General features: G+C 71.2%; 59 protein-coding genes and 1 pseudogene (2 of these 60 cut by a window edge). 34 read left to right on the top strand and 26 right to left on the bottom strand.

Annotated features, from left to right (window positions below; all coding sequences use genetic code 11):
- The 10 genes from ACFY2Q_RS20500 to ACFY2Q_RS20455 form a co-directional block, all read left to right on the top strand.
- A protein-coding gene (locus ACFY2Q_RS20500) for a signal peptidase I (protein WP_387132447.1) crosses the window boundary here: on the top strand, positions 1-235 show its 3' portion. It extends 143 nt beyond the left edge of the window; the window shows 235 of its 378 coding nt (coding positions 144-378); its start codon lies beyond the left edge, outside the window; its stop codon occupies positions 233-235.
- A gap of 112 nt (positions 236-347) precedes the next feature.
- The gene (locus ACFY2Q_RS20495) at positions 348-803 is read left to right on the top strand and encodes a cysteine dioxygenase (protein ID WP_387132446.1); all 456 of its coding nucleotides are present in this window, start codon (positions 348-350) and stop codon (positions 801-803) included.
- 47 nt (positions 804-850) lie between these two features.
- Positions 851-1,339, top strand: coding sequence for a rhodanese-like domain-containing protein (locus ACFY2Q_RS20490; protein ID WP_387132445.1), 489 nt, complete (start codon positions 851-853; stop codon positions 1,337-1,339).
- Between the two features lie 51 nt (positions 1,340-1,390).
- Positions 1,391-2,071 carry a winged helix-turn-helix domain-containing protein gene (locus tag ACFY2Q_RS20485; RefSeq protein ID WP_387132444.1) on the top strand — a complete coding sequence of 227 codons (681 nt, stop codon included), beginning with the start codon at positions 1,391-1,393 and terminating at the stop codon, positions 2,069-2,071.
- 260 nt (positions 2,072-2,331) lie between these two features.
- Complete coding sequence (locus ACFY2Q_RS20480) at positions 2,332-2,937, top strand: winged helix-turn-helix domain-containing protein (protein ID WP_387132442.1); 606 nt, start codon at positions 2,332-2,334, stop codon at positions 2,935-2,937.
- Between the two features lie 41 nt (positions 2,938-2,978).
- Entirely contained in the window at positions 2,979-3,626 is a 648-nt protein-coding gene (locus tag ACFY2Q_RS20475; RefSeq protein WP_387132440.1) for a uridine kinase, read from the top strand.
- Positions 3,627-3,791: 165 nt separating this feature from the next.
- On the top strand, positions 3,792-4,190 hold the full coding sequence (locus ACFY2Q_RS20470; protein ID WP_387132439.1) for a TraR/DksA family transcriptional regulator: 399 nt from the start codon (positions 3,792-3,794) through the stop codon (positions 4,188-4,190).
- Positions 4,191-4,238: 48 nt separating this feature from the next.
- Entirely contained in the window at positions 4,239-5,111 is an 873-nt protein-coding gene (locus tag ACFY2Q_RS20465; RefSeq protein ID WP_387132438.1) for a DUF72 domain-containing protein, read from the top strand.
- A 115-nt stretch (positions 5,112-5,226) separates the two neighbouring features.
- Positions 5,227-5,412, top strand: a complete 186-nt coding sequence (locus ACFY2Q_RS20460) for a hypothetical protein (RefSeq protein ID WP_387132436.1) — start codon at positions 5,227-5,229, stop codon at positions 5,410-5,412.
- Positions 5,405-5,833: a DUF2267 domain-containing protein gene (locus ACFY2Q_RS20455; RefSeq protein ID WP_387132435.1), complete on the top strand. Its 429-nt coding sequence runs from the start codon at positions 5,405-5,407 to the stop codon at positions 5,831-5,833. The genes ACFY2Q_RS20460 and ACFY2Q_RS20455 overlap by 8 nt, the downstream gene beginning before the upstream one ends.
- Positions 5,834-5,876: 43 nt before the next feature.
- On the opposite strand, the gene ACFY2Q_RS20450 is transcribed toward ACFY2Q_RS20455, so the two are convergent.
- On the bottom strand, positions 5,877-6,644 hold the full coding sequence (locus tag ACFY2Q_RS20450) for a DUF72 domain-containing protein (RefSeq protein WP_387132433.1): 768 nt from the start codon (positions 6,642-6,644) through the stop codon (positions 5,877-5,879).
- Positions 6,645-6,801: 157 nt separating this feature from the next.
- Between ACFY2Q_RS20450 and ACFY2Q_RS20445 the strand changes: the two genes are divergently transcribed.
- Both ACFY2Q_RS20445 and ACFY2Q_RS20440 read left to right on the top strand, forming a co-directional pair.
- Positions 6,802-7,107 carry a hypothetical protein gene (locus ACFY2Q_RS20445; protein ID WP_355607822.1) on the top strand — a complete coding sequence of 102 codons (306 nt, stop codon included), beginning with the start codon at positions 6,802-6,804 and terminating at the stop codon, positions 7,105-7,107.
- Between the two features lie 5 nt (positions 7,108-7,112).
- Positions 7,113-8,387, top strand: coding sequence for a cupin domain-containing protein (locus ACFY2Q_RS20440; RefSeq protein ID WP_387132431.1), 1,275 nt, complete (start codon positions 7,113-7,115; stop codon positions 8,385-8,387).
- A gap of 12 nt (positions 8,388-8,399) precedes the next feature.
- On the opposite strand, the gene ACFY2Q_RS20435 is transcribed toward ACFY2Q_RS20440, so the two are convergent.
- The 7 genes from ACFY2Q_RS20435 to ACFY2Q_RS20405 form a co-directional block, all read right to left on the bottom strand.
- Positions 8,400-8,909, bottom strand: coding sequence for a trypco2 family protein (locus tag ACFY2Q_RS20435; protein WP_387132430.1), 510 nt, complete (start codon positions 8,907-8,909; stop codon positions 8,400-8,402).
- A 48-nt stretch (positions 8,910-8,957) separates the two neighbouring features.
- A complete protein-coding gene (locus ACFY2Q_RS20430; RefSeq protein WP_387132428.1) occupies positions 8,958-11,492 on the bottom strand; it encodes a CHAT domain-containing protein in 2,535 nt (844 codons plus the stop codon).
- Positions 11,493-11,586: 94 nt separating this feature from the next.
- A complete protein-coding gene (locus ACFY2Q_RS20425) occupies positions 11,587-12,249 on the bottom strand; it encodes a hypothetical protein (RefSeq protein WP_387132427.1) in 663 nt (220 codons plus the stop codon).
- Entirely contained in the window at positions 12,246-14,921 is a 2,676-nt protein-coding gene (locus ACFY2Q_RS20420) for an FtsK/SpoIIIE domain-containing protein (RefSeq protein WP_387132426.1), read from the bottom strand. Before ACFY2Q_RS20420 ends, ACFY2Q_RS20425 begins: the two co-directional genes overlap by 4 nt.
- Positions 14,914-16,026, bottom strand: coding sequence for a hypothetical protein (locus ACFY2Q_RS20415; RefSeq protein ID WP_387132424.1), 1,113 nt, complete (start codon positions 16,024-16,026; stop codon positions 14,914-14,916). The genes ACFY2Q_RS20420 and ACFY2Q_RS20415 overlap by 8 nt, the downstream gene beginning before the upstream one ends.
- Before the next feature lie 6 nt (positions 16,027-16,032).
- Positions 16,033-16,293, bottom strand: a complete 261-nt coding sequence (locus ACFY2Q_RS20410) for a hypothetical protein (protein ID WP_130400840.1) — start codon at positions 16,291-16,293, stop codon at positions 16,033-16,035.
- A 152-nt stretch (positions 16,294-16,445) separates the two neighbouring features.
- Complete coding sequence (locus ACFY2Q_RS20405) at positions 16,446-16,838, bottom strand: hypothetical protein (RefSeq protein ID WP_387132422.1); 393 nt, start codon at positions 16,836-16,838, stop codon at positions 16,446-16,448.
- Between the two features lie 140 nt (positions 16,839-16,978).
- On the opposite strand from ACFY2Q_RS20405, the gene ACFY2Q_RS20400 reads away from it, so the two are divergent.
- The 3 genes from ACFY2Q_RS20400 to ACFY2Q_RS20390 are packed head-to-tail and all read left to right on the top strand — an operon-like array spanning position 16,979 to position 20,084.
- Positions 16,979-19,534: an ATP-dependent Clp protease ATP-binding subunit gene (locus tag ACFY2Q_RS20400; protein WP_387132420.1), complete on the top strand. Its 2,556-nt coding sequence runs from the start codon at positions 16,979-16,981 to the stop codon at positions 19,532-19,534.
- Positions 19,531-19,734 carry a hypothetical protein gene (locus ACFY2Q_RS20395; protein WP_387132419.1) on the top strand — a complete coding sequence of 68 codons (204 nt, stop codon included), beginning with the start codon at positions 19,531-19,533 and terminating at the stop codon, positions 19,732-19,734. Before ACFY2Q_RS20400 ends, ACFY2Q_RS20395 begins: the two co-directional genes overlap by 4 nt.
- Positions 19,734-20,084 (top strand): DUF3140 domain-containing protein, encoded by a 351-nt coding sequence (locus tag ACFY2Q_RS20390; RefSeq protein ID WP_387132417.1) that lies wholly within the window; start codon positions 19,734-19,736, stop codon positions 20,082-20,084. The genes ACFY2Q_RS20395 and ACFY2Q_RS20390 overlap by 1 nt, the downstream gene beginning before the upstream one ends.
- Positions 20,085-20,140: 56 nt before the next feature.
- Here the strand turns inward: ACFY2Q_RS20390 and ACFY2Q_RS20385 are convergent, their stop codons facing one another.
- From ACFY2Q_RS20385 to ACFY2Q_RS20375, 3 genes are all read right to left on the bottom strand, one after another.
- Positions 20,141-20,386, bottom strand: coding sequence for a hypothetical protein (locus ACFY2Q_RS20385; protein WP_387132415.1), 246 nt, complete (start codon positions 20,384-20,386; stop codon positions 20,141-20,143).
- Between the two features lie 68 nt (positions 20,387-20,454).
- Positions 20,455-21,426: a LysR family transcriptional regulator gene (locus tag ACFY2Q_RS20380; protein ID WP_387132413.1), complete on the bottom strand. Its 972-nt coding sequence runs from the start codon at positions 21,424-21,426 to the stop codon at positions 20,455-20,457.
- A gap of 85 nt (positions 21,427-21,511) precedes the next feature.
- On the bottom strand, positions 21,512-22,120 hold the full coding sequence (locus ACFY2Q_RS20375; protein WP_387132411.1) for a hemerythrin domain-containing protein: 609 nt from the start codon (positions 22,118-22,120) through the stop codon (positions 21,512-21,514).
- 209 nt (positions 22,121-22,329) lie between these two features.
- Between ACFY2Q_RS20375 and ACFY2Q_RS20370 the strand changes: the two genes are divergently transcribed.
- A complete protein-coding gene (locus ACFY2Q_RS20370; protein ID WP_387132410.1) occupies positions 22,330-23,658 on the top strand; it encodes a M20/M25/M40 family metallo-hydrolase in 1,329 nt (442 codons plus the stop codon).
- A gap of 57 nt (positions 23,659-23,715) precedes the next feature.
- Complete coding sequence (locus tag ACFY2Q_RS20365; RefSeq protein ID WP_387132409.1) at positions 23,716-24,378, top strand: hypothetical protein; 663 nt, start codon at positions 23,716-23,718, stop codon at positions 24,376-24,378.
- A 196-nt stretch (positions 24,379-24,574) separates the two neighbouring features.
- Here ACFY2Q_RS20365 and ACFY2Q_RS20360 read toward each other — a convergent pair whose 3' ends face one another.
- Together ACFY2Q_RS20360 and ACFY2Q_RS20355 are read right to left on the bottom strand one after the other, a co-directional pair.
- Positions 24,575-24,766, bottom strand: coding sequence for a DUF5703 family protein (locus tag ACFY2Q_RS20360; RefSeq protein WP_053655860.1), 192 nt, complete (start codon positions 24,764-24,766; stop codon positions 24,575-24,577).
- Between the two features lie 88 nt (positions 24,767-24,854).
- Positions 24,855-25,826 carry an aldo/keto reductase gene (locus ACFY2Q_RS20355; protein WP_387132406.1) on the bottom strand — a complete coding sequence of 324 codons (972 nt, stop codon included), beginning with the start codon at positions 25,824-25,826 and terminating at the stop codon, positions 24,855-24,857.
- 187 nt (positions 25,827-26,013) lie between these two features.
- Here ACFY2Q_RS20355 and ACFY2Q_RS20350 point away from each other — a divergent pair, with 187 nt between their 5' ends.
- The 16 genes and pseudogenes from ACFY2Q_RS20350 to mshC all read left to right on the top strand — a co-directional run bounded on the left by ACFY2Q_RS20350 (position 26,014) and on the right by mshC (position 41,637).
- Positions 26,014-27,066, top strand: coding sequence for an LLM class F420-dependent oxidoreductase (locus ACFY2Q_RS20350; protein ID WP_387132404.1), 1,053 nt, complete (start codon positions 26,014-26,016; stop codon positions 27,064-27,066).
- On the top strand, positions 27,063-27,899 hold the full coding sequence (locus ACFY2Q_RS20345) for an undecaprenyl-diphosphate phosphatase (protein WP_387132402.1): 837 nt from the start codon (positions 27,063-27,065) through the stop codon (positions 27,897-27,899). Before ACFY2Q_RS20350 ends, ACFY2Q_RS20345 begins: the two co-directional genes overlap by 4 nt.
- Before the next feature lie 165 nt (positions 27,900-28,064).
- Entirely contained in the window at positions 28,065-29,510 is a 1,446-nt protein-coding gene (locus tag ACFY2Q_RS20340; protein WP_387132400.1) for a sugar porter family MFS transporter, read from the top strand.
- 176 nt (positions 29,511-29,686) lie between these two features.
- On the top strand, positions 29,687-29,989 hold the full coding sequence (locus tag ACFY2Q_RS20335) for an urease subunit gamma (RefSeq protein WP_387132398.1): 303 nt from the start codon (positions 29,687-29,689) through the stop codon (positions 29,987-29,989).
- A gap of 42 nt (positions 29,990-30,031) precedes the next feature.
- Positions 30,032-30,367: pseudogene (locus ACFY2Q_RS20330) on the top strand (urease subunit beta); the annotation flags it as partial.
- Positions 30,368-30,542: 175 nt separating this feature from the next.
- A complete protein-coding gene (locus ACFY2Q_RS20325; RefSeq protein WP_387132396.1) occupies positions 30,543-32,261 on the top strand; it encodes an urease subunit alpha in 1,719 nt (572 codons plus the stop codon).
- 63 nt (positions 32,262-32,324) lie between these two features.
- On the top strand, positions 32,325-32,888 hold the full coding sequence (gene ureE / locus ACFY2Q_RS20320) for an urease accessory protein UreE (RefSeq protein WP_387132394.1): 564 nt from the start codon (positions 32,325-32,327) through the stop codon (positions 32,886-32,888).
- Positions 32,889-32,910: 22 nt separating this feature from the next.
- Positions 32,911-33,588: an urease accessory protein UreF gene (locus ACFY2Q_RS20315; protein ID WP_387132392.1), complete on the top strand. Its 678-nt coding sequence runs from the start codon at positions 32,911-32,913 to the stop codon at positions 33,586-33,588.
- A 51-nt stretch (positions 33,589-33,639) separates the two neighbouring features.
- Positions 33,640-34,269: an urease accessory protein UreG gene (gene ureG / locus ACFY2Q_RS20310; protein WP_387132390.1), complete on the top strand. Its 630-nt coding sequence runs from the start codon at positions 33,640-33,642 to the stop codon at positions 34,267-34,269.
- Positions 34,266-35,183 carry an urease accessory protein UreD gene (locus tag ACFY2Q_RS20305; protein ID WP_387132388.1) on the top strand — a complete coding sequence of 306 codons (918 nt, stop codon included), beginning with the start codon at positions 34,266-34,268 and terminating at the stop codon, positions 35,181-35,183. Before ureG ends, ACFY2Q_RS20305 begins: the two co-directional genes overlap by 4 nt.
- Positions 35,184-35,200: 17 nt before the next feature.
- Complete coding sequence (gene yut, locus ACFY2Q_RS20300; RefSeq protein ID WP_387132386.1) at positions 35,201-36,226, top strand: urea transporter; 1,026 nt, start codon at positions 35,201-35,203, stop codon at positions 36,224-36,226.
- A 26-nt stretch (positions 36,227-36,252) separates the two neighbouring features.
- Positions 36,253-37,929, top strand: a complete 1,677-nt coding sequence (gene amt / locus ACFY2Q_RS20295; RefSeq protein WP_387132384.1) for an ammonium transporter — start codon at positions 36,253-36,255, stop codon at positions 37,927-37,929.
- A 168-nt stretch (positions 37,930-38,097) separates the two neighbouring features.
- On the top strand, positions 38,098-38,802 hold the full coding sequence (locus tag ACFY2Q_RS20290) for an MSMEG_4193 family putative phosphomutase (RefSeq protein ID WP_387132382.1): 705 nt from the start codon (positions 38,098-38,100) through the stop codon (positions 38,800-38,802).
- Positions 38,803-38,932: 130 nt separating this feature from the next.
- Positions 38,933-39,517: a DUF3090 domain-containing protein gene (locus tag ACFY2Q_RS20285; RefSeq protein ID WP_387132380.1), complete on the top strand. Its 585-nt coding sequence runs from the start codon at positions 38,933-38,935 to the stop codon at positions 39,515-39,517.
- A complete protein-coding gene (locus ACFY2Q_RS20280) occupies positions 39,514-40,332 on the top strand; it encodes an SCO1664 family protein (protein ID WP_387132378.1) in 819 nt (272 codons plus the stop codon). Before ACFY2Q_RS20285 ends, ACFY2Q_RS20280 begins: the two co-directional genes overlap by 4 nt.
- Positions 40,333-40,398: 66 nt before the next feature.
- Positions 40,399-41,637, top strand: coding sequence for a cysteine--1-D-myo-inosityl 2-amino-2-deoxy-alpha-D-glucopyranoside ligase (gene mshC / locus ACFY2Q_RS20275; protein WP_387132376.1), 1,239 nt, complete (start codon positions 40,399-40,401; stop codon positions 41,635-41,637).
- A gap of 257 nt (positions 41,638-41,894) precedes the next feature.
- On the opposite strand, the gene ACFY2Q_RS20270 is transcribed toward mshC, so the two are convergent.
- Both ACFY2Q_RS20270 and ACFY2Q_RS20265 read right to left on the bottom strand, forming a co-directional pair.
- A complete protein-coding gene (locus ACFY2Q_RS20270; protein ID WP_387132528.1) occupies positions 41,895-42,686 on the bottom strand; it encodes a GntR family transcriptional regulator in 792 nt (263 codons plus the stop codon).
- Positions 42,687-42,831: 145 nt separating this feature from the next.
- The gene (locus ACFY2Q_RS20265; RefSeq protein WP_387132374.1) at positions 42,832-43,701 is read right to left on the bottom strand and encodes a PAC2 family protein; all 870 of its coding nucleotides are present in this window, start codon (positions 43,699-43,701) and stop codon (positions 42,832-42,834) included.
- Between the two features lie 278 nt (positions 43,702-43,979).
- On the opposite strand from ACFY2Q_RS20265, the gene metH reads away from it, so the two are divergent.
- Positions 43,980-47,480: a methionine synthase gene (gene metH, locus ACFY2Q_RS20260; RefSeq protein ID WP_387132526.1), complete on the top strand. Its 3,501-nt coding sequence runs from the start codon at positions 43,980-43,982 to the stop codon at positions 47,478-47,480.
- Positions 47,481-47,656: 176 nt separating this feature from the next.
- Here the strand turns inward: metH and ACFY2Q_RS20255 are convergent, their stop codons facing one another.
- The 11 genes from ACFY2Q_RS20255 to ACFY2Q_RS20205 all read right to left on the bottom strand — a co-directional run.
- Positions 47,657-48,010, bottom strand: coding sequence for a hypothetical protein (locus ACFY2Q_RS20255; RefSeq protein WP_387132372.1), 354 nt, complete (start codon positions 48,008-48,010; stop codon positions 47,657-47,659).
- 704 nt (positions 48,011-48,714) lie between these two features.
- Complete coding sequence (locus ACFY2Q_RS20250) at positions 48,715-49,176, bottom strand: hypothetical protein (protein WP_387132370.1); 462 nt, start codon at positions 49,174-49,176, stop codon at positions 48,715-48,717.
- A gap of 225 nt (positions 49,177-49,401) precedes the next feature.
- On the bottom strand, positions 49,402-50,037 hold the full coding sequence (locus tag ACFY2Q_RS20245) for a hypothetical protein (RefSeq protein ID WP_387132368.1): 636 nt from the start codon (positions 50,035-50,037) through the stop codon (positions 49,402-49,404).
- Positions 50,038-50,652: 615 nt separating this feature from the next.
- Positions 50,653-51,630: an NAD(P)-dependent alcohol dehydrogenase gene (locus ACFY2Q_RS20240; RefSeq protein WP_387132366.1), complete on the bottom strand. Its 978-nt coding sequence runs from the start codon at positions 51,628-51,630 to the stop codon at positions 50,653-50,655.
- A complete protein-coding gene (locus ACFY2Q_RS20235) occupies positions 51,627-51,794 on the bottom strand; it encodes a helix-turn-helix transcriptional regulator (RefSeq protein ID WP_231922508.1) in 168 nt (55 codons plus the stop codon). Before ACFY2Q_RS20235 ends, ACFY2Q_RS20240 begins: the two co-directional genes overlap by 4 nt.
- 53 nt (positions 51,795-51,847) lie before the next feature.
- Positions 51,848-52,276: a hypothetical protein gene (locus tag ACFY2Q_RS20230; RefSeq protein WP_387132364.1), complete on the bottom strand. Its 429-nt coding sequence runs from the start codon at positions 52,274-52,276 to the stop codon at positions 51,848-51,850.
- Positions 52,277-52,539: 263 nt separating this feature from the next.
- Complete coding sequence (locus ACFY2Q_RS20225) at positions 52,540-52,956, bottom strand: hypothetical protein (RefSeq protein WP_387132362.1); 417 nt, start codon at positions 52,954-52,956, stop codon at positions 52,540-52,542.
- Between the two features lie 137 nt (positions 52,957-53,093).
- Positions 53,094-53,549: a DUF4878 domain-containing protein gene (locus tag ACFY2Q_RS20220; protein WP_387132360.1), complete on the bottom strand. Its 456-nt coding sequence runs from the start codon at positions 53,547-53,549 to the stop codon at positions 53,094-53,096.
- 280 nt (positions 53,550-53,829) lie between these two features.
- On the bottom strand, positions 53,830-54,288 hold the full coding sequence (locus ACFY2Q_RS20215; RefSeq protein WP_387132358.1) for a hypothetical protein: 459 nt from the start codon (positions 54,286-54,288) through the stop codon (positions 53,830-53,832).
- Positions 54,289-54,449: 161 nt separating this feature from the next.
- A complete protein-coding gene (locus tag ACFY2Q_RS20210) occupies positions 54,450-55,367 on the bottom strand; it encodes an NAD-dependent epimerase/dehydratase family protein (RefSeq protein ID WP_387132356.1) in 918 nt (305 codons plus the stop codon).
- Positions 55,368-55,527: 160 nt separating this feature from the next.
- Positions 55,528-55,674: the 3' portion of a PQQ-dependent sugar dehydrogenase gene (locus ACFY2Q_RS20205; RefSeq protein WP_387132354.1), read on the bottom strand. 2,682 nt of this gene lie beyond the right edge of the window; 147 of the gene's 2,829 nt are visible here — the last part of the coding sequence; its start codon lies beyond the right edge, outside the window; the stop codon is at positions 55,528-55,530.

Here is a 55,674-nt window from a genome sequence, read left to right as displayed (position 1 = left end):
GGCCCGTTCGCGGTGGGCGACCGGCGAGCGCCGGACCACGCTGCTCGTACTCGTGCAGGGGTGTTTTCGGGTGGAGTTGCCGGACCGGACGGTGCGGTTGGCGGCGCCGGGTGACTACGTGGTGTGGGCGCGGGGAGTGGATCATTCCTGGTACGCCGAGCGGGCTTCGACGGTGCTGACCGTGCGCTGGCCGTCGGTGCCCGGCTACCGGGTGGACCCGCCGGTGCTGCGCTGAGGCGAGTGCTCTGAAGAAGGTTGTCCCGGCATCTGGATTACCTACTAAACCTATAGGGTTTGACGGCTAAGGTACGGAGGCACCCCGCCGAACGACCCGCGAGGAAACACCGATGATCCACGACCGTACGGACAATGACCTGCTCGCCGTCGCCGCCGGATGGGCCGACCCGACCAGGTGGCCTGTCGCACTGCGGTTCGACCCGGCGCAGCGCTGGTACGCCCGGCTCGCCGCCGGCACCGACCACGAGGTGTGGGCACTGAGTTGGCTGCCCGGCCAGGGCACCGACCTGCACGATCACGGCGGTTCGGCGGGCGCGTTCCGCGTGGTCGCCGGAGCGCTCACCGAGGAGACGGTGAGCGGGGGCCGTCTGCGCCCTCGTCTGCTGCCCGCCGGCTCCGGTCGCCGCTTCGGCCCCCGGCACGTGCACGTCGTCACCAACAGGGGTGCCACGCCTGCGGTAAGCGTGCACGTCTACCGGCCGGCGCTGCGCCGGATGACCCGCTACGACCTCCGCGACGGGCGCCTGCGGGCCGCCGAGGTCGCCGAAGCCGGCCGGTCCTGGTGAACGACCGTCCGCAACGAATCACCCCCCGTCACCGGAAGGAACAGATAATGCAGGTCATCGCCGAGCACTGTCCGGCACCCGTGCCGCCACCGGGCTCCCGAGGCATCGACGAGATCCTGGCCGCCGCGCGAGCCCGACTCGACCGGCTCGACCCGGAGCGGGCGCACCTGGCGTACCGGGCGGGCGCGCTGCTCGTCGACATCAGGCCGGCCGCCCAGCGGGCCGCGCACGGTTTCGTGCCGGGCTCGCTCGCGGTCGAACGCAACGTGCTGGAGTGGCGCTTCGACCCGCGCTGCCCGGCCCGACTGCCCGAGGCCGTCGACTACGACGTGCCCGTGGTGATCATCTGTCAGGAGGGCTACACCTCGTCGCTTGCCGCCGCCGCGTTGCAGGACATCGGCCTGCACCGGGCCACCGACGTCGACGGCGGATTCGCCGCCTGGCGCATCGCCGGCCTACCGGCCCTCGGCCCGACCCCGCTGCACCACGCGTTCCCCCTCGCGTCTCCGGTCACCGCCGGCTGGGCGCGCCGCTGACCGTCACGCCGCACCGGGCGTGGCGGGCGTACCGCCATCTCAGGAGGCACCATGTCCGTCGTCGCCATCCCCACGCGTCCCCACCCGGTGGCCCGCCCGAGCCGCCAGCGCACCGGCCCGACCCTGACCATCACCCTCGACCTCGCCCCCGGGCCACTGAGCCCCCGGCTGGCCCGGCTGGTGCAGTTGCTCGGTGAGCTGGCCGAGTCCGGCGAGGGCCAGTTGAGCGCCGCGACCGCCGCCGGCGGCTCCGCCGCGACCGCCACCGGCGGCTCCGCCGCGACCGCCACCGCCACCACCGCCGCCGCGACCGCGACCGCCGCCGACGGCTCCGCGACCGCCGACGGCTCCGCGACCGCCGACGGCTCTGCGGCTGTCGTCGTGCCGGGGCCGCGAGCCGCGGTCCCGGCCGCCGAGCCGCCCACTGACGCGGACCACGTGTACGTCCTGGCCGGCTCGCGGGCGGTCCGCCGCGGCGACCGGATGGTCGCGTTGACCCGCATCGAGTACGACCTGCTGCTGTTCCTGGCCGAGCACCCGCGTCGGGTCTTCACCCGTCTGCAGTTGCTGTCGAACGTCTGGGGTTACGAACACGCGGTCGTCCGCACGGTGGACGTGCACGTGCGCCGCCTGCGCGCCAAGCTGGACGGCTCGGAGGTGGTCACCACCGTCTACGGGGTGGGCTACCGGTTGGGCGACGGGGCGCGGATCAGCGTGGACCACACGAGGTGACCAGCTGTCGAAAGGTCTGTCAGGGGGCGGGCGGCAGGGCCCGCTGAACAGGACGGGGACCCCCGTATCGGGGCATCTCGGCGGCTCTGCTGTAATCATCGTGCTTCGTACGCAGAGCGAGCGTCTGGCTGCGATGTGTTCGTCAATTGTCACATTCCTGCAACGCAGCCGCCCCTTGACCCTCGCCCAGGCGCCGGGAAGCATCGATGAAGCGGCGTCCCGGGCCGTGGGGAGATACCCGGACCAGCCCAAGGAGGACCATGTCGGTCAGCCCCGCCTCGTCGCGCGCCGGATGGCATACGTCCCAACCCGCGGTGCCCGGTCGACCCCCCGGCGGCCAGCGCCGCCCGGCGAACTCCGCCGTGCCCATGCTCACCGTGACGCTGTCCATTCCGCTGGCCAGCGAGGAGTCGCTGACACCACCGGCCCGACGGCTGCTCGACGCGGCACGCGAGATGCTGGAGCAGGGCGAGGGCGTGATCATCGGCGCGGTCCCGGCGGAGCGCCGCGCCGACGCCGTGCCCGCCAACCGGGCGCCGGCCCGAGCGCTCACCCCGACCATCCCCGCCCTGCACATCCTCGCCTCGTCCCGGTCGGTGCTGCGCGACGACGTGCCGCTGCCGCTGACCCGTCTCGAGTTCGACCTTCTGCTGCACCTGGTCGCCCACCCTCGGCGGGTCTTCACCCGGCTGCAACTGCTCAACGCCGTCTGGGGCTACGAGCACGCCGGCGTCCGCACCGTCGACGTGCACGTCCGTCGGCTGCGCGGCAAGGTCGGCGTGGACGTCCCACTTGTCACCACCGTCTACGGCGTGGGCTACCGGCTGGCCGACGACGCCCGGGTCACCATCGACCGCGCCGGCTGACCGCCGCTACACGCCCACATCACGCGGGGCAGGATGGTCCGGTGCGCATCCGCCCCATCACGCCCGACCTGCTCGTCACCGAGCTGACCGACCGCCTCGCCGACGCCGCGACAGCCGTCGAGCCCGCCCGGCTGCGTGTGGCTGTCGACGGCGCACCCGCCGCCGGCCCGGACGAGCTGGCCGCCGCTCTCGTGGACCCGCTGCGCGCCCGGGGGCGCCCGGTGCTGCGCGTCCGCGCCACCGACTTCCTCCGGCCCGCCTCGCTGCGATTCGAACTCGGCCGGACCAACCCGGACGCCTACTACGAGGGCTGGGTCGACGAGGCGGGGCTGCGCCGTGAGGTGCTCGACCCGGCCGGCCCCGGGGGTGACGGTCGGCTGCTCCCGTCGCTGTGGGACGCCGACGCCGACCGGGCCAGCCGCGCCCGCTACGTCGACCTGCCGCCGGGCGGCGTGGTCCTGGTCAGCGGCGCGCTGCTGCTCGGCGGTGGTTTGCCCTTCGACGTGACAGTTCACCTTCAGCTGTCCCCGGCGGCGCTGCGGCGACGCACCGAGCAGACGCAGGAGTGGACCCTGCCGGCCTTCGACAGGTACGCCGAGGAGGTCGTACCGGCCAGCTTCGCCGACGTGGTGGTACGGGCGGACGACCCCCGGCACCCCGCCCTCGTGGAACCCGGCACCGGGGCCTGAACCGGGCGAGAACTTCGCCGGTTTGCGCGACGCATCCGGCGGGTACTCGCCCGGCTCACAGAGCGCGGGTGACCGCCCGCGTACCCGATGCGACAGTGACCGGGGCCCGACGCCGCCGGCACCCGGTTCACCTTGAGCCACCAGGCCCAGGAAAGGCAGGCAGCGATGCTCGTCCACGACACGGTCGGTACGGGCCGTTCCCAGACGGAGATCGACCAGATCCGGCTCTCCCTGCAGGCACGCCACGACGAGCTGACCGCGGAGTACGAGCAGGCAGTGCTCCAGAGCCAGGTGCTGCGCTTGGTGGAGGTCGGTGACACCGCTGGCGACGACCACGCTGACAGCGGCACCAAGACGGCCGAGCGGGACACCGCCCAGTCCCTGCTGCGGACCATCCTGGACCGACGTGCCCAGTACGAGCACGCGCTCGGCCGACTCGCCGAGGGCACGTACGGCTGGTGTGAGGGCTGCTCGGCGGCGATCCCTGTGGAACGGCTGGAGATCTTCCCGTCCGCCACCACGTGCGTGACCTGCAAGCAGACCCGTGAGCGGAGGGCGGCCTGAGCTACGCCAGCGGTTGCCGGTCGGTCCGCGACGCGGTGGACTCAACCCATGGGTGACATCCTCGTGGGCACCGCGTCCTGGACCGACCGCACCCTGTTGGACTCCGGCTGGTATCCACAGACCGCGGACACCCCGGAGAAGCGGCTTGTCTACTACGCGCGGCAGTTCCCGCTCGTCGAAGTGGACGCCACCTACTACTCGCCGCCCGCCGAGGCGACCGCGCGGCTGTGGGCCGAGCGCACCCCGGCCGGCTTCACGTTCAACATCAAGGCGTTCAGCCTGCTGACCGGGCACCCCACCCGGGTCAACGCGCTCTACAAGGACCTGCGGCCGGACACCGACAAGAAGAACGTCTACCCCGACGACCTGCCGGCGCAGTCGTACGAGGAGGTGTGGACGCGCTTCCTGTCCGCGCTGGACCCGCTTGTCGAGGCGGGCAAGCTGGGCGCGTTGCTGTTCCAGTTCCCGCCGTGGTTCACCATCAAGCGGGCCAACAAGCAGTACCTGCTGGAGGTGGCGAAGCGCTGCGCGCCGCTGCGACCGGTCTACGAGTTCCGGCACGCCTCCTGGTTCGACGGCGACAACGCCGACGAGACGCTTACCTTCCTGCGCGAGCACCGACTGGCGTACGTGTGCGTGGACATGCCGCAGGGCCACCGCTCGTCGGTGCCCCCGGTGCTGGCCGCGACCGGTGACCTCGCGGTGATGCGGTTCCACGGCCACAGCGACAAGTGGACAAGCAAGGACATCCACGAGAAGTTCGGCTACCACTACTCGAAACGGGAGCTGGCCGACTGGGCGCCGAAGCTGCGCGAGCTGGCAGACGAGGCCGGGCAGACCCACGTGCTCATGAACAACTGTTATCGGGACTACGCGCAGACCAACGCGAAGACCCTCGTCGGGCTCCTCGAGAAGGCGTGAGGACGCCACCTCACCCGATCAGGGTGGGGCCGGCTCACCCGCTTCACCGGCATGGTGGACGCGTGCGTGGGGTCGCCGGTGGCGGCCGACGCCGGACGACACGGAGGTGACACCGATGACGGTTCGAGTGGTGAGCGATCGACGGCGTGGCGCCGTCCTACGCGTGGTCGGCGCGGCCGACAAACCCCGGCGCGCCCCGCAGGGCAGCCCGGTACGGGCCCGCCGTGGCCCGGCGGGGCCGCCGCGCCGCGCCGACGACCGACGGTGGGACATCACGGAACGGGGGACGACCGATGGCTGACCCGATGATCTCGGCATTCGAGTCCTCGCTGGACAAGACGAACCTGATCCTCAAGGACATCGAGGCCGCCTACGGGTGGCCCAAGGATCGGCGCAACCAGTCGTACGCGGCGCTGCGCACGGTGCTGCACCTGCTGCGTGACCGGCTGCCGGTGAACGAGAGCGTCGAGTTCGCCCAACAGTTGCCGGTGCTCGTGCGAGGGATCTACTTCGACGGCTGGAACCCCTCGGACGTCCCGATCAAGCTCAACCGGGACGACTTCCTCTACGAGGTCCGCCAGGGCTTCCCGTACGACGCGGAGGGCGGCGCCGAGCGGGTGACGCAGGTGGTGCTGGACACCCTGCGCCGGCACGTCACCCAGGGCGAGTGGCAGGACGTGAAGGACACCATGCCGAAGGACCTGGCGATGATGCTGCCGTGACACGCTGCGGCCGGACGCCCGCCCGACGAGCTGTCGGGCGGGCTCAGTCGTCGGTGGCGCGCGGCGGCACCCGGGACACCGGGTGGCCGGCCTTGCGGGCGATCGCGGCGAAGGCGATCGCGTCCACGATGGCCGCGCCGCCGGGGTCGTTGTTGAAATAGACGTACGCCGGCTCGTCCGGGCCGAACGCGTCGGTGAGTCGGCGCACCCACGAGCCGAGCGCCGCGCGGCCGTAGCGGGGCCACGGACGGGCCCGCCCCTCGTGCAGCCGCAGGTAGGCGAAGTCCGTCGTACGCCACAGCGGGGCCACCGGGCGACCCAGCCGGTCCGCCCAGACCAGCGCCGCGCGCCGGCGCTCCAGCACCGCCCGGGTGGCGTCGGTCCACCAGGACGGGTGTCGTGGCTCGACGGCCACCCGTACCTCGGCGGGAAACAGCCGCAGCGTCGCGTCGAGCGCCTCGACGTCGGCCCGCAGGTTCGGTGGCAGTTGCAGCAGCACCGGGCCGAGCCGGTCGCCGAGCGCACTGGCCCGGCCGAGGAAGCGGGCCACCGGCTCCGCCGGCTCCCGAAGCCGTTTGATGTGGGTGAGGTAGCGGCTCATCTTCACTGCCACACAGAAGTCCGACGAGGTCCGCGCCCGCCACGCCGCGAACGTCTCCCGCTCCGGCAGCCGGTAGAAGGCGTTGTTGACCTCGACGGTGGCGAAGCCGGCCGCGAAGTGCTCCAGCCACAGCCGCTGGGGCAGTTGCTGCGGGTAGAAGCGGCCCCGCCAGTCCCGGTACTGCCAACCGGAGGTGCCCACCAGGATCACCACACCATCCTGGCACCCGGGCCCACCGTCGGTGAACCGCCCGTGTCGTGCCGGTTCGGCGTCTACGGTGTGGGTTAGAGAAGATCGCGTGTGGGGTACCACCCGCTGCACGACGAACCCCGGCGCATGGCGGGGCGGCACATCCGAGGGAGTTCCCATGGCACTCAACGATGACGACATGCAGACCACCGGCGGCGGCGGCCTGGAGGGCCCGGCCGATGGCGGGGCGACGCCCGGTCAGCACGACGGTGGTGCCGACGGCAGTGCGGAGGGCCCCGCTGACGGTGGTGCGACGCCCGGTCAGCACGACGGTGGTGCCGACGGCAGTGCGGAGGGCCCCGCTGACGGTGGTGCGACGCCCGGTCAGCACGACGGTGGCGCGGACGGCAGCGCCGAGGGCCCGGCCGACGGTGGCGCGACCCCCGGCCAGCAGGACGGTGGCGCCGACGGCAGCGCCCGGTAACCGTCGTGACACACCTCGACCCGCCGGGCGGCCACAGTCGCCCGGCGGTTCCGTCCGTCAGCGCCGCCGCCGCGCTGGCCCGCTGCGTCTCGGTGGAGCCGGCAAAGTTCGCCGCCGCCCACTGGGGCCACACCCCGCTGCTGTCCCGTGCCGCCGAGCTGCCCGACCCGGCCGGCTTCACGGACCTGCTCAGCCCCGCTGACGCCGACGAGCTGCTCAGTCGGCGCGGTCTGCGTACCCCATTCCTGCGCGTCGCCAAGGACGGCCAGATCGTGCCGGCGGCGCGCTTCACCGGCGGCGGTGGCGCCGGGGCCGAGATCGGTGACCAGGTGCTCGACGAGCGGGTCCTGGAGCAGTACGCCTCGGGTGCCACCCTCGTGTTGCAGGGTCTGCACCGGATCTGGCCGCCGCTTGTCGACTTCGCCCGTGACCTGGGCCTCGCGCTGAACCAGCCACTACAGATCAACGCCTACCTGACCCCGGCGGGCAGTCAGGGCTTCGCCACCCACTACGACACGCACGACGTGTTCGTCCTCCAGGTCGACGGCCGCAAGCACTGGCGGATCCACCCGCCGGTGCTGCCGGACCCGCTGGAGAAGCAGCCCTGGGGTGGCCGTGCCGACGAGGTCGGCGCCACCGCGCAGGGTGATGCCGCGCTGGACGTGGTGCTCGCCCCCGGCGACGCCCTCTATCTGCCGCGCGGGTGGCTGCACAGCGCCCAGGCGCAGGAGGCCAGCTCGCTGCACCTGACCGTCGGCGTCCGAGCGCTCACGCGTTACGCACTTGTCGAGGAGCTGCTCGCGTTGGCCGCCGAGGATCAGCGGCTGCGGGCCAGTCTGCCCTTCGGCACCGACGTCGCCGATCCGGACGCCATTGAGCCGGAGCTGACCGAGACGGTGGAGGCGCTGCGCGACTGGCTGCTGCGCGCCGACCCCGGGGCCGTCGCGGCGCGACTTCGCCAACGCGCCTGGCCGGCCGCCCGACCGGCGCCGATCCGCCCGCTCGCCCAGGCCGCCGCGCTGGACGCGCTGGACGCCGACTCCCGGCTCGCCCCGCGTCCGGGTCTGCGCTGGCAGCTCGTGCCGCACGGGCAGGACACTGTGGCGCTGCGCCTGTTCGACCGCACGATCACGCTGCCCGTCGACTGCGAGCCGGCGGTCCGGGCCCTGCTCACCGCGACTGTCACCCGGGTGGGTGACCTGCCGGGGCTGCCCGACGACGCCGATCGGCTCACCCTGGCCCGCCGACTGCTCCGCGAGGCCGTCCTGGTCCCTGCCTGAGCGCCGGAATGCTCAGGGGGCGGCCGCCGCGACGAGGGCGATCCGGAGCGTGTTGGTGACCTCGTCGGTCAGCTCGCCCTCCACGCCGAGTGAGATCGTGCCCTGGTCGGTCACACCGAAAACCAGCTCGACAGTGCCGGCGCTGAGCACCAGCGGATCGTCACCGCCGGTGCCGGCGGTGACCGCTGCGCGGACCGTGGTGATGGCCTCGACGAGGGTCTCTTCGACCGTGGTGTCGCGCAGTTCGTGACGGCCGTGGAGGTCCTCGGCGACGAGTGTGATGTCGATCGTGTGGGTCCGCTGCCGGGAGTGGCTGCCGCCGACCTTGACCTTCCAGCCGATGACGGGCACGCGGAAGTCCAGGCCACCGCCCAGCTTCGTGGTGGCGACAGCGCTCAGGACCAGCTGGACCGACGCGACCCGCAGGTCCCGGTCCGCGTCGGTGGTGGAGATGCCCGCCTGTTTCACCGCGGTCTTCACCGCCGACACCAGTTCCTCGACGGGCACGCTGTGGTCGATCACGTCCAATGCCGCACCTGCTCTCTCGCGCGAGGGGACCCGCCGGCCCGGTCAGGCGGCGGTGGCGAACGGGTCGCCGTAGACGGCGTAGGCCAGCCACGTCGGGTCGAGGGGGTCGTCCTGCTGCTCGGTCCGTGCGGCGAGGGCCGCCGCGCCGAGCGTGGCGCCCTCGGCGAGGGACCTGTAGAACGCGGTCGCGAAGCGGGCCGAGCTCTCCGAACGCACCGCCCAGAGCGTGCCGACGAACGCGCCGGCACCGGAGGCCATGAACTGCTGCGCCCAACCGAGCATCCGGGTGTACGTCGGTGCCACGCCCGCACTGCGGCACGCGTTGATGAAGACGAGCGGAACGGCGCCCCGCAGCGGTTTGCGGATGCTCGCCTCGGCCAGCAGGGCCGGCCGGAACGGCCCGCCGTCCAGGTCGATGAACGAGCCGTCCGCCGAGAACGTGTTGTGGCAGGCGAAATGGGTCGCACCCAGCGAGCCGGAGTTGATCAGGCCGAGCAGCTCGTCCGCCCTGGTGATCAGGTCGCCGTCGGCCGCACCGAGGATCGCCCGGATGGCGGCGACCTCCTCGTGCGCCCCGGTGGGCGCCTTCGCCGGCACCACGAAACGCGGGTTGCCCAGGCCGATCGTCGAGGTGGCGTGCTGCCCATAGGTGCGGCGCACCACAGGGACCTGCTCGACGAGGAAGCCGGCGTCCCGTTGGGCGCTGAGCGGATAGAGCAGCTCCCACGGCACCACGTCATAGTCGGTGGCGATCGTGAAGGCGCTCATGCTGCCGCCGACCTGCCAGAACTGGTCCTGGATGTCACCGGGCACCAACTCCGACCACAGCTGGATGCCGGCGGACCGGATGACCTCACGCGTCATCGTCGCGCTGTAGCGGGAGCCGCCCCTGGCCAGCTGCTGCAACTCCCGGATGGCGTTCTCCACAGCCGCGTTCGGCGTGTTGCTGACCGACTCGACGACCGGCGCGAACAGCGCTCCCGCGTCGGACCGCAGCTGGAACGTGTACCGGGTGCCGTCGAACCGTACCTCCATGGTGACCTCGCCCGGCCGCGCACGGGCGGCGGCCAACGACCCCCGTCTCGGTCGCCCGTCCCGGAACGGCCCGCCGGCCGCGACCGAGACCTCGACGGACACCTCACCGAGGAAGGTGCCGCCAGCCCAGGCCGTCACGTCGATGCGATGCAACCCCGGGGTACGCGCGCCGAAGCCGAACCGGATCGGCGCCGGGTCCTCACCCGGCCGCACCAGGACGGTCTGTTGCAGCGGCCCCTCGGCGTGCAAGCCGGCGGGCGCGTGCACTGTCACGGTGACAGGGGTGCCGGCGTCCGCGACGACGAGGTTCGTCAGCGGGGCGGTCACGGCGTCCGGGTGCACGCTGCGGCCCTTGGTGACGAGCCGGACGTCGACGCTCAGGTCCTGGCCCATCGGCACCTGGCTGGGTGCGCGTGCCACAAGCAGCCGCGTGGGCTGCGGCCGAACGCCCACACCCGACCCAGGTCGTGGCCGGGCGCCCGTCGAGGGCCTCCGGCCGGCTCCCGGTCCGCGATAGCGATGCACCCTCCGGCTGAACGCGCCCACACTCGCTCGCTCCAACCGGGACCACCTGTCCGTGTCCCCGGTGCCGGGCTCCAACTCCGTGTGCGCCGATCGGAGGGTGATTCCGCCAGGTGCGAGCAGGTCGGAGTCGAGCAGTTCCCGGACGGCGGCTGCGGCGTCGCCGATCTCGCTGACGCCGAACTCCCAGGTGATCGGTCGGCAGGTGTCCAGCAGGAAGGCGCGGACCGGGGGTACCGCGTCCGACACCGCACGCCGGACGACCTGCGCCGGGTCGATCACCCGGAACACGGCGGCGATCGACGCCCGGAAGTGGCGCCCGAAGTCCCTCGACGGCAGCGGGACGTGGAGAACGACGCGGTGTTCATCGGTGTCCACCTCGTACCGCGTCGAATACCTGGCGACGTCGCCGGGTGACCACAGCCACGGCCTGGCAGCCTCGGCGACCTCCAGATCGCCCGTACGGGTCGAGTAGACGACTGCCGCCCCGGGTGCGGGCGGCGGCATCACCAGCCGCACCGGCGCCTCGTCGAGCAGCACCGGCACCGACCGTCCGGCGGCGGCGGTGTCCGTCTCGACGATGGTGGCGAGGTCGTCGACGAACCGACGGTTGTCCGAATAGGCGCTCGGCAGGCGGACCCGCCAGAACCTCGCGTCGCCGAGTGGCCGCAGGGCGGAGGGTAGGTCTGCCTGGGTCGGCTGCTCCGCGTCGTCCACCAGCACGCCAATGACCGGAACGTCCAGCGCGAAGGCGGTCTCCACCTCCTGGCCGACGGCGTCCGAGGGACCATCCGTCGGCCCGTCCAGGCTGGCACGCCACCGCGATCCGATCACGACGATCATCGCTGTGGACTTCGCCAGGCGGCGCAAGCGGCCGGCGTCGACGCCGACGCCGGCCTCGGCCCCGGCCTCGGGGCGAAAGACGCTGGCGCTGCCGAATCGGGCGGTCAGCGCGTCGTCGATCAACCGCGCCACGAAGCTGTCGTCGTCGCGGTGACAGCTGAGGAAGAAGCTGACCATCGCGCGTACCGTATCGAAGTTCCGGCCCCGGCTGGCCTTCGCTCGGGTCGGCTATTCGACACCCCGATGTGGACGACCTCGGCCTGGATCGTCGTCAGCTGCCCAGCACCAGCAGCAACGCGGTGGTGAGCAGGCCAGCGCCGAGCACCACGATGATCGGGCGGGGCCCGAGCACCGCGTGCCGGCGATCGGCCAACACCCGCGCCGGCACCAGGCCGACAAGCGGCCCGCACAGGGTCACCACAAGCGCCAACACCGGCATTCCGACCGCCAGATCACCGCCGTACCCGACGCCGAGCGCCCGCGCGCCGACACCCAGCGCGTACGCCAGCACGGCGCCGGCCACACCGCACAGCGCCAGCAGCGGGTTAGCCGAGCCCGGCAGCTCGCCCGGCTGCCCCGCCCGGTTGAGCAGGTCGCGTGCTCGGCCGAGCAGCAGCACCGGGTCGGTGGCCCCGCTGCCGGCCGCCGGCGCGGTTGGCCCGGCGAGCCGGCGAGCGCCCAGCCGGACCCGCACCTGCTGCCACAGGTGCGCCACCTCGGCGTCGACGCGTTCCTGCTCCTCGCGGGCGGCGACCAACTCCTCCTCGGCGCGGCGCACCTGCTCGGCGGCGTCGGCGACGGCGCGTTCGGCAGCCGCGCACTGCCGCTCGTACCAGGTGTGCGCCTCGGCGCGCTGTTCGCGTACCCGCGCGGTCAGCTCGGCCAGCCGACGCAACTGCGCCGCGTACGTCTCACTTGTCACCGGTTGGTTCATCGCGACGGACCATAAGGGATGATCACCTGGCCGGTGCGGTGCACCGCCCGGTCGAAGAAGAGCCCGCGCCACGGGCGGGGATACCAGTCCGGGCCACCGGTGCCCGGATAGAGCGACGATCCCAGTTCGTCGCCGTGCGCGTCGAGCGCCACCCAGGCGCCGATCTGGTCGGTACGGGCCCCCGGACCGCCGAGGTCGGCGCGCATTCGCGCCACCCCCCGCCACCAGGCCAGCACGTGGGTCCGCCGCTCCGGCCCGTCGTGCAGGATCCGGCGCAGATGCTCCAGGCCGGTACGCCGAGCGGCCCGCGTCGCAAGCGCCCCGGCGGCCGCGTCGACGGCGAACAGCAGCAGGTAGTGCGGGCTGCCGGGGCCGGTGAGCCCGTCGGCCGTCTCGGCCATCAACTCGCCGACGGTCTCCTCGTCGTACCAGGCGGCGTCGTCGGCCAGGTCGTCGTAGAGCGCGCGGGCGACGGCGTCGGCGTCCGGGTCGAGGCAGGCGATGGAGAACCGGGCGGTGCCGGGCGGGTGCTGACGGGCCAGTGACCGGGCCGCCGCGTCCAGCACCGCGCACGCCTCGTCCACACGCGTGCCCAGCACCGCGAGGTTGCGGCCCGGGGCGCGCGGCAGCCGCAGCGCCGCCGAGCGGGCCTGCACGTCGATGATCTCGCCGAGCAGGGCCACCGGGTTGCGGGGCGAACGCCCGTCCGGTGGCACCGTGAACGCCCGGAAGTCCGGGGCGTCGGTCAGCCGGGGGATCGCGTCGCCGTCGAAGAGCCGGGCCGGCGCCGCGTCAGCCGGGCGCATCCGCCACAGACGGTGCTGCAGGGTGCTCCACGTCTCCCAGTCGCTCGCCGCCGGGATCCGGGCGACCTCGTTGCCCTCCACCATGCCCGACTCGGCGTTGACCACTGCGTGCCAGCGCGGCAGCGACTGCGCCGCGTCGTTGCGTTCGGCGAGGATCCGCAACGCCTTGGGCAGCGCGATGCGCAGCGCGAACTGGGCGACAAGCGCCGGGCGACCCCACAGCGCCTCGATGCCCCGTACGTCCTGCGAGGCGAGCACCAGGTGGATGCCCTGCGAGCGGCCCCGCCGGGCCAGGTCCTCCAGCAGGTCGGCCGCCTCCCGGGCGACCACGTCCCGGCCGGCCAGCAGCATCTGGAACTCGTCGACCACCGCGACGATCCGGGGCCAGTGCCCCGTCGGGTCGACCGCACGCAGCTCGGCCAGCTTGGTGACCTCGTGCTTCTTGGCCGCGTCGGCGCGTCGGCGCAGCTCCTCGGTGAGGAAGCGCAGCAGCGCCAGCCCGAACTCCCGGTCGGTGTTGACGTTGATCCCGACCAGCCGCATGTGCGGCAGCCAGCTCGGGTCCCGCCGGCCCTGCGCGAACCGGGCGAAGGACACCCCCTCCTTGAAGTCCAGCAGATAGAACTCCAGCTCGGCGGGGGAGTAGCGGGCGGCGAGGGCGCCGATCCACGCGAAGATCAGGTTGGTCTTGCCGGTGCCGGACGGCCCACCGATGAGGGCGTGCGGCGGATAGTCACCAAGGGTCAGCCGGACCGCCCGGCCCTGCGGTCCCTCACCGATCGGTGCGGTCAGGCCGCCGGCCGAATCCTCCCGCCACATCAGCTCCGGCGGCGGCAGCAGGTCGTCGAACGGGGCCGGCGGCGGCCCGGCGTTCACCTGGGCGGCGATCGCCCGGCAGGTCTCCGTGACAAGCGCGGCCGGCGGCGGCGGGTCCAGCCGCACCGGCAGGCCGGACGGGCCGCCGATCCGGGTGCCCGACGTGTCGGCCACCACCCGGGTCACCGTCGGGTCGTCCGGCAGCGGTACGCCCCGGACCACGAGGTGCACCCCGCAGGCGGCCCCGGTGCGGACCACCCTGTCGAGTTGCCCGCGCTCGTGCCGGTTGAGCTCGTCGCCGCCGAGCAGCACCGCCACCCGCCACGGCTCGGGACGGCGGCCGGTCGCGGCGGCCAACTCCCGCAGTGAGCCGTGCTCACCGGCCAGCACCGTCTCGTTGATCCGGCGGATCTGCTCGACCAGGTCGTCCAGCAGCGATCCCAGCCCGCCGGGGCCGACGAATGTGAGCAGCCCCGCGGTGCCCAGGGGCGCGAACCCGGCCAGGCCACCGCCGAGGTGCTCCGGGTCGTACCCGATCAGTCGGACCGCCCCCGGCTCGGCGCGGCCGGCGGCCCGCAGCAGCAGCGCGGACACGACAGCGTCGCAGCCGGCGCGGTCGTCCCCGGCGAGGTGCACGTGCCCGGCGTCGAGCAGCGGCACCAGCGCGGGCACCGGGTCGACCTCGTCGATCGGGACGGTGCCGACCCGCAGCGAACCGGGCGGCTCGGCCCGCCGGGCGGGCGTGGGTCGCCAGCCCGGCCAGTCGGCACCCGCGCAGCCCGGAGCCTCCCGTCGGGCGGCGTCGGCGGCATGGCGGGCCAACTCGGCGATCCGGGAGGCATACCGGGTGTCGATCTCGGCGAGGCGGCGGTCCCGCTGACCGCCCACCCGCTCCGGCACGGCCGCGGCCGCCCGGCGGACCCGGACCAACCGCTCCCGGCCGGCGGTCAGGTCGGCCTGCGCGGCGGACAGCCGGGTACGGGTGGCACCGAGCGCCTCGGCGAGCGTGTCCCGGACCCGTGCGGCGAGCTGGCTGCGCCGGTCAGCCATCGGAGCCCCGGCGGGCCGGCGCGTCCCGCCAGGGGCTGCCGGCACGCGGCGGCATCCCGGTGGCGTGCTGGCGGCCACCGCTGCCACCGGAGGCATCCGGACCCTGCCGCACAGCGCCCGGACCCTGCCGCACAGCGCCCGGACCCTGCCGTTCCGCGCCCGGACGGTGGCCACCAGCCGGCCGCGGAACGGCGGCGGCCTGATTGCCTGCGGCAGAGGGCGGCGGGCCAGTGGCGGCGCGCTGCGGGTCGGCGGTGGCCGGTGTCGGGCCGGAGGGCAGGTCGCGGCCCAGCCGGGCAAGCAGCAGCCCGGCTGCCACGCCGGCGGTCACCGCGGAGTCGGCGGCGTGCGGAGGCTCCCCGGACGACCGCGGTGGAGGCATCCGGCACACCCGGGACAGCAGCGTCTCCAGCACCGGCGATGGCAGCCCGGGAAGCAGGTCGCGAACCCGTCCGTCCAGCTCACCGCGCAGCCGCGCGAGGTCGGCGGCGCGTGGCGGATGCCCCAGCAACTCGCCGGCCAGCTCGCGCAGCAGCGGCGGGGCCAGCGCGGCCATCCCCAGGCCGACGTCGGCTTGCGCTCGGCGCAGTTCGGTGCGCAGCCGGTCCCGGTCCCCGGCGCGGACCCCGCGCACCACCCGACGCAGCAACTCGTGGGTGTCGTCCAGTCGTTCGTCGGGTTCGTCGGCGCCGCCGTCTCGCCCGCCGGTCAGCTCCGTCACCCGCACCGACCACCAGCGGCGCATCCGAACCTGCTCGGCAGTCTCCGGCGCGACAGTGGTCGGCCCGGCCTCCGGCGGCGTGTCGTGTCGTGTCGCACGCTGCTCCGGGCGGGGTGGTGGCGCGCCGTCGCCGGCCAGCCCGATCGCCGCCAGGTACGCCGAGAGCTGCTCCTGCGCCACCCGCAGCGCGTAGTTGGCGCTCTCGGCGTGCTCGGTGGCTGCGGACAGCTCGGGCACTCCCATCGGGTTTGCCGACTCCTGCCGCACCCAGCGCAACCGCTCGGCGGCCAGGCCGAACTTCTCCAGCGCCTGCCCGAGCAGCCCCATCGGGAACTCCTCGCTGGCGGCGCGGACCTGCCCACCGACGTCCTCGATGATGGACATGGCGGCCTACAGGGTGGCGACGTAGAGCTGCGCCTGCTCCACCGCGACAAGTGTCGCGGCGAGACACTCCTCCAGCTCCTGGCTGGCCTGGGTCAGCGACGCCTGTGCCGCCTCCACCGTCTCGTGCCCACTGCCCTCCAGCGCGCCGGCGAGGGTCTGCTGGGCCTCGGACAGTTTCTCGCCGGCGGCCTGCACGGCTGTCTGCCCGTCACCGATCTGTTGGAGGGCGACATCGATGGCAGCCTTCAGCTCGGCGACGCTCGCCACGGTGGAACCTCCTGGGGGCGGGGAGATCTCCATTAGAGCCTATCGGCGATCGTGGGAAAACCTCCGCCCTGGTGGTGTTCCTGCCCGGCTGTCCGGTTGCCGCCCTGAAGTGCCGGGAGTCCGTTCTGTGGGAGTCCCAGTGCGAGAACTTCTCAAGTGTTGGCGGGGGCGTCGCGGAGCCAGCGCGGGCCGTACACCTCGGCGCCCAGCGCCGTGACACGCTCGCGTAGCTCCCGATCGGCGGTGACCACAAGCCGTCGGCGCTGCGGCGCGGCCTGCACCAACTCGACCACCGCGTCGTCGCCCGAACCGGGGGCGGAGACCACCCGGACGTCGTCGATGCCGGGCACGTCCCGCGCCGCGCCCTCGACCACGAGCACGACCTCGACGGGTGCCGTCAGCCGGGCGGGCAGGCCTGTCGCGGCCACCGGCGCGAGGGAGTCCCGCAGCCGGGCGGCGGCCCCGGCCCTGTCCCGCCACCACCCGTTCGGCCGGGAGCCCACCACATTGGCGCCGTCCACGATCAGTAGCGGGTTCTCATTCATGCCGCAAGCCTGCCACCACCGGCCGGTGTCGGGCCGACGCCACTCCAGAACGCCGCCGCGCCACTACTCCGGGGTGTTTGTCGGGCCGGGTGCCGGGTAGCCCCTGCCGACCATGCCGCGCCCGACTGCGGAGGACAGACATGATGGGACCCGGTGACGCTGGCTCCGACCCGTGGGACGAATTCCTGGCCCGATATTTCGGCCGGGGTGAGGGAGGACGACGGCCACCGCACCGGGTCGACATCACCCGACTGATGACCGCCGACGCGCGGGAGATGCTTGCCGACGCGGCCCGGCGGGCCGCGCAACGGCAGAGCAACGACCTGGACACCGATCACCTGCTCTGGGCGGCGCTGCAACGCGAACCCCTGCGTGACCTGGTGAGCCGGGCCGGCGCCGACCCGGACACCCTGCTCAACGCGCTCGGTGGCAAGGGCGACGGCGCGCCGCGCGGGGAGGTGCCGCCCAACCTGTCGTTGACGCCAGCCGCCAAGCGGGCGCTGCTCGACGCCCACCAGTTGTCCCGGGCGATGGGCGCCAACTACATCGGCCCCGAGCACATCCTGATGGCGCTGCCGCTCAACCCGGAGTCACCAGCCGGGCGGATGCTCGCCGCCGGTCGGATCCAGCCCGAGTCGTTGCAGGCCGCCAACGCCGAGCGCGGGCCGATGAACGGCCCGAAGCCGGATCGCGGCACGCCCACCCTGGACCAGTACGGGCAGGACCTCACCGACCTGGCCCGCGCCGACCAGATCGACCCGGTGATCGGGCGGGCCGACGAGATCGAGCAGGCCGTGGAGATCCTGTCCCGGCGTACCAAGAACAACCCCGTCCTGATCGGCGAGGCAGGTGTCGGTAAGACCGCGATCGTCGAGGGCCTGGCCGAGCGGATCTGCGACGGCGACGTGCCGCAGACCCTGCTCGGCAAGCGGGTGGTCCAGCTCGACCTGGCCGGCCTGGTCGCCGGCACCCGCTACCGGGGCGACTTCGAGGAGCGGCTCAAGAAGGTGATCGACGAGATCCGGGCGCACCGCGACGAGCTGATCGTCTTCCTGGACGAGATCCACACCCTGGTCGGGGCCGGCGGCGCCGGCAGCGAGGGCGGGATGGACGCGTCGAACATGCTCAAGCCCGCGCTGGCCCGAGGCGAGCTGCGGGTGATCGGCGCGACCACACTCGACGAGTACCGCAAGAGCATCGAGAAGGACGCCGCGCTGGCCCGCCGCTTCCAGCCGGTGCTGGTGCCCGAGCCGGGCGTGGACGACACCATCGCCATCCTGCGCGGCCTGCGCGACAGGTACGAGGCGCACCACCAGGTGCGGTTCACCGACGAGGCGCTCGTCGCCGCCGCCGAGCTCTCCGACAGGTACGTCACCGACCGGTTCCTGCCGGACAAGGCCATCGACCTGATCGACCAGTCCGGCGCCCGGGTCCGGCTGCGCACCCGTACCCCCGCCTCGGACGTGCGGGAGCTGGAACGGGAACTCGACGAGGTGCGCCGGGACAAGGAACAGGCCGTCACCGACGAGCAGTACGAGCGGGCCTCGGCGTTGCGCGACAGGATCGCCGAGCTGGAGCAGGAGATGAGCCGCGCCAACGGCGACGACGGCACCTCGTCGCAGGTGCCCGAGGTGGGGCCGCAGGAGATTGCCGAGGTGGTCTCCCGGGCCACCGGCATCCCGGTCAGCCAGCTCACCGAGGAGGAGCGGGATCGGCTACTGCGCCTGGAGGGGCACCTGCACGAGAAGGTGGTCGGCCAGGACGACGCGGTCACCGCCGTCGCCGAGGCGGTGCGTCGCTCCCGCGCCGGGCTTGCCGACCCGAACCGGCCGATGGGCAGTTTCCTGTTCCTCGGCCCCACCGGCGTCGGCAAGACGGAGCTGGCCCGCGCGCTGGCCGAGGCGCTGTTCGGTGAGGCGGACCGGATGGTCCGGGTGGACATGAGCGAGTTCCAGGAGCGGCACACCGTCAGCCGGCTCGTCGGCGCCCCACCCGGGTACGTCGGCTACGAGGAGGCCGGCCAGCTCACCGAGGCGGTACGTCGCCGACCGTACGCGGTGGTGCTGCTCGACGAGATCGAGAAGGCGCACCCGGACGTCTTCAACATCCTGCTCCAGGTGCTCGACGACGGGCGGCTGACCGACAGTCAGGGCCGGACGGTGAACTTCAAGAACACCGTACTGATCATGACGAGCAACCTCGGCTCCGAGCTGATCACGGGCAGTCAGCGCAGTGTCGGCTTCGGCACCGGCGCGCCCGGCAGCGAGCAGGAGAACGACGAGCTGCGGGAGCGGCTGATGCGCCGCCTTCAGGAGAACTTCCGGCCGGAGTTCCTCAACCGCATCGACGAGATCATCATCTTCCGCCGGCTGGAGGCCGAGCAGTTGCGCGACATCACCGCGCTGCTGCTGGAGGACACCCGCCGCCGGCTGCACGCCCAGGACATCCAGGTGGAGTTCGCCACGGCCGGCATCGACTGGCTCGCCGAGCACGGCTACCAGCCGGAGTTCGGTGCCCGTCCGCTGCGCCGGGTGATCCAGCGGGAGGTCGACAACCACCTGTCCCGGATGCTGCTGGAGTCGGCGATCTCACCCGGGCAGAAGGTCGTCGTGGATGCCCGCGACGGGCAGCTCACCTTCGACGTCAGCGCGGGGGAGCGGGGCTACACCGCCGCCACGACCTCGCATCCACGATGAGCCCGGCGGAACGACGACCGCAGCCCGAGGAGCCGCACACGCCCACGGAGCCTCCGGACGACGACGAGCATCCCGACCCGATCCCGGCGTCGCCGACCGCGAACCCCCGCCGGACGCGGGTGCCGCCGGAGGGCCTGCATCCGAAGACCGACCAGGACGACCCGGAGACGTCCGGGCCGCCGCCCGGAGAGGAGACCTGATGGTACGAGAGACTCGGCTCGACCCCGAGGTGGAGGTGCTCTGGGAGGACTTCCACGCCGAGGTCAACGTCCCGTCGGAGAAGCTGCGCAGTTGGCTTCTGACCCGGGGGTCCGGCGAGGAGGCGTTCGGGTCGAATCCGGACCTCGACCTGCCCCAGCCCGGCCGGGAGATCCTCAAGGTGCTCAACAAGCGCAAGGTCGACCTCACGCCGGACGACATCGAGGTGATGCGGGAGGCGGTCGAGCGGATCCGCGAGCTGATGGACGCCAAGCCGCCCCGCGGCAACGCCGACGACACCTGGCGGCACTCGCTGCTCGACCTGGGTCACGACCCGCTCGTCGAACGCTGAGCGTGCCATGCGCGACGGTGCCGTCCCGAGCGGGGACGGCACCGTCGCGCGTGACGCTACTGGCCCTGGTCGGGCTCCAGGCTGCCGATGGTCAGGCCTGCCGCGTCGGCGGCGGCGTCCCGGTCGCCGCGGGTCTGGTCCTCCCTGGTGAGCAGGTTGGCATACTCGGTGATGTCGGCGGGGTCGGGCACCTCCGGCAGCCGGCGCAGGAACGCCTCCACCGCCCGGGTGGCGGCGGTGTGCGCGGCGGCGGCCTGGCGGAGCAGTTCCCGGTCGTCGGCGGGCGGGTAGAGATCGGTCATGTCCGCCAGATACCCGGACGGCGGCGGTTCGCACCGCCGCCGGCCAGCGAGTACCCGGCCGGTCGGAATCAGACCCCGCTGGGCTGTCGGACACCGAACCCGGGATTGCGCAGCAGCCAGTCCAGGTAGGTGGGGTGCGGCGCCAGCGAGTCGGTGTACGCCGCCTTGGCAGTCGCCAACAGCAACTCGGCGTCGCGTGCGGCGAGCGAGTCGGGGTGCCATCCCAGCAGCAGCCGCCACCGCAGGGGGACCCCGGCCAGCCGTCGGGTCACCAGGCCGGCCACCGGACGGAACGTCGCCTGGCACAGAGCCACCGCCACGCCGGCGTCGACCAGGTCGACGCAGCCCCGGATGTCGGTCTCGTACACCTTGCGGGGGGTGAAGCCGGCGCGGGCGCAGGCGGTCGCGAAGCAGTCGCTGAAGCAGCCGTCGCCGGGCGCGGCCACCCACTGCTCGTGGCGCAGGTCCGCCAGGCGCACCTCGTCGCGCTCGGCGAGCGGGTGGGTCTCGGGCAGCAGCACCAACACCGGGTCGACGGCCACCTCCCGCCAGCTCAACCCGAACTCGGCCGACGGCGTGGCGTCACCGCACACGCCGGCCAGCGCGAAGTCCAACCGCCCGCCGGCCACCAACTGCGCCAGCTCGTCCACCGACCAGGAGGCGTACGTGGTGACTTGGGCCGGCGGCTGCTCGGCGGCCAGCCGGTGCACCAACCGGCCCAGGATCGGGCTGTTCACCCCGCCGAGGCGGTAGCCGCGCGGCGCGTCACCGGCACCGGCCAGGCGGGCCGCCTCGTCCTGTAGGCCCTTCATGGCCGGCAGCAGCACCCGGGCACGGGCGAGCACCAGCTCACCGAGCGCCGTGGGCCGGGCGCCGCGCCGGTCCCTGTCGAACAACGGACCGCCAAGTGTCCGTTCGATCCGCTGGAGCTGGGCGGTGAGCGCTGGTTGGGCGAGCCCCAGCGCCGACGCCGCCTTGGTCACGCTCCCGGTCTCCGCGATCGCGCAGACCACCCGCAGATGGCGTAGCTCCAGGTTCATAGGGTGACGGTAGGACCACGCCGCAGCCTGCGGAAGAGCCGGAGCGAATCGGTGAGATTGAATGCACTGGCGTCGTCGGCGCGTCTCAGTCGCGCGGCGGCTCCGGCAGGTCCGCCAGGTACGTCGGTCGGCGGGTCACCGCGTCGCGGACCTTGTCCACCACGCCCACCGCCGGCTCGACGATCCGGTTCCACGGCGGCGTGGCGGGGGTGCCCGGGTGCGGCCGGGTCGGTGCCGCCTCCTCGGCGATCTCCAGCCGGTTACCCAGCCGGATCAGCTCCTCCGGGGTGGCCACCGCGCGCAGCTCGGTGACGAGTGCGCCCACCCCGTCGACGTGCCGGCGGACCCGCGCGGCGACATCGGTAAGCGTCTCGTCGGTCACACCCTTGAGGGCGGCCAGCAGCCCGGCGTCGCCGTCGATCTCCGCGTCCACAAGCTCGGCCCGCGCCGGCAGCGCCGCCCGCACCGCCGGAAGCAGGTACTGCTCCTCGGCCGACAGGTGCCGCGACAGGGCGGCGGTGAGCACGACCAGCCCGTCCCGCGGCGCGGCACCCGGACCGGTCAGCTGGTCCAGCAGCGCCAGCAGTTGCCGGTGCTCGTGGTCCACGATGTCGGCGATGCTGCGGCCACCAGGCCGGTAACCCTCGTCGGGGGCGGGCGCGGGCGGCAGCGATGGTAGCGGGACGGCGGACATGGTGCCCTCCTCGACTGGCGGGCGGAAGCTCCGACAGGGGGACGTGCGGTCGTGGGCGGCGGTACCCGTAAGCGGGTGCCGCGAAACCGTCGCACGGATCCGCCGGCCTGAATGTCCGACCACGGCGCGTCCCGCACCGGCCCGGATCCCGCGCCACACCGCGCCAGTGTGCCGACCCGCCGACGGCCCCGGGCTGGTATGAAGGGGCGATGACGAGCGACGCCGCCTCCGCACGACCGGACCCCACCGCAGAGGTCGTGGACCTCTGCCGCGACCTGCTGCGCATCGACACCACGAACACGGGGGACAACGACACAAGCGTCGGCGAGCGCCTCGCGGCCGAGTACGTGGCGGAGAAGCTCGCCGAGGTGGGCGTCGAGGCGGTCTTGCACGAGTCCGCGCCGGGCCGGTCGAACGTCGTGGCCCGCATCCCCGGCACCGACCCGAGCCGGGGCGCGCTGCTTGTGCACGGCCACCTCGACGTGGTGCCCGCCGACGCCGACGAGTGGTCGGTGCACCCGTTCTCCGGCGAGGTGCGCGACGGCTACCTGTGGGGCCGGGGCGCCATCGACATGAAGGACTTCGACGCGATGGTGCTCGCCGTGGTGCGGCACTGGCAGCGCACCGGCGTACGTCCCCCGCGCGACATCGTGCTCGCGTACACCGCCGACGAGGAGGCGGGCAGCGACTACGGCGCACGCTTCCTGGTGGACAACCACCGGGACCTCTTCGACGGCTGCACGGAGGCGATCGGCGAGGTCGGCGGCTTCTCCTACTCGGTGAACGACAGCCAGCGGCTCTATCTCATCGAGACCGCCGAGAAGGGCATCGACTGGCTGCGGCTGCACGCCAAGGGTCGCCCCGGGCACGGCTCGATGATGCACGACGACAACGCGGTCACCGCGCTGGCCGAGGCGGTGGCCCGGATCGGCCGGCACCGCTTCCCGGTGGTGGTCACCGACACCGTGCGGGCGTTCCTGGAGGAGGTCTCCGACCTGCTCGGCATCGAGCTGGACCCGGAGGACCCGGAGACGGCAATCGCCAAGCTCGGCCCGATCGCCAACATCATCGGCGCGACCATCCGCAACACGGCGAACCCGACGCGTCTGGACGCCGGCTACAAGGACAACGTGATCCCCGGCCGGGCCACCGCCACCATCGACTGCCGCAGCCTGCCGGGCCAGTCCGAGCTGCTGGAGCGGCAGTTGCGCGAGCTGGTCGGCCCGGACATCGCCATCGAGTACATCCAGCGGCAGCCGGCGTTGGAGACCACCTTCGACGGCGATCTGGTCGAGGCCATGTCGGCGGCGCTGCGCGCCGAGGACCCGGGCGCCCGACCGGTGCCGTACATGCTCTCCGGCGGCACCGACGCCAAGGCGTTCGCCCATCTCGGCATCCGCTGCTTCGGGTTCGCCCCGCTGCGGCTGCCCGCCGACCTCAACTTCTCCGCGTTGTTCCATGGCATCGACGAGCGCGTTCCGGTCGACGGACTACAGTTCGGCGTGCGGGTTCTCGACCGGTTCCTGCGCACTTGCTAGCCGTGTCCGGTAACCGCACCCGGCGCGTTACCACCCCATCGGAAGGGACTGCCCCACATGACCGACCAGCACGGTGAGCTGGACGCCGCTCTCGAGCGCGTGATCGAAGCGGCCCGCCACCACCTGGCCGCCGTACGCGCCGCGCAGGGCCGCGTCGACGACGACGACGTCTGGCAGGCGTACGTGGCGTTGAACAACGCGTCCTTCGCCTACGACGAGCAGTTGCTCGACGCGTTCGGCGAGGTGACGCCGTGGGACGTCGACTCGATCGACCCGGACGAGGCCGACGAGCGTTTCGCCGGCGGCGACGGCGCCGAGGCCAGCGACCCGCACCCCCGCGTGATCTCGGTGCGCCAGCGCCGCGACTACCGGGTGCCGAGCGTCTCCGCGCTGCTGCGCGCCGCCGAGGCGGCCCGCCGCGAGGGCACCCCGGAGGACGACGAGCCGGCGCCGGTGGAGGGTGTCGGCGAGGCGGTGCTGGAGCTGCTCCAGAGCGGCGACGGCTCGCTGGGCGCGCTCGACGTGCCCGAGTTGGAGCCCCTCGACGGCGTGGTCATGGTCAGCGAGGTGGGCACACCTGTCGACCTGGAGTCGTTCGACGACGACGACGCGGTCGGCCCGTTCCAGCCGGCGGCCGACGACCGGCTTGTCGGTCGACTCGACGAGCACCCGTTCCTGGAGCTGGACGACGACCACGACCACGCCGGGCACCAGCACTAGACGAGCGATCCCCGACGCCGGGATGCGGTCGGCCTGCCTGTCGGCGGGCCGGCCGCGCGGCAGCGTCCGGGCAGGGCACCTCCATGGCGTGATTCCGCTCCGGCATCGTGATGCCGGAGCGGAATCACGCGGATGAGGGCGGTGGTCGTTCGTTGCCGCCGGGCCCGTGCGTCCGCCGATCGCTCCCGCGAACGCGTCAGTACGACAGGCCCGGCTGCGGCTGGTTGACCCGCCGACGGCGCAGCACCACCTGCCGCGTCCCATCGCGGAACAGCCGCACCCGGGCCAACTCCCATCCCGAGAACTCCGCCTGGATCGCCAACTGCGCCGCGGCGGTCAACCGGTCGACGTTCGGCGGCAGCCGCAGCGGCGCGTATTCGTAGTCCATGCCACCCATGCTGCCCAGCCCAGCGGCTGTTCGCCACCCCCTCAGGGGTGACCGACGCCGCTGCCGCGGCCGGGCGGCGCTCGACGGGTCAGCCGTCGCGCTCCGGGTAGCCCACCGGTACGGCGGAGACGTCGTCGAGCGCCGTGGTGATCTCCTCGGGCAGGGTGATCCGCTCCACCTGGAGCGCGCCGAGCAGTTGCCCGACCGTCCGGGCACCGAGGATCGGGGCGGTCACCCCGGGCCGATCCCGGATCCAGGCCAGCGCCACCTCCAGCGGCGAGACTCCCAGCCCGGCGGCAGCGGTCGCCACCGCCTCCACGATGCTTGAGCACCGTGGCTCCAGGTACGTCGCCACGAACCGCTCGAAGTGCGGCGAGGCGGCCCGGGAGTCGGCCGGACGGCCGTGCCGGTATTTCCCGGTGAGCACGCCCCGGCCCAGCGGCGACCAGGGCAGCACGCCGAGGCCGAGCGCGCCGCACGCCGGCAGCACCTCGCGTTCCACGCCCCGCTCCAGCAGTGAGTACTCCACCTGGGCGGCGACCACCGGCGCGCGACCCGGCCAGGCGGTCTGCCAGGCGGCGGCCCGTGCGGTCTGCCAGCCGGAGAAGTTCGACACCCCGACGTAGCGGACCTTGCCGCTGGCGACCGCGTGGTCCAGCGCGGCAAGGGTCTCCTCCAGCGGGGTGTCCGGGTCGTACCCGTGCACCTGAAACAGGTCGACGTGGTCGGTGCCGAGCCGTCGCAGCGACGCGTCCAGGGTGCGCAGCAGGTGGCCCCGGGAGCCGTCGCGGCGGCGCCCGCTGCCGGGGCGCAACCCGGCCTTGGTGGCGATCAACAGCTCGTCGCGGGGGACGAGGCTGCCCAGCAGCGACCCGATCACCGACTCGGCGTCGCCGTCGCCGTACACGTCGGCGGTGTCGATCAGGTTGCCGCCCGCGTCCAGGTAACTCTTCAGCTGGGCGGCCGCATCGTCGGCGTCGGTGTCCCGGCCCCAGGTCATGGTGCCGAGCGCGAGCCGGGAAACCGCCAGCCCGCTTCGGCCGAGCGGTCGCTGTTGCATGGGTGAACCTTATTTCGAACCTGCCGCCACGGATATCCTCGCTCCCGTCAACTCTGCCGGTTCTGCCGGTTCCGCCTGCGGCGGGTGCCTCTACCGGCGAGGGATCATTGGCGGTGAGCCGGTGATGAGACCCGATTGCGGCATTGCGTAACCTGGTGCGACCTGTGCCACGGATGGGGGAGGACCAGTGCGACTCGGGCTAAGCCTCGGATACCAGACAGCGTGGAGCACACCAGCCGATCACCTGGCACTTGCCCAGGAAGCGGACCGGCTCGGCTTCTCGGTGGTGTGGGCGGCGGAGGCCTACGGCTCCGATTCGCCAAGCATGCTCGCCTGGATGGCCGGTCAGACCGAACGGATCGACGTGGGCGCCGCGGTGATGCAGATCCCCGCGCGTACGCCGGCGGCCACCGCGATGACGGCCGCCACGATCGACGCGCTCTCCGGCGGCCGGTTCCGGCTCGGCCTCGGCGTGTCCGGGCCGCAGGTCTCCGAGGGTTGGCACGGGGTGCGCTTCGCCAAGCCGCTGGCCCGCACCCGCGAGTTCGTCGACATCGTCAAGTTGGCCATCGCCCGCAAGGAGGTGGCGTACGACGGCGAGCACTACACGCTGCCGCTGCCCGACGGCCCCGGCAAGGCGTTGCGGTTGAGCTTCCACCCGCCCCGCGAGCACATCCCGATCTATCTGGCCGCCGTCGGCCCCAAGAACCTGGAGTTGGCCGGCGAGATCGCCGACGGCTGGCTGGCCGTGTTCTACGCCCCGGAGTACGCCGAGGAGCACCTCGCCTCGGTCGCCGCCGGGCGGGCCAAGGTCGGCAAGGAGTTGGCCGGCTTCGACGTGGTGCCGTCCGTGCCGGTGGTGATCGGTGACGATGTGGCGTCCTGCGCCGAGTTGGTGCGCTGGTACGCCGCGCTCTACGTCGGCGGGATGGGCAGCCGCAAGCAGAACTTCTACAACCAGCTCGCGACCCGGATGGGCTACGGCGACGCCGCCCGCGAGGTGCAGGACCTCTACCTGGCCAAGCGGCAGCGGGACGCGGCCGCCGCGGTGCCTATGGAGTTCATCGACCGCACCTCGCTGCTCGGTCCGAAGGAGCGCATCGCCGAGCGGATGCGCGAGTACGCCGCGTCCGGGGTGACGACGCTGTCCGTGAGCCTGTTCGTGGCCGATCGGGACTCCGGGGTGCAGACCCTGCGGACCGTCGCCGAGGCGTTCGACCTTTCGGGAGTCGGGGAGTGACCTGGGTCGAGGCCATCGTCCTGGGCATCGTCCAGGGGCTGACCGAGTTCCTGCCGGTCAGTTCGTCGGGGCATCTGCGGATCACCTCGGCGATCTTCTTCGACCGTGACGCCGGGGCGTCGTTCACGGCGGTCACCCAGCTCGGCACCGAGGCGGCCGTGCTGATCTACTTCGCCAAGGACATCTGGCGGATCACCCGGACCTGGCTGGTCGGGATCAGGGACAAGTCGGTCCGGTCCAGCCTCGACTACCGGATGGGCTGGTACGTCATCGTCGGTTCGATCCCGATCGGGCTGTTCGGGTTCGTCTTCAAGGATCAGATCAAGACGGCCGGGCGCAACCTGTGGGTGGTGGCGACCACGCTCATCGTTTTCGCGTTCGTGTTGGCGTTCGCCGAGTACTGGGGGCGGCAGACCCGCACACTGGAGAACTTCCGGATGAAGGACGGCGTGGTGATGGGTTTCGCCCAGGCCATGGCGCTGATCCCCGGGGTGTCCCGCTCGGGCGGCACGCTCACCGCCGGTCTGCTGCTCAACCTGACCCGGGAGGCGGCGGCGCGGTACTCGTTCCTGCTTGCCATTCCGGCGGTGGTGATGTCGGGGGTGTTCAGCCTCGGGGACGTCTTCGAGCCGTCCGCGCCGGGCACCTCCACGCCGTCCGTGGCGCAGATGATCGTGGCCACGGTGATCGCCTTCGGCATCGGGTACGCGGCCATCGCCTGGCTGCTGCGCTATGTCGCGCACCACACCCTGTACGTCTTCGTGCTGTACCGGGTCGCGCTGGGCACCCTGGTTCTCGCGCTGCTGATGACGGGCACGGTAAGCGCCACCTGATCCCCTCCGCGCTCCCGCCGGCCTCCGACCCCGCAGTGGGGTTCGGAGGCCGGCGTCGTACATTCTCCGCATTTCGGATAAGCCGCTCAGAGCGCACCTAGTCTTTCCCTGTCGGGGCGACGTCTCGGGCGAGACGTGCCGTCAGCTCGCGGGAGAGGGGCGACCGTGACCGCCAGCGGCGCGAAGCGCGGGCGGGGGAGGCCGCCGAGACGCAACCTCGTCGCGGTCCTCTCGATCGTCGTGTTCTCCGGCGCGTTCTTCGGCTACGACCAGGGCGTCATCAGCGGAGCTCTGCGCGACATCCGGCAGACCTTCGACGCCGACACCTTCGCCGTCGAGGTGGCGGCGAGTTGGGTGACCCCCGGCGCGCTTGTGGGCGCCCTGGTCGGTGGTCACCTGGCGGACCGGATCGGTCGCCGGGGGGCGTTGTGGGTCGCCGCCGCCACGTTCGCGGTGGGCACCATCGCGCAGGCGTCCGCGCCGGTGATCGGGGTCATGTTCGGTGCGCGGCTGATCCTCGGTCTCGGCATCGGCGTGGCCTCGGTGGCCGGGCCGATGTACGCGGCGGAGGCGGCGCCGGAACGGATCCGGGGCAGTCTGCTCGCGGTCTACCAGTTCTCCACCACGTTCGCCATCTTCATCGGCTATCTGGCCGACGAACTGTTCGAGGCGGGCAACTCGTGGCGTTATCTGCTGGCGGCGGCGGTGTTGCTGGGTGTGGCCCTGGCCCTGGTGACCACGGTGATCCCCGACTCGGCCGTCTGGTACTTCGGGCGGGGGGACAGACGCCGGGCGGAGGCGTCGTTGGCGGCGACAGTGCCGGCGCAGAAGGTGCCCCACCGGCTGGAGGCCATCGAGAAGAGCCTCGCGGCCGGTCAGGCGGGTTGGCGGGAGGTGCTCTCGCCGCAGTGGCGGCGTCCGTTGGCGCTGGGTGTGGGCCTGGCGCTGTTCCAGCAGCTCACCGGGATCAACGGGATCATCTACTACGCTGACTCGATCTTCTCGGCCGCCGGGTTCCACACCCCGCAGGCGCAACTGGCCGCCACCACCTGGGCGATCGGCGGGGTCGACTCGCTCTTCACGCTTGTCGCGGTCGCCTTCCTGGATCGGCTCGGTCGACGGCCGTTGCTGCTGGTCGGGCTGCTGGGCATGGCGGTGTCGCTCGTCGTGGTGAGCGTCAGCTTCGCGAAGATGGCCCCGGGGGCGCAGACCGCCGGAGCGACAGGGCACCATCCCACCGACGCGGGCATCTTCCTGCTCGTGGGTGTGGTCATGTTCGTGGCGTTCTACGCGATGTCGATCGGCCCCGTCGCCTGGACGGTCATCAACGAGATCTTCCCGGGCCGCATCCGGGGCCGGTGCGTGGCGATCGCCTCGGCCACGCACTGGGGTTCGGAGTACCTCATCACGCAGTTCTTCCTGAGCATGCTCGACGCTCTGGGGCGGTCGGGCGTGTTCGCGCTCTTCGCCGGCACCTGCGTGCTCGGGTTCCTGTTCGTGTGGCGCTACCTGCCGGAGACGAAGGGCAAGACCCTCGAGCAGATCCAGCAGGTGTGGCAGACCGACGATCGGGCCCGTCGCCCGCATCGTGCCGACGGCGGGTCGCGCTGATTCGTGGGCTTCTGACCCGCGACGCAGCGACGAGGCGTACGTTCGAGCTGAAGCCGCCCAAAACGGATCTGTAGGACAAAGCGTCCTATTAGGGTCGAGCGTTGGCGCTCACCCGATGGCGAGTCCGTTCGGCGGGACGGCGGCGCCCCGACCGACAGTCGTGAAGGACCAGGACAGTGCATCTGACACCAAGGGAATTCGACAAGCTGACGATCCTCTCGATGGCAGTCGTCGCCAATGCCCGGAAGGCCAGGGGGGTCAAGCTCAACCACCCCGAGGCCGTCGCGGTGATCTGCGCCGCCGCCCTGGAGGGCGCCCGGGATGGCAAGACCGTCGAAGAGGTCATGAACGACGCCCGCAGCACTCTCAGTGCCGACGACGTGATGCCCGGCGTGCCGGACATGTTGCCCATGATCCAGGTCGAGGCCGTGTTCACCGACGGCTCGCGGCTGGTCACCGTGCACTCACCGATCCGATAGGCGCAGCAGCGCAGACGCGGTCTCCAGGAAGGCGGAGCAGAAATGACCAAGCAGCATCCCGGACCCAACTCAAAGCACCTCCGACCCATCGGCGGCTACATCCTCAGCGACCAACCGTTGGAGTTGAACGCGGGTCGGCCAGTCACGGAGATCGTCGTCCAGAACACCGGTGACCGGCCGATCCAGATCGGCTCGCACTTCCATTTCTTCGAGACCAACCGGATGCTCGCGTTCGACCGCGAGGCGGCTTTCGGCAAGCGGCTGAACATTCCGGCCACGACGTCCATCCGCTTCGAGCCGGGTGACAAGAAGACTGTGCAGCTCATTCCGTATGGCGGGTTGCAGCGCGTGTACGGGTTCAACGGCCTGGTGCAGGGGTGGACGGGCAGCCAGTCGGCGCCGAGCTATCGACCGGACCGGACCGAGGCGATCCACAACGCCAAGACTCGGGGCTTCAAGTTCGGCCCGGAGCAGCAGGACAACTCCAAGGGCAAGAAATAGCAGAGCGACTATCCCCGCAGGGCTGCCAGCCTCGGGCAGGAGAGATGATTCGATGAGCCAGATTTCGCGGCAAGAGTATTCCGGGATGTTCGGCCCCACGACGGGCGACCAGATCAGGCTCGGCGACACCGACCTGCACATCGAGATCGAGAAGGACCTGCGGGTCCTCGGCGACGAGGTGATGTACGGCGGCGGCAAGACGCTGCGCGACGGCATGGGCGTGCACAACCAGTACACGAACGCCGAGGGCGGCCTGGACCTGGTCATCACGAACGTGACGATCGTCGACGCGGTCCTCGGGGTGGTCAAGGCCGACGTCGGTGTCAAGAACGGCAAGATCGCCGGCATCGGCAAGGCCGGCAACCCGAACACAATGGACGGGGTCACCCCCGAGTTGATCACCGGGCCGGGCACCGAGGCCATCTCCGGCGAGCACCTCATCCTGACCGCCGGCGGCATCGACGCGCACGTGCACCTGGTGACGCCGTTCCAGGCGCAGGCGGCCCTGAGCAACGGCGTGACGACCCTCTGGGGTGGCGGCACGGGGCCGACGGACAGCACCAACGGCGTCACCATCACCCCCGGTCCGTGGAACATCCAGGCGATGATGCGGGCCTTCGAGAACATCCCTGTCAACATCGGCCTGATGGCCCGGGGCAACAGCACCGGCCGGGCGCCGCTCGTGGAGCAGATCATGGCCGGCGCGCCGAGCTTCAAGATCCACGAGGACTGGGGTGCGCCGCCCGCGGTGATCCGCGCCTGCCTGGACGTCGCCGACGAGTTCGACGTGCAGGTGAGCATCCACACGGACACCCTCAACGAGAGCGGCTACCTGGAGGACAGCGTCGCCGCGTTCGAGGGCCGGACCATCCACACCTTCCACACCGAGGGCGCCGGCGGTGGGCACGCGCCGGATGTCATCAAGATCGCCAGCCAGATGAACGTGCTGCCCAGCTCGACAACGCCGACGGTGCCGTACGGCATCAACAGCCAGGCAGAGCTGTACGACATGATCATGGTTTGTCACAACTTCAACCCGCAGGTCCCCTCGGACGTGGCATTCGTCGAGAGCCGGATCCGGACCGAGACGATCGCGGCCGAGGACGTCCTGCTCGACGAGGGCGTCATCTCGATGATGCAGAGCGACTCGCAGGCCATGGGACGCGTCGGCGAGACCTGGCTGCGGTCCATCCAGCTCGCCGGGCAGATGAAGGCCGTGCGCGGCAAGCTCGCCGAGGACTCCAGCGCCAACGACAACTTCCGGGTGCTGCGGTACGTCGCCAAGATGACCATCAACCCGGCGATCACCCAGGGGATCTCGCACGTCGTCGGCTCGGTGACGCCGGGCAAGATGGCCGACCTGGTGCTCTGGGAGCCGGCCTTCTTCGGCACGAAGCCCAAGATGGTCCTCAAGGGCGGCATGATCGCCTGGTCGATCATGGGCGACCCGAACGCCTCGCTGCCGACACCCCAGCCGGTCTACTACCGGCCGTCCTTCGGCGCGATGGGCAGCCAGCTCGCCCGCAACTGCGTGACATTCGTGTCCCGGGCCGCCCACGAGGCCGGCGTCGCCGAAGAGCTGGGCCTGCAACGGCAGGTCATCCCTGTGTACCGGACCCGGAGCCTCACCAAGCGGGACATGGTCCGCAACGACCGCACCCCCAAGCTCGAGGTCGACCCGGAGACCTTCGCGGTGACGATGGACGGCGTGCACGCGACAGTGCCGCCGGCCCGGACCCTGCCGATGAGCCAGCTCTACTTCTTCAGCTGACATTCCCCCGCACGCCCGCATCGCCGTGCGCGGCTGCGGCGTACCAACGGAAAGGAGAGGCCCGTGCTCGTCGAGACGGTGCTGGGCAACATGAACGAGCCGGACTGGATGCTGCGGCTGAAGGAAGCGCGCATCGACGACCTGGTCCTCGACCAGTGGGACGCCCAGAAGAGCCGCATCCGCAAGATGACAAGTTCCGGGGCCGAGCTGTCGGTCTCGCTGGCGCGGGGCGTCCGGCTGCGCGACGGCGACGTCCTGGCCTGGGACGACCTGAGCGCCACAGCTGTGGTAGCCCGTGTGCAGTTGGGCGAGGTGATGGTGGTGCACCTCGACAAGTTGCGCGGCGAGTCGGCGGAGCTGCTCATCCGCTCGGCAGTCGAACTCGGTCACGCGATCGGCAACCAGCACTGGCCGGCGGTGGTCAAGGGCACCAAGATGTACGTCCCGCTGACAGTGGACCGCAAGGTCATGGACTCGGTGATGCGCACCCACGCGTTCACCGGCATCACCCACGAGTTCGTCCCCGGCACCGAGGTCATCGCGTACCTCGCGCCGCACGAGTCGCGGCGGTTGTTCGGTGGCGCCGACTCGACGCCGCACTCCCATCTCCCCGCCGACCTCAACTGAGCGGGGCGGGACGGTGCGGACGATGGGCGAAACCCTGAAGCTGTTGCAGTTCGGCGACTCGGTCTTCCCGGTCGGCGCCTTCTCCTTCTCCAGTGGGCTGGAGATGGCCGTCGAGCACGGTGTCGTGCACGACCGGACGACCCTTCAGGACTACGTCCGGACGGTCACCCGGCTCGCCGCCACCGGGGACGGTGTCGCCCTGCTCGTCGGGCACCGGGCCGCCCTGGCCGGGGACCTCGACCGGATCCGGTGCGCGGACGAAGCCGTCCACCAGCGCAAGATCAACGAAGAGATGCGGACGATGTCCGTGCGGATGGGGCGCAAGCTGGCCGAGGCCGCGACCCGGATCGTCGGTGAGACGCTGCTCAAGAAGCGGCTCGGTGAGTCGGCGAGCGGCACGCCCGTCACCTACCCGGTCGCGCTCGGCGTGATCTTCGCCGATCTCGGGGTGCCCGAGGAGGACGCCTTCGCGGCCCACCAGTACGGCGCGGCGTCGACGGTGCTCAGCGCCGCGATCCGGCTGATGCGGGTCGACCATATCGACGCGCAGTCGATCCTCTTCGCGGTCAACGAGAAGGTCACCGACGACTACCGCGACGTACGCACCGCGGAGCTGGACGACATGCAGACCTTCGGGCCGCACCTCGACGTCCTGGCCGCCGCGCACCAGCACATCCACGTGCGGATGTTCATGAGCTGAACCCCGCATTTGCCGGAACCAAGAACCGTACCGAGAAGGACAGGACACAACATGAAGTCGGCAAGTCGTATCGGCGTCGGCGGCCCGGTGGGCAGCGGCAAGACCGCGATCATCGAAACTGTCGTGCCGCGGCTCGTGGAGAACGGGCTGCGAATACTGGTGATCACCAACGACGTGGTCACCACTGAGGACGCGAAGCACGTCCGGCGGGCGCTGACCGGGGTCCTGGTCGAGGAGCGGATCATCGGTGTGGAGACCGGGGCCTGCCCGCACACGGCGGTGCGGGAGGACCCGAGCATGAACCTGGCCGCCGTGGAGGACATGGAGTCCCGGTTCCCCGACAGCGATGTGGTGCTCATCGAGAGCGGTGGGGACAACCTCACGCTGACGTTCAGCCCCGCCCTTGTCGACTTCTTCATCTACGTCATCGACGTGGCCGCCGGTGACAAGATTCCGCGCAAGAACGGCCCGGGGATCTCCAAGTCCGACATCCTCGTGATCAACAAGACCGATCTCGCGCCCTACGTGGACGCCGACCTCGGCGTCATGGCACGCGACGCCGAGATGATGCGCAACGGCAAGCCTGTCGTGTTCACCAACTGCAAGACGGGCGAGGGTGTCGACGAGCTGGTCTCGCTGATCCGGCGCAACGCGCTGTTCGACGCCGAAGTGGTCGCATGACCACATTGGACAATGCTCGGGAGCTGGCGCCGTACCAGGACCAACCGGCCCAGCTGCCCGCGGCGTCCAACGGCAAGGTCGGTGTGCTGCGCCTCGGCTTCGAGCGGCGCGGCGATCGGACGATCCTGCACGACCTCTACCGGCAGTCACCGCTGCTGGTCCAGCGGGCGCTCTACTGGGACGAGGAGATGCCGCAGCTGCCCTGCGTCATGATCCTTACCACCTCCGGCGGTGTGCTCCAGGGCGACCGCCTGCACATGGACGTGACCCTCGCCCCCGGCAGCCAGGCGCACCTGGTAACCCAGTCCGCCACCAAGATCCAGGAGATGGACGCGAACTACGGCTCGCAGACCCACACGTTCACCCTGGCCGAGGACACCTACCTCGAATACCTCCCGGAGCCGGTGATCCCGTACCGGGCCAGCCGGTTCGCCACCGACACCCGGGTGCGGCTGCCGGAGAGCGCCACAATGCTCTACGGCGAGATCCTGCAACCGGGCCGCAAGTACTACCGCGACGGCGAACTGTTCGCCTACGACCTCTTCTCCTCCTCGCTGCGCGCGGAGCGCCCCGACGGGCGGCAACTGTTCGTCGAGAAGTTCGTGGTGACCCCCGGGCAGAACCCGGTGGCACGGGTCGGCGTGATGGACCGCTTCCACATCTTCGGCAACGTCGTGCTGCTCACCAGCCCCGAGCGGGCCGCCCGCGTCTTCGAGCGGACCTCGACCCCGCTCTGGGACGAGCAGACCCCACTGGCCAGCGCTGTCAGCCGGCTGCCGAACGACGCGGGGCTCGTATTCAAGGTCCTGGGGCAGGAGACCGAGCCGGTTCGCGCAGCGGTACGCGCCTTCTGCGTGGCCGCGCGGGAAGAGGTGACCGGCAGGACCTTCCCGCCGGCGTTCAGCTGGCGTTGACGGAGAGGGAGAACGTCGTGACCGCAGTGGTGCAGGGCTGGGACAGGCTCGCCGACCACAACCCGTTGGTCGGGTTCGTCGACGCCTGCCTGCGTGGCCCCGCGCAGGTCGTCCTGCAGAACAACCCGCTCACCGGCCTGCTGATCCTCGTCGCGGTCGCCTGGGGTGCCATCGACAGCGGGCAACCACGGGTCTTCGGGGGAGGGGTCGTCGGTCTGCTCGTCGGCACGGCCACGGCAGTCGTCCTCCAGGTCGACAACGCCTCGCTGCGCAAGGGACTGTTCGGCTTCAGCCCGTTCCTGACCGGCATCGCGGTGCCGACGTTCCTGGACGACAGGCCGCTGATGTGGCTCTATCTGGTGCTCGGCGCGATCGCCACGACAGTGGTCACACTGGCCCTGAACACGATCTTCAAGACGTGGGGGCTTACCGCCTTCACCATGCCGTTCGTGCTGACCACCTGGGTGCTGCTGATGGCCGCGTACCAGTTCGACAGGTTCACAGTGCTCACCAACCTGAAGCCGATGTTCCCTGGCGAGGGGCAGCTGACCGGTGGTCGCTTCGACTGGGACCTGATCCCCACCTTCCTGCGCGGGGTGTCCCAGGTCTTCCTGATCAACAGCTGGGTCACCGGGTTGATCATCCTGATCGCGCTGCTGATCAACTCCCGTTGGTCGGCCCTCTTCGCGGTGATCGGCGCCGTCGGCGCGACACTGCTGGCGCTCTGGTTCGGCGCCGACGCGGCTTCCCTGGACAAGGGTCTGTTCGGCTTCAACGCGGTGCTGACGGCGATCGCCGTGGGCGCGGTGCTGCACCGACCCGGCGCGCTCGTGACTGTCTACACGCTCTTCGGAATCGCGCTCACCCTCTTCGTCCAACTCGCCCTGGCCACAGTCCTCACACCGCTGGGCATCCCGGTGCTGACCGGGCCGTTCAACATCGCCACCTGGTTGCTGCTGCTGCCCAAGCGGCACTTCGCGCCGGTGCCCAACCACGAACGCGTCAAGGAGTCCGTCGTCACCGCGGTGCGACACACCGTCTGACGTACCGAGAGGAGAGGTGAGCTCCCATGCTCGCTCAGGAAGCGGTGAACTCGGGCGACACCGCCTGGGTGCTCGTCTGCACGGGCCTGGTGCTGTTCATGACCCCCGGCCTGGCCGTCTTCTACGGCGGGATGGTCCGCACCCGCAACGTGCTCGCCATGCTCCAGCAGAACATGATCGCCCTCGGCGTCGTCAGTCTGACCTGGGTGCTTGTGGGATACACGATCGCCTTCGGTGACGACGCCGGCAGCGGCCTCCTCGGCAACTTCGAACTCTTCGGGCTCACCGACCTGCGGGTGCCGCCCGCACCCCACCTGCACGTGGTCGCCGGTCAGGTGACCATTCCCACCCTGGCGTTCGTGGCGTACCAGATGATGTTCGCGGTGATCACACCCGCGCTCGTCACCGGCGCCACCGCCGGCCGGCTGAAGTTCCTCGGCTGGGTGGTGTTCATCGCCATCTGGTCCATCGTGGTCTACGCGCCGATCGCCCACTGGCTCTGGCACCCCGACGGCTGGCTGGCCCGGTTCGGCACCCAGGATTGGGCCGGCGGCATGGTGGTGCACGCCTCGGCGGGCGCCGCCGTCCTGGCCACCCTGCTTGTCGTCGGACGCCGCCGGGGCTGGCCACACACGGCCGCACCGCCCAACTCGATCCCGCTGACCATCCTCGGTGCCGGCATCCTCTGGTTCGGGTGGTTCGGCTTCAACGGCGGCGACGGACTCCAGGCCAACGGTGTGGCCGCCCAAGCGGTGATCAACACTCACCTCGCGGCCGCCGCAGGCATGCTCGTCTGGCTGGTCGCGGAGCGCGCCAAGGACGGCCACAGCACCGTCGTGGGCGGCGTCTCCGGGGCCGTCGCGGGCCTCGCGACAATCACACCCGCCGCCGGGTACGTCAACACGCTGTCCGCAATCGCCATCGGCGCGATCGCCGGCATCGTCTGCCACACCGCGCTGCGGTTGAAGTACCTGCTGCGGCTCGACGACGCGCTCGACGTCCTCGCGGTCCACTTCGTCGGCGGCATGCTCGGCTCACTGCTCGTCGGCTTCTTCGGCAACAGCGGCACCAACCCGCTCGGCAAGGACGGCATCTTCTTCGGCGGCGGCGGATCCCTGCTCTGGCACCAGTTCGCCGGAGTGGTCTGCGTGGTGATCTTCTCGTTCGTGCTCAGTTGGCTGATCGCCGCCGGCGTGCAGTCGGTCATCGGCCTACGTGCCCCGGCCGACACCCAGGACAACCTCGACCACGCCCAGCAGGGCACCGAGGCCTACCACCTGGGCGGCGTCGCCGGCCTCAACGGCACGGGCGCGCCCGAGCGGCGCCGGGAACGACACGACCGCCCCACCGCCCCGCCCGCCCGGCCCACCCGACCCGGCCAGACGCCGCAGCAGGTCCGACTCGTCACCGCGACTGTGGACCCGGCGCGACTGCCGACCACCCGGGAGCTCCGCGAAGCACTGCTCGGCGCGGGCGCCACCTCCATCGTCGTCTCCGACGCCACAGTCTCGACCGCCCATCCCGCCGCCCGCGCGCTGCCCCGGGGGTACTGGCTGGACCAGGACCTCCTGGACCGCGCCCGGGTCGAGATCCTTGTGGAGCGCGACGCGGTGCCGGCCGTGTTGGACGTGCTCGGCCAGTACGGCGCCGACCGGTCGGACAGCTTCGTGCAGGACGTCCAGCCCGCGACGGACGTGCGCTGACCGGCACCCGGGCCGGCGTCGCACCGCGCGCCGGCCAGGCCCGCCCCGCCACGCTCGACCATGATCGGCTCGTCCCGGCCGTGACGGCTCGGCGACCGTCGATGCCCTCGCTCACGACCGAGGATGCCTGCGACATCCTCGGTCGTGAGCAGGTCATAGGGTGATCCCGTGGCGACCCTTCTGCTTCTGCGACACGGCCGGACCACCGCGAACGCGGACGGTGGGCTGGCCGGCCACCAGCCCGTCGAACTGGACGACACGGGCCGGGCCCAGGCGACCGCCGTCGGCGAACGACTGCGGGCGGTGCCGCTCGCGGCGGTGGTGACCAGCCCGCTGATCCGCTGCCGGCAGACCCTGGAGTTGGCGCTGCCGCAGGCCACCCCGACTGTGGAGCCGGGGTTGATCGAGTGCGACTACGGCAGTTGGGAGGGGCAGCCGCTCAAGAAGCTCGCCAAGGAGCCGCTCTGGCCGGTTGTCCAGCAGCGCCCGAGCGCCGCGGTCTTCCCCGACGGCGAGGCGATGGCGGCGATGGCGGCGCGTGCCGTGGCGGCGGTGCGCTCGTGGGACGCCCGGGTCAGCGCCGAGCACGGGCCCGAGGCGGTCTGGTTGGCGTGCAGCCACGGCGACGTGATCAAGGCGATCGTGGCGGACGCGCTCGGCGTACACCTGGATCTTTTTCAGCGGATCGTGGCCGACCCGGCGTCGGTGACCGCGATCCGTTTCACGCCGCTGCGGCCGTTCGTGGTGCGGCTCAACGACACCGGCGGCGACCTGACCGCGCTGGTGCCGCCGCCGCGCAAACGGCGCCGGCGGGCGACCCGCGCGGCCGACTCGGACGCCGCCGTCGGCGGCGGGGCCGGCGGGACCCCGTGAGCCGCGTCACGAGTGCCCGCGTGGCCGCCACGCCCGGCTGCAACCCCTCGTACGCCGGGCGCGCCGCCCCTGCGGCGATTCGGGTCGGTGGGGTGCGCGACGCGATGACGGGCCGGATAGGGTCGTGGGTATGACCCACCAGGTGCACGCCTTCGAACCGCCGGAGCGGTTCGTCGCCGGGACTGTCGGGCCGCCGGGGGAGCGCACGTTCTTCCTGCAGGCCCGGGGCGGCGGCAGGCTGGTAAGCGTCGCGCTGGAGAAGGTCCAGGTGTCCCTGCTCGCCGAGAAGCTGGAAGAGCTGCTCACCGAGGCGCAGCGCCGCTTCGGGGTGGACCTGCCCGAGCTGGCGCCGGTGGTGGGCGACAACGAGCCACTGGACACGCCTGTCGACGAGGAGTTCCGGGTCGGGACGCTCGGGCTGGCCTTCGACGTGGACACCGCGACGGTGGTGATCGAGGCGATCGCCGCCGGCGAGGTGGAGCCCGAGGTCGAGTTGGGCGACGAGGACGACGACTCCGACGACGACGACGATGACGACGAGCCGGACGAGGACCTGGACCGCCTCCGGGTCCGGCTCACCCCGCAGGCCACCCGCCAGTTCATCGAGCGGGCCCGGCGCGTGGTCAACGCGGGCCGGCCGCCGTGCCCGCTGTGCGGCCAACCGTTGGATCCCGCCGGGCACCTGTGCCCGCGGCACAACGGTTACCACCGGTGACCTCGTCCGACGTGCAACCCCGCCAGGACGGCGATGCCGCGCTGCGCCTGCTGCGCGACGGCACGCTCGACCTGGAGGGGCGGCTCGTCGACGCGTCGAACACGACACTGCGCGGCATCCTGACCCTCGACGGCGCCACGGCCCGCTGCGTCTACAAGCCGATCCGCGGCGAGCGCCCGCTGTGGGACTTCCCGGACGGCACCCTGGCCGGCCGGGAGGTGTCGGCGTACCTGGTCTCCCGGGCCACCGGCTGGGATCTGGTGCCGCCCACGGTGCTGCGGGACGGCCCGTTCGGCCCGGGCTCCTGCCAGCTCTGGATCGACGAGCCGGAGGACGCCGAGCCGCTCGTCGGGTTCGTGCCCGCCGACGAGCTGCCGCCGCGCTGGTTCCCGATCGCGGCGGCCCGCGACGACGACGGCGCCGCGTACGCCCTCGCTCACGCCAACGACCCACGACTGGCCCGCCTCGCGGTGCTCGACGCGGTGATCAACAATGCGGACCGTAAAGGCGGTCACGTGCTTGTCGGCGCGGACGACCGGATCTACGGCGTGGACCACGGGGTGAGCTTCCACGTCGAGGCCAAGCTGCGCACGGTGCTGTGGGGCTGGGCCGGCCGGCAGCTGCCACCGGATGCCGTGGAGATGCTGGACGGGCTGGCCGGGCAGGTCGCCGGGGATCTCGGCGCGGAGTTGGCCGACCACCTGACCATCAGCGAGATCGCCGAGTTGGCCGCGCGCATCGACGGTCTGCGGGAGACCGGGCGGTTCCCGCAGCCGCCCGAGGACTGGCCGGCCGTGCCCTGGCCACCCATGTGACCCGCTGTCATCTTGATCACTGGTAGGGCGGCACGAGCGTCCCGCTGGCATAGCTAGGCTGAGGCCATGGAGTCTTGGGCGGGACACGAGGTGCCACGGCTGCCTGACAGGGGCGAGCCGCTGGCGTTGTACGACTCGGCACGGCAGGGTATCCACCCGAGCGAGCCGGTCGACGCGGGCAGCATGTACGTCTGCGGCATCACCCCGTACGACGCCACCCACCTCGGCCACGCCGCCACCATGATCACGTTCGACCTCGTACAGCGGATGTGGCGCGACGCCGGCCGTCCCGTGCGCTATGTACAGAACGTCACCGACATCGACGATCCGCTGCTGGAGCGGGCCGACCGCGACGGCGAGGACTGGGTGGTCCTGGCGATGCGCGAGACGGCGCTGTTCCGGGAGGACATGGAGGCGCTGCGGATCATCCCGCCCGACCACTACGTGGGCGCCGTCGAGTCGATCCCGGAGATCGCCGACAAGGTCGAGGTGCTGGTCAAGGACGGGGCCGGCTACCGGCTCGACGACGGCACCGGCGACATCTACTTCGACATCTCCGCCACCGGCCGGTTCGGCTACGAGTCGAACCTGACCCGCGAGCAGATGCTGGAGATCTTCCCGATCAACGGCGGCGACCCGGACCGGGCCGGCAAGCGCGACCCGCTGGACCCGCTGCTGTGGCGCGGCGCCCGCGAGGGTGAGCCGTCCTGGCCCGGCGGCGAATTGGGGCCGGGCCGCCCGGGCTGGCACATCGAGTGCGCTGTCATCGCGTTGAACCTCCTCGGTGACACGATCGACGTGCAGGGCGGCGGCAACGACCTGCTGTTCCCGCACCACGAGGCGTCCGCCGCGCACGCCGAGCGGCTCACCGGCCAGGCGCCGTTCGCCCAGCACTACGTACACGCCGGCATGATCGGCCTGGACGGCGAGAAGATGTCGAAGTCCCGCGGCAACCTGGTCTTCGTGTCCCGGCTGCGCGCCGACAAGGTCGACCCGATGGCGATCCGGTTGGCGCTGATCTCCGGGCACTACCGCAGCGACCGCACCTGGACCAACGACGTGCTGACCGTCGCCCAGGACCGCCTGGCCCGCTGGCGGCAGGCCGCCGCCGCACCCGCCGGCCCGTCGGGGGCCGAACTGCTGGCCGGGGTACGCGAGCGCCTCGCCGACGACCTCGACACCCCCGGCGCCCTGGCGGTGGCCGACCGCTGGGCCGACGCGACCCTCGCCGGCGCCACAGATGACCCGGCCGCCCCGGCCCTCTTCGCGAACACGGTGGACGCCCTCCTAGGCATCCGCCTCTAAACCCCCGCCCCCGCCTGCTCCGCCCGTTCCGCCTGGCCCCGCCCCGCTGCGCTCGTTCCGCCTGCCCCTGTCTTGCTCGCCCTGCCTCCCCATGCTCCGTCCGCACATCGCCCCGTCGATCTTGCACTTTCGGTCGCCGGTATGGACTGCTCCGCCCCTTTTGTGAGGGCAGAAACTGCAAGATCGCGGGAGCGTCGACGCGTGGACCCGGAATCCCGGGGGCGGGGCGGGTTCCGGGGCGGGATAGGGCGGGGAACTCAGCCGAGGACCAGGCCCGGGTTGGGGTCGGGGTCTGGGGTTGGGGCGGGGATCTTGTACTCCTCGGTGAGGGTGGTCATGGGGCCGGGCCAGGTGGCTTGGGCGACCTCGATCGGCTTGCGGTGCCCGTCGTAGGCGACGTGCAGCAGGTGCAGCACCGGAGTGTCGGGCCGGATCTGGAGCGTTTCGGCCTCCTCGCGGCTGGGCTGCCGGGCGCTTATCGTGTCGGTGGCCGAGACGTAGCGCCGCCCGGTGGCTTCCTCGGCTTCCTGGTAGAGCGGGCGCCCGAACGCCTCGGTGCGCTCCAGCGAGGTGCCGGCGGTGTCGGTGGGCAGGAACCAGGAGGCGCCTACCTCGACGGGGGAGTCGTCGGTGCGTACGAGGTGGCGGCGGCAGAGCAGGTCGGTGCCGTCGGGCACTCCGAACGCGTCGGCGACCTCGGCGGGGGCGGGGGCGCGGCTTACCGAGACGAGTTGCTGGCGGTATCGGGCGGCCAGGTCGGTGTGATAGCCGCGGAAACCGCCGTACCGGCCTCGGGAGAGCCTGTTGAGTCGGCGCCGGGTGCCCCGGACGTACGTACCGGAGCCGGGTTTGGTGATCAGGATGCCCTCGACCCGCAGCTGGTCGACGGCGCGTTGCGCGGTCTGCTTGGCGACGCCGAACATCTCGGCGATGGCCGGGATGGATGGCAGTCTCTCGCCCGGCGCCCAGTCGCCGCGGCGGACCTGGGCCTTGAGCTGCGCGGCGATCTGCCGGTGGGGGAACTCGGCGGCCCCGGGGTTGATCTGCACATCCGCCTCCTTGATCACAGCTAGGTTCCTAGGATGCCCTAGCGGGCGTGACGCCGCCACCCCAGACACGCGAAACAGGACCGCGAGAACGAGTACGGGCCCCGGACTCGAAAGTCCGAGGCCCGCACCCAACGGGAGGGAGGTGTTACCAGGAGCCGGCGGTGGGGCCGGCCGAGCCGCCTCGGCGCCGCAGGTACTTCTCGAACTCCTGGGCGATCTCGTCACCTGTCAACGGGGTGATGCCCTCGTCGCCGACCCGTTCCTCCAGCTCGCGGACGTACTCGCCGAGTTCGGCGTCCTGCTCGGCGGCGCTGCGCACCCGCTGCTCCCACTCGGCGGACTCCTCGGCCAGGTCGGCCATCGGCACCGGCAGGTCGACGACCTCCTCGACGCGGTGCAGCAGGGCGAGGGTGGCCTTGGGGCAGGGCGGGTTGTTGGCGTAGTGCGGCACGTGCACCCAGAACGAGACGGCGTCGACCTCGGCGCGGGTGCACGCGTCGTGCAGCACCCCGACAATTCCGGTCGGCCCGTCGTATCGGGTGGGCGTGAGCTGGTAGCGCTCGGCGGCCTGCGCGTCGGAGGCGCTGCCGCTGATCGGCAACGGCCGGGTGTACGGCACGTCGGCAAGCAACGCGCCGAGCAGCACCACCCGTTCCACCTCGAGGCTGTGACAGATTTCCAACACCTGCTCGCAGAACGTCCGCCAGCGCATGCTCGGCTCGATGCCGCGGATCAGCACCACGTCACGGTCGGTGCCCTCCGGGCTGGCCACCATGAACCGGGTCGTCGGCCACTCCACCCGCCGGGTCTCCCCGTCGGCCATCGTGATGGTGGGCCGGCTGACCTGGAAGTCGTAGAAGTCCTCCGGGTCCAGCTCGGCGAGCTGCCGCGCGTTCCAGACCTGTTCCAGGTGCTCGACGGCCGCGGTGGACGCGTCGGCGGCGTCGTTCCAGCCCTCGAAGGCGGCAATCGCCACCGGGGACCTCAGCACCGGCAGTCCGTCGAACTTGGTCACGCCGTCACCTCACCCTGCTCGTGGCGGCCGACACCGGGGCCGCGCCCGGTCGTCGGGCCGTGGTGCACGGCGGAGTCCCTGTTGTCCTTCACGTCCGCCAGCCTACGTGCCAGGCAGGGACCCGGCCCGTCGGCCGCGCCGGTCCGGTCCGGCCGGGGGACGGTCATATCATCCCGAATCGGACAGGGTGATTCGCCCGACACAATGTGGGATCGGGCTCCGAGGGTAGCCGGGTAGGACCGTAGCAGCACTAACCTGAACGGGTGCGGACTTCGTTGATGGATGTGCTGGCCAATCGGATCCTCATCACCGATGGGGCGATGGGCACGATGCTGCAGGCCGCGGACCTCACGCTCGACGACTTCGACGGGCTGGAGGGGTGCAACGAGATCCTCAACGTCACCCGGCCGGACGTGGTGCGGGGGGTGCACGACGCCTATCTGGCCGTCGGCGCGGACTGCGTGGAGACGAACACGTTCGGCGCAAACCTGGCCAATCTCGCCGAGTACGACATCCCGCATCGCATTCGGGAGTTGTCCGAGGCGGGTGCCCGGATCGCCCGGGAGGCAGCCGACGCGGCGAGCACCCCGCAGCGGCCCCGGTACGTGCTGGGCTCGATCGGGCCGGGCACCAAGCTGCCCACTCTCGGCCACGCCGACTACGCGACACTTCGCGACGCGTACCAGGAAAACGCGGCCGGTCTGATCGTCGGCGGCTCCGACGCGCTGATCATCGAAACCTGCCAGGATCTGCTCCAGGTCAAGGCGGCGGTGGTCGGGTCGAAGCGGGCGATGGCCGAGCTGGGCCAGTCCGTGCCGATCATCTGTCACGTGGCCGTGGAGACGACAGGCACGATGCTTGTCGGCAGCGAGATCGGCGCGGCGCTGGCCGCGATCGAGCCGCTCGGCGTGGACCTGATCGGGCTCAACTGCTCCACCGGCCCGGCCGAGATGAGCGAGCACCTGCGATACCTGTCGCAGCACTCCCGCATCCCCCTGTCGGTGATGCCGAACGCCGGCCTGCCGGTGCTGACCGCCGACGGGGCATACTTCCCGCTCACTCCCGTGGAGTTGGCGGACGCGTTGGAGCGGTTCGTCACCGAGTACGGCGTGGGGCTCGTCGGCGGCTGCTGCGGCACCACCCCGGAGCACATCCGGGTGCTCGCCGAGCGGCTGCACGGCGTCACCGCCCCGGCTCGAGAGCCCCAGCACGAGGCGGGTGTCTCGTCGGTTTACCACCCGGTGCCGTTCGCGCAGGACGCGTCGGTGCTGATGGTGGGGGAGCGGACCAACGCCAACGGTTCCAAGGCGTTCCGGGAGGCGATGCTTGCCGCTGACTGGCGGGCCTGCGTGGAGATCGCCCGCAGTCAGGCGCGCGACGGCTCGCACCTGCTGGACCTGTGCGTGGACTACGTCGGCCGGGACGGCACGCAGGACATGCGGGAGCTGGCCGGCCGGTTCGCCACCGCGTCCACGTTGCCGATCATGCTGGACTCCACCGAGCCGAACGTCGTCGAGGCCGGGCTGGAGATGCTCGGCGGCCGGTGCGTGGTCAACTCGGTGAACTTCGAGGACGGCGACGGCCCCGACTCCCGGTACGCGCGGGTGATGCCTGTCGTGCGCGAGCACGGCGCGGCAGTGGTGGCGCTGCTCATCGACGAGGAGGGGCAGGCGCGTACCCAGGAATGGAAGGTCCGGGTCGCGGGCCGGCTCATCGACGACCTGACCGGCCGGTGGGGCATGGACCGGTCCGACATCCTCATCGACGCGCTGACCTTCCCGATCGCCACCGGTCAGGAGGAGACCCGCCGCGACGGCATCGAGACGATCGAGGCGATCCGGGAGATTGCCCGCCGCTACCCGGGGGTCAACTTCACCCTCGGCATCTCGAACATCTCGTTCGGGCTCAACCCGGCGGCCCGCCAGGTGCTCAACTCGGTGTTCCTGCACGAGTGCGTGCAGGCCGGGCTGACCTCGGCGATCGTGCACGCCAGCAAGATCCTGCCGATGTCGAAGATCCCCGACGAGCAGCGCGAGGTCGCACTGGACCTGGTCTACGACCGGCGCCGCGAGGGGTACGACCCGGTGCAGCGCTTCCTTGAGCTGTTCGAGGGCGTCGACGTGACAAGCGCGCGGGCCAGCCGGGCGCAGGAGTTGGCGGCGCTGCCGCTCGACGAGCGGCTCAAGCGGCGGATCATCGACGGTGAGCGCAACGGCCTGGAGGCCGACCTGGACACGGCGATGGCCGGCGGCCGAGCCCCGCTGTCGATCATCAACGACATCCTGCTCGACGGGATGAAGGTCGTCGGCGAGTTGTTCGGCTCCGGGCAGATGCAGCTGCCGTTCGTGCTGCAGTCCGCCGAGGTGATGAAGACCGCTGTGGCGTACCTGGAGCCGCACATGGAGACCACCGACGACGGCGGCAAGGGCCGCATCGTCCTCGCGACCGTGCGCGGCGACGTCCACGACATCGGCAAGAACCTTGTCGACATCATCCTGTCCAACAACGGCTACGAGGTCGTCAACATCGGCATCAAGCAGCCGATCAGCGCGATCCTGGACGCCGCCGAGCAGCACCGCGCCGACGCGATCGGCATGTCCGGGCTGCTGGTCAAGAGCACTGTCATCATGAAGGAAAACCTCGCCGAGATGGCCACGCGCGGGGTCGCCGAGCGCTGGCCCGTCCTGCTCGGTGGGGCGGCGCTGACCCGGTCGTACGTCGAGGACGACCTGCGCGCGATGTACCCCGGGCAGGTCCACTACGCGCGGGACGCCTTCGAAGGGCTGTCCCTGATGGACCGGGTGATGACCGCCAAGCGCGGCGGCGCCCCGGTCATCGACCCGGAGCGGGAGGCGGCCCTGGCGACCCGGCGGGCGCGCCGGGAGCGGCAGCGCTCGGTCGTCTCCGAGTCGCTGCCGGAGCTGCACGACTCCTCGGTCCGCTCCGACGTGGCCGCCGACGTGCCCGTGCCCACCCCACCGTTCCTGGGCACCCGTGTCGTCAAGGGCGTGCCGATGTCCGACTACGCGGCGCTGCTCGACGAGCGGGCAACCTTCCTCGGGCAGTGGGGGCTGCGCGGCGCCCGGGGCGGCAGCGGTCCGTCCTATGAGGAGCTGGTGGAGACCGAGGGCCGGCCGCGCCTGCGCTACTGGCTGGACCGCCTCATCTCCGATCAGGTGCTGGAGGCGGCAGTCGTCTACGGCTACTTCCCGGCGTACTCCGAGGGCAATGACCTGGTGGTGCTCGACGAGAACGGGCACGCGGAGCGCGCCCGGTTCTCGTTCCCCCGGCAGCGCCAGGAGCGGCGGCTCTGCCTGGCCGACTTCTTCAAGCCCAAGGGCGACCAACTCGATGTGGTCGCGTTGCAACTGGTCACCGTCGGCCAACCCGTCAGCGAGTACGCGGCGAAGCTGTTCGCCCGCAACGAGTACCGCGACTACCTGGAGGTGCACGGCCTGTCCGTGCAGCTCACCGAGGCTCTCGCCGAATACTGGCACCGGCGCATCCGCAGCGAGATGACCCTGCCCGACGGTCGTCCGCTGGGCCACGACGACCCGACGGACCTGGCCGGCATCCTGCGCAACGACTACCGGGGCTGCCGGTACGCGTTCGGCTACCCGGCCTGCCCCGACCTGGAGGACCGAGCGAAGATCGTGGATCTGCTCGGGTCCGAGCGGATCGGTGTGGAGCTGTCCGAGGAGTTCCAGTTGATGCCGGAGCAGGCCACCGACGCGATCGTGGTCCACCACCCGGAGGCCAGCTACTTCAACGCCAAGTAGCGGGACCAGGTGTCCTGACCTGCACCTGAGGCCGCCCGCAAGGCCGCTGAACCCATGATCATGCCGTCTCCAGGCCGTCAGCGGTAGGCCGGTGGCCTGCCCTTACCACGATGGCTTCAAGCTAGCTAACACCAACGGGCCGGAACCTCGCCATCACGGGACCGATTGCCGCGACGTTACTGAGGTGCCCGGGTGGCCGGAACCTCATGTGGGCAGTCGACGGGCACGGGGGTGATCTCGCGGGGCCCACTGGTTTCCCGGCGAACGTCGAAGCGCACGCAAATGTTGTAGTACACCTCGTCGCCGGCCAGCCAGCCCTCAGACGCGCGGCCTACCATCATTACCTCTACCGTGGCCAGTAGGCCCACCCCACGCTCGTCAGGATCGTGGACCAAGGAGGTGAGCCGCTCGCCTTCGGTTTCGGCGACAAGCCGGTTGAGCACGGACTGGTTGCTTTTCCAGCCCTTCAGACTGAGTGAGTCGGTCGCCCATGGCTCGGTTTCGTGGGCGACCTGTTCGGCCCTCTCCAAGACCCTATCCCGAGCACTGTCGTGGCCCGAGGGGGCGCATCCAGCGGAAGGCAGCACAACGAGACAGACCAGCAGCGCGCCGACGCCTGTCCGCCCCCAGCGAGCCGGATCAAGCACCCGTCGACTATCGATGATGTGTCGCAACATGGTGCCAGAACATCCCCGATTCCGTCGTCAAGCATCCGTCCGAATACTCAGCGCGGGCCCTGAGTCGCCATGACTCGCAAGCTACTGCAGATGGCCTCATCCGGAGTGGACCTCGGCTGCTGCGAAAGCTCCTCGTCTCAGTCGGCACCAATGCCGCATTTGCCACGTGGTGGGTGACTTAACCGAGTGACGACGGGTACGAGCAGCGACGGAGTCGCCTACCTGTTTCCAACCGTCGAGTTGGCCGGCCACATCGGACCGAACCTGATCCCACGTGGCAGATGGCGGCAGGGCGTAAGCCGCCGTCCAGCGCACCCCGGCCACTGCCGCCGCACCCAGCGTGGTGGGGGCGGGCGCGGCGTTGCTCGCACTCGCGGCGTCTGCGTCGCCCCGCCGCCACGTGCCTTCGATCAACGTGAGGCCGGCAGCCTAACCGGAGAGCCGCAACGCAGAGGTGGGGGCGGCTACCAGGTTTCCCGTACGAAGGGGCCAGCACCAGCCGGCGCACCCAAGTGCTTGACCCTTCAAACTTCCACCGGTAGCAACCGGGGGAGGCCTCAGTACGGCTGACCGCACACCTTCCAGGCGCCATCCTCCTTCACCAGCGGGATCGCGCGCTGGTCGGTGAAGCCGCTATCCAGCGTCAGGGCCATCTGTACCGTCGCCGACGTACGCCCGTTGACGTTCTGCACGTTGATGCCGTTGACCTTGTGGCTGCGGATCTGCGGCTGCTTGGCGACGCCCTGGACGAAGGCGTCCCTCGTGAAGTTGCTGCGCGTGCCGTTGCACAACAGTCCGTACGCCGCGTCCGCGTCGCCGGCCTCCAGGTCGGTGACGAACGACTCGGCGGCCTGCCGCGCCGGATCCGTCGCTGCCTTGACTCCCTTGAAAAGGAAGAAGCCGCCGACGCCGGCCCCACCGCAGCACAGCACGACGACCACGCCTACGACGATCAACACGGTGCGTAGCGTCCGCCGCTTCGGTGGTGGGGGCGCCGGATGCGGGTACGGGTGGGTCATAGGTAGCGACGGTAAGGGATGCGAGAAACTCTCGATCCCCCCGAACGGTTGATCTTCCGTCGAGGTCCGCGTCTCTGCCCTGTCAGGACGCGAATGGGTACGCCTGTCGGCGACCGCCGCATCGACGTCCGAAGCTGGTCGGCCAGCCGGTGGACATCGACGACTTGCCCCAGGCGGACCCAAGGTCGTCGTGCTGCACCTTGCTCGCCCGGCCAGGCGCTGGCGTCAGCGTTCGGCGCGTGCTTCGGTGAAGGTGTAGCCGTCCGCGTGCTCGGCGAGGAACGCGCTCGCCTGCCGTGCGCTCCGGAAGGACAGGGGGGCCAGGGCGGCGAGCAGTCCGACGACGAACACGGCGACGAGGACGAAGCCCGGTGCCCACCGGAGGAACGCCTGCCCGACCTCAAGCAGCGCCAACCCGCAGAGCGGCGGCAGGAACTTCGGCTGGTCGATCAGATGCCTCGCGACCACGGGCAGCAGCGGCCGATCCTCGTCACGGCGCGCGTCGGTGCCACGTACCTGCCGGGCCAGTTGCCGGCGACGAGCCCAACTCGCCGTCCCCCATACCCGGGCGCGGGCGTTACGCCGGTAGTAACCGTTGCGCACCAGCCACCAGGAACTGCCGCCCATCAAGGCCACCCCGGCGACGCAGAGGAGGAAGCCGACGACGCCCGCCCAGTCCGGCCGGTCGCCGTGCCAGAATCGCGAGTCTTCGGCAAGGAGGCCGGACTCGGTGAGCACGACGGTCAGGATCACGAACACGGCCGACCCCGCGACGGTCAGCGCGGCCACCAGCAGCAGAAACCGGCCCCACCCCTGCCGCACCCACTGATCCAGCGACCCCAGCAACCCGCCATCGTTCATGTCCGCGCTCCGTCCACTCTCGACGTTTGCCGCGATACTATCCGCTCACGGTGGTCACTTTCCCGACCGGAATCCCGCCCTGATCCGCAGCAACGACGAGCCCGGCCGTGCGAAGGGGTCGTCGCGGTGGAGCTACAAGGCGCAGGCGCGTGGTGCGGTCTTCGCGGCTTGGAACGACTCTTCGATTTTCCTGCGGCGGCCGGCCACCAGGACGAGGCGGTGTAGCGGGACGACCTCGGGTGCCCAACAGCGGTAAAGGCCAGCTCACCAGTCCTGCCACCCACTGGCACGGCAGCCCGGCAGTGATCATCCGAGACACCAACTGCGGCTTGGGCGTAAGCCGCACCTGCTCAGGGACACCGGCCCCGGCGCGACGCTCGGCGTCGCACCAGGGCCTGGGCAATTAGAGCGCCTTGTCGAGCATCGCGTGACGAGCGTCGGTGGCGTAGACGAGGCGCACGGCGACCTGACAGTTGTCGATCTTCCCGGCAGTGCCCGACTACTGCCGCTGGACGCCGACAGTGTGCCGGCCCTTCGTCAGATCGCCCGCCCCAGCTGTGATGGGTCCGAGGAACTGCTCGACTCCTCTCCTGCGGTGCAACGCGCCCCATCGGGTCAGATGGTGACGACGATCTTTCCCGCCGGGTGCCCGTGCCGGAGGTGTCGGATCGCGTCCGCCGCCTGGCTCAGGGGATAGGTGCGGTCGACCGCCGGGGTGAGCGCCCCCGATTCGATGAGGGTTCCCAGCTTGCTCAGGTCTTCGGTCCGCTCGACAGCACTCACGCTGCGCAGCCGTTGGCCGATGAACAGGGACAGCAGCGGCGCGCGAACCATCTGCCGGTCGTAGCCGCTGAGCACCGGGCCCTTGGTGTACGAGCCGCCGACAAGCGCCAGCGTCCCGTGTGGGGTGAGGGCGCGGCGTAGGAGAGAGAACGGCCGGTCGCCGCCGGCGTCGATGACCACGTCGTAGATCGGGCCGTCGCGGTCGACCTCCTCGCTTGTGTAGTCGAGGATGTCGTCGGCACCGAGGGAGCGTACGAACGCGGCAGTGGCCGGCGTGCAGACGGCGGTGACCGTCGCCCCGTACGCCTTGGCGATCTGCACGGCGTGCGACCCGACACCGCCGGACGCGCCGATGACCAGCACGCGGTGCCCCCGGTGCACCGCGCCGCTGTCGCGGACCGCGCGTAGCGCCGTCATCCCGGAGACCGGCGCGGCGGCGGCCTGCGCGAATGACACGTTTGCCGGCTTACGGGCCAGCCGCCGCTCCGGCGCGCTCGCGAACTCGGCGTACGAGCCGCGCAGGCAGGTGCCGTACACCTCGTCGCCGGGCCGGAACCGGGTCACCCGGGCGCCGACCGCGGCCACCACCCCGGCCAGGTCCCGGCCGCGTACCGGCACCCGGGGCCGGTGCAGCCCGCTGGCCAGCCGCGCCATATAGGGGCGGCCGGTCATGAAGATCCAGACTCCGGGGTCGACGCCAGCGGCGCGGACCTGGACGAGGACGTCCTTGTCGCCCACGGCCGGCTTGTCGATGTCGCGTAGGTGGAGGACGTCGGTTGGGCCGTAGCTGTCCTGGACGATGGCCTTCATGGTGCCGTCTCCTCGGGGTACTGGAACACGTCGTCGAGCCGTACGCCGAACACGCGGGCGATCTTGAACGCCATCTCCAACGACGGCGAGTAGCGGCTCTGCTCGATGGCGATGACTGTCTGCCGGGTCACGCCGATCCGGTCGGCGAGCTCGGCCTGGGTCATCTCGTCGTGCGCGAAGCGCAGCGCGCGGATGCTGTTCGTGACGCGGGTCGGCTTCACCACTGCGGGACGCCCCTGCGGTAGACGATCACCTTGGCCAGGGAGCCGACCGCCGCCGACAGGACAAAGCACAGGTAGATGACGTTGGCGATCCAGAACCAGTCCCACTCGGCCAGCGCCATCAGCATCGCCGACACCGCGCCGATGACCACGAACGCCTGGCCGACGTGGTCGCCGAGCCGTCCGATCTCCCGGTCGCGTACGTCCTTGACCCGGGAAGCGCGCGGGTTCACCACGCCCATACCGATCTCGGCCACGATGTTGGCAAGGATGGCCGCGCCGATCGTCCACAGCAGAGCGCCGGCGTACGGGGTGGCGGTGAGCGGTCCACCGTCGGCCCGGCTCAGGACGATGGCGGCGTAGACGGAATACCCCGCCACGCTGACCACCAGCATGATCCAGGATCGTTTTTCCTCGTGCGTCACGGTCGCCTCCCCTGTAAAGAATTCTTGACACGACCACAGTATGACGACTTTGACATCATGTCTAGAAACTTTTACATCGGAGTTGGCTCCTGGTCGGGTGGCAGGGGCCAACTGGGATGCGAAATGGCTGTCGGGCGTCCCGCGAAGCGATCAGTCGCTGTCTATGGCCAACCTGCCGGCATGCCTCCAACCGGACGCAACCCGTCCGGCGAGACGATCATCAGTTGGGTAGTGGACAGGGGTCGGCGCAGCGGCGGGTCGACTCAGGCGCCGCCTCGGAGGGGCATGAGCAGGTCGATCCGGTCGTGGCGGCGGTAGTACTCGATGCTCGGGCGAGTGTCGTCTCGGTCTCCCGAGCGCCGCAACTGTTCAAAGGTCGGGGTGAGCAGGGCATAGGCGGCGGGTTGGGGACCGCGCACGGTTGCGCGCAGGTATTGGCCTCCCGGCACGACGCCTGATTGCAGGCCGAGTTGGTCAGGATCGTCGCCCGCTCGGATCTGGACACAGCAGCGGTAGATGCCGGCGTCGTCGAACACGCCGAGGAATCTGCGGCCTCGCAGCGACCCGAGCAGGGCTTCCAGGTGGTCCCAGGCTGGCCCGATCTCGTCTGATCCGTCTTTGGCGGCCACGAACATGACAGGTGTCTCGGTGCGCTCGACTCGCCCGAGCGATAGCTCCATGTGCGGCCTTCCTCCGGCGTGTGGACCGTGTCGCATAGAAGCTACTCACGGCCTCTGACACGCGTGTCCCGGGAATCAGGTTCCGGTGGGCGGCACGGATCAGGGCAGGTCGCGGAGGGCTCATTGTTGCCTGCGGGTCAGTACGGCTGACCGCACACCTTCCAGGCGCCGTCCTCCTTCACCAGCGGGATCGCGCGCCGGTCGGTGAAGCCGCTGTCCAGCTTCAGGGCCATGTTCACGGTCCCCGAGGTACGCCCGTTGACGCTCGACACGTTGACGCCGTTGACCTTGTGGCTCTGGATCTGTGGCTGCCTGGCGACGCCCTGGACGAATTCGTCCCTCGTGAACGCGCTGCGTGTGTCGGTGCACAAGAGTTCGTACGCCGCGTTGGCGTCGCCGGCCTCCAGGTCGCCCACGAACGCCTCGGCGGCCTGCCGGGCCGGATCGGTTGCGGCTTTGAGGCCCTTGTACAGGAAGAAGCCGCCGGTGCCGGCGCCGCCGCAGCACAGCACGACGACCACGCCCACGACGATGAGCACGGTCCGCAGCGTCCGCCGCTTGGGGGGTGGGGGCGCCTGGTACGGGTAGGTCATAGGTAGCGACGGTAAGGGATGCGAGAAAGTCTCGATCCCTCCGAACGGTCGATCTTGCCGTGGCGGTTCGCGCGTCCGTCCGGTTGGGCGCGCATCGGTACGTCCACCGGCGACCACCCGCATCGATGTTCCGAAGTGGACAGGCGGCCGGCGAGTATCGACGACCGGCCCCTCTGCTGTGATCCGGCTGTGGTCCGGCTGTGGGTCGTTGGTGGTCAACTGCCCCCGATCAGTGGTGCCGCCGGCTCACCCCGCCCAGCACACTCCCGGAGGTGACCACTTACCCGGCGAAAAAGAAGATCGGCAATCTCGGTGCCGTTGGTATCGCCGCCGCGATCTCGGTCCTGCTGTGCTGCGGCGTCGGCACCATAGGGGCGCTCACCACCAACGACGGCGACAAGAAGCCCGCTGCGGCGGCCACACAAACCGCCTCGCCGGCAAACGACCGCCTCGCGGAGGACGAGAGCGCCACGCCTGACGCGACTGCCACGCCTGACGCGCCACCGTCCACGATTCCAGAGCCTGCCGCTTCCAGCCCGACACCGGACCCGCAGAACACCACCGGTGAGACGACACCTCGGCCGATCGTGAAGCCGACGACCACCAAGCCCAAGCCGAAGACGACGACGGCAGCGCCCAAGCCGAAGACGACCACGGCGAAGCCGAAGCCGAAGCCCACGACGGCGAAGCCGAAACCGCCGTCGGTGGCGACGGTGCATCCGGGGGCGTTCTGCTCCAAGCAGGGCGCGCGTGGTGTGACGAAGACCGGTAAGGCAATGGTGTGTACGACCACCGCGGCGGACTCCAGGAAGCGGTGGCGAGCGGCCTGATCAGCAGCAACGACAGAGCCCGGCCGCCTGGATACGGCCGGGCTCTGTGATTACGGGCAAGCGCCGCAGGCTAGACGGCGCTCTCGCCGAACGTCTCGCGCACAGCCGGCTCCAGCGGTCGGCCGGTTGTCGGCTCGATGAACAACTCGGCGAGCAGGAGGTCGGCGAGGTAGGTCGGGTTGACGCCCGACTCCCTGCGGCCGAGCGCCTGGAGCGCGCCGCCGAGGCGCAGGGCGGCCTTCGCCGCGCCGGCCGGTATCCGCGAGACCCGGCGGGGCCGACCGACCGCCGTGGCGATGCGTCCGATCATGTCGTTCCAGGTCAGGTTCTCGTCGGCCACCGGGATGTCGTCGCCGCTGGCTCGCTCCAAGGCATCCACCGCGACCTCGGCGACGCTGCGCGCGGAGGCCGCGGCGCTTCCACCAACAGGAGCGACCAGAGGTGTACGCGAGCGCGCCCACCGATCCAGCGGCCCGGCCCAGTTGGGCAGTCGGTCACCGGCACGACCGAAGACGAACGGCAGTTCGAGGACGGCGACCGGCAGATCGGGCCCGGCGGCCTCCCGCCCCTCCCGGGCCTGCTCCACCCGACACCGGATGTACGTGTGCCGCTCGGCGAGCCGCCACTGCGGATGCAGCCTGTCGAAATAGGTGTAGTACGAGCCCATGACGACCCCGCGGGTGAGGCCCTCCAGTCGCGCGGCGGTGAACAGGCGCACGACCGGCTCGACGTTGTCGAGGCGGAACTGCGGATAGATCGGCTTGGGCAGCGGTCGTTGCTCCTCGGTGCGGGTGGCGTAGACGACTCCGTCATGGTCGGCCAGCAGCGGGCGCAACTCGTCGACCGAGGCGGACTCCACGTCGACCAGGTGGTCGATACCCGCACGGGCGGTACGCGCCACAGTGGTCGCGGCGTGCCCCCGCTCCCGCAGCACCTCCACGACATGCGCGCCGATCAGGCCGCTGCCACCCACCACGAGAATCCGCACGATGCATGGTCCACTCTGGATATAGGTCACTATCAAGTGACCGCCGGCTGGTGTACGACCGCGACGTCAGCGGCTGTCCGGTCCGGCCGTACCCGTGCGGGGCCAGTCGCGCCGCCGTGGGCCCGGCCCGGACACTGTCCGCGGCCGGGCCCACGCCCGTTCAGCCGGTCAGGATGAACCTCTCCCAGGCGCCGATCGACGTGCGGTTGGCGATCAACGCCCCCGCCCCGGCGTTCTCGGCGGCCACGATCTGGTTGTTGACAGTGGCGCGCAGGCTGACCGTCCCGTCGGTGTTGGTGACGAGCTG

The sequence above is a fragment of the Micromonospora sp. NPDC000316 genome (assembly GCF_042898885.1).
Classification (GTDB): domain Bacteria; phylum Actinomycetota; class Actinomycetes; order Mycobacteriales; family Micromonosporaceae; genus Micromonospora.
Note: the sequence above shows the minus strand (reverse complement) of the source record. Positions and strands in the feature narration are given on the sequence as shown.

Coding starts and splice junctions, on each gene's coding strand:
- ACFY2Q_RS20425 (WP_387132427.1), bottom strand. CDS start 12,249: ATGAACCAACCGGTGACAAGTGAGACGTACGCGGCGCAGTTGCGTCGG.
- ACFY2Q_RS20490 (WP_387132445.1), top strand. CDS start 851: ATGCAGGTCATCGCCGAGCACTGTCCGGCACCCGTGCCGCCACCGGGC.
- ACFY2Q_RS20385 (WP_387132415.1), bottom strand. CDS start 20,386: ATGACCGATCTCTACCCGCCCGCCGACGACCGGGAACTGCTCCGCCAG.
- ACFY2Q_RS20415 (WP_387132424.1), bottom strand. CDS start 16,026: ATGTCCATCATCGAGGACGTCGGTGGGCAGGTCCGCGCCGCCAGCGAG.
- ACFY2Q_RS20395 (WP_387132419.1), top strand. CDS start 19,531: ATGAGCCCGGCGGAACGACGACCGCAGCCCGAGGAGCCGCACACGCCC.
- ACFY2Q_RS20405 (WP_387132422.1), bottom strand. CDS start 16,838: ATGAATGAGAACCCGCTACTGATCGTGGACGGCGCCAATGTGGTGGGC.
- ACFY2Q_RS20470 (WP_387132439.1), top strand. CDS start 3,792: ATGCTCGTCCACGACACGGTCGGTACGGGCCGTTCCCAGACGGAGATC.
- ACFY2Q_RS20355 (WP_387132406.1), bottom strand. CDS start 25,826: ATGCAACAGCGACCGCTCGGCCGAAGCGGGCTGGCGGTTTCCCGGCTC.
- ureG (WP_387132390.1), top strand. CDS start 33,640: ATGAAGTCGGCAAGTCGTATCGGCGTCGGCGGCCCGGTGGGCAGCGGC.
- ACFY2Q_RS20365 (WP_387132409.1), top strand. CDS start 23,716: ATGACCGACCAGCACGGTGAGCTGGACGCCGCTCTCGAGCGCGTGATC.
- ACFY2Q_RS20390 (WP_387132417.1), top strand. CDS start 19,734: ATGGTACGAGAGACTCGGCTCGACCCCGAGGTGGAGGTGCTCTGGGAG.
- ACFY2Q_RS20465 (WP_387132438.1), top strand. CDS start 4,239: ATGGGTGACATCCTCGTGGGCACCGCGTCCTGGACCGACCGCACCCTG.
- ACFY2Q_RS20480 (WP_387132442.1), top strand. CDS start 2,332: ATGTCGGTCAGCCCCGCCTCGTCGCGCGCCGGATGGCATACGTCCCAA.
- ACFY2Q_RS20225 (WP_387132362.1), bottom strand. CDS start 52,956: ATGGAGCTATCGCTCGGGCGAGTCGAGCGCACCGAGACACCTGTCATG.
- ACFY2Q_RS20305 (WP_387132388.1), top strand. CDS start 34,266: ATGACCACATTGGACAATGCTCGGGAGCTGGCGCCGTACCAGGACCAA.
- ACFY2Q_RS20220 (WP_387132360.1), bottom strand. CDS start 53,549: ATGACCTACCCGTACCAGGCGCCCCCACCCCCCAAGCGGCGGACGCTG.
- ACFY2Q_RS20245 (WP_387132368.1), bottom strand. CDS start 50,037: ATGAACGATGGCGGGTTGCTGGGGTCGCTGGATCAGTGGGTGCGGCAG.
- mshC (WP_387132376.1), top strand. CDS start 40,399: ATGGAGTCTTGGGCGGGACACGAGGTGCCACGGCTGCCTGACAGGGGC.
- ACFY2Q_RS20250 (WP_387132370.1), bottom strand. CDS start 49,176: ATGACCCACCCGTACCCGCATCCGGCGCCCCCACCACCGAAGCGGCGG.
- metH (WP_387132526.1), top strand. CDS start 43,980: ATGGATGTGCTGGCCAATCGGATCCTCATCACCGATGGGGCGATGGGC.
- ACFY2Q_RS20445 (WP_355607822.1), top strand. CDS start 6,802: ATGGCACTCAACGATGACGACATGCAGACCACCGGCGGCGGCGGCCTG.
- ACFY2Q_RS20285 (WP_387132380.1), top strand. CDS start 38,933: ATGACCCACCAGGTGCACGCCTTCGAACCGCCGGAGCGGTTCGTCGCC.
- amt (WP_387132384.1), top strand. CDS start 36,253: ATGCTCGCTCAGGAAGCGGTGAACTCGGGCGACACCGCCTGGGTGCTC.
- ACFY2Q_RS20235 (WP_231922508.1), bottom strand. CDS start 51,794: ATGACCCAGGCCGAGCTCGCCGACCGGATCGGCGTGACCCGGCAGACA.
- ACFY2Q_RS20325 (WP_387132396.1), top strand. CDS start 30,543: ATGAGCCAGATTTCGCGGCAAGAGTATTCCGGGATGTTCGGCCCCACG.
- ACFY2Q_RS20485 (WP_387132444.1), top strand. CDS start 1,391: ATGTCCGTCGTCGCCATCCCCACGCGTCCCCACCCGGTGGCCCGCCCG.
- ACFY2Q_RS20400 (WP_387132420.1), top strand. CDS start 16,979: ATGATGGGACCCGGTGACGCTGGCTCCGACCCGTGGGACGAATTCCTG.
- ACFY2Q_RS20460 (WP_387132436.1), top strand. CDS start 5,227: ATGACGGTTCGAGTGGTGAGCGATCGACGGCGTGGCGCCGTCCTACGC.
- ACFY2Q_RS20315 (WP_387132392.1), top strand. CDS start 32,911: ATGGGCGAAACCCTGAAGCTGTTGCAGTTCGGCGACTCGGTCTTCCCG.
- ACFY2Q_RS20430 (WP_387132428.1), bottom strand. CDS start 11,492: ATGGTCAGCTTCTTCCTCAGCTGTCACCGCGACGACGACAGCTTCGTG.
- ACFY2Q_RS20360 (WP_053655860.1), bottom strand. CDS start 24,766: ATGGACTACGAATACGCGCCGCTGCGGCTGCCGCCGAACGTCGACCGG.
- ACFY2Q_RS20495 (WP_387132446.1), top strand. CDS start 348: ATGATCCACGACCGTACGGACAATGACCTGCTCGCCGTCGCCGCCGGA.
- ACFY2Q_RS20240 (WP_387132366.1), bottom strand. CDS start 51,630: ATGAAGGCCATCGTCCAGGACAGCTACGGCCCAACCGACGTCCTCCAC.
- ACFY2Q_RS20380 (WP_387132413.1), bottom strand. CDS start 21,426: ATGAACCTGGAGCTACGCCATCTGCGGGTGGTCTGCGCGATCGCGGAG.
- ACFY2Q_RS20420 (WP_387132426.1), bottom strand. CDS start 14,921: ATGGCTGACCGGCGCAGCCAGCTCGCCGCACGGGTCCGGGACACGCTC.
- ACFY2Q_RS20375 (WP_387132411.1), bottom strand. CDS start 22,120: ATGTCCGCCGTCCCGCTACCATCGCTGCCGCCCGCGCCCGCCCCCGAC.
- ACFY2Q_RS20455 (WP_387132435.1), top strand. CDS start 5,405: ATGGCTGACCCGATGATCTCGGCATTCGAGTCCTCGCTGGACAAGACG.
- ACFY2Q_RS20370 (WP_387132410.1), top strand. CDS start 22,330: ATGACGAGCGACGCCGCCTCCGCACGACCGGACCCCACCGCAGAGGTC.